The organism is Streptomyces sp. NPDC001156 (assembly GCF_053598275.1).
Window position 1 is genome coordinate 1 of sequence record NZ_JBSFJX010000060.1, and the last position, 49,215, is coordinate 49,215.

At 71.9% G+C, this 49,215-nt stretch carries 39 protein-coding genes; 17 read left to right on the plus strand and 22 right to left on the minus strand.

Annotation, left to right across the window (positions count from 1 at the left end):
- Positions 1-223 precede the first annotated feature (223 nt).
- Positions 224-997 carry a GNAT family N-acetyltransferase gene (locus tag ACWDA7_RS25745; protein ID WP_450606614.1) on the minus strand — a complete coding sequence of 258 codons (774 nt, stop codon included), beginning with the start codon at positions 995-997 and terminating at the stop codon, positions 224-226.
- A 250-nt stretch (positions 998-1,247) separates the two neighbouring features.
- Here ACWDA7_RS25745 and ACWDA7_RS25750 point away from each other — a divergent pair, with 250 nt between their 5' ends.
- The 3 genes from ACWDA7_RS25750 (at position 1,248) to ACWDA7_RS25760 (ending at position 5,656) form a co-directional block, all read left to right on the plus strand.
- Positions 1,248-2,795, plus strand: a complete 1,548-nt coding sequence (locus tag ACWDA7_RS25750) for a hypothetical protein (protein ID WP_450606616.1) — start codon at positions 1,248-1,250, stop codon at positions 2,793-2,795.
- Between the two features lie 210 nt (positions 2,796-3,005).
- Positions 3,006-4,310, plus strand: coding sequence for an AAA family ATPase (locus ACWDA7_RS25755; RefSeq protein WP_450606618.1), 1,305 nt, complete (start codon positions 3,006-3,008; stop codon positions 4,308-4,310).
- Between the two features lie 140 nt (positions 4,311-4,450).
- Positions 4,451-5,656 carry a vWA domain-containing protein gene (locus ACWDA7_RS25760; RefSeq protein ID WP_450606682.1) on the plus strand — a complete coding sequence of 402 codons (1,206 nt, stop codon included), beginning with the start codon at positions 4,451-4,453 and terminating at the stop codon, positions 5,654-5,656.
- Between the two features lie 118 nt (positions 5,657-5,774).
- Here the strand turns inward: ACWDA7_RS25760 and ACWDA7_RS25765 are convergent, their stop codons facing one another.
- Both ACWDA7_RS25765 and ACWDA7_RS25770 read right to left on the minus strand, forming a co-directional pair.
- Positions 5,775-6,629, minus strand: coding sequence for a GNAT family N-acetyltransferase (locus ACWDA7_RS25765; protein ID WP_450606620.1), 855 nt, complete (start codon positions 6,627-6,629; stop codon positions 5,775-5,777).
- A 265-nt stretch (positions 6,630-6,894) separates the two neighbouring features.
- Complete coding sequence (locus ACWDA7_RS25770; protein ID WP_450606622.1) at positions 6,895-7,527, minus strand: chaplin; 633 nt, start codon at positions 7,525-7,527, stop codon at positions 6,895-6,897.
- Positions 7,528-7,797: 270 nt separating this feature from the next.
- Here ACWDA7_RS25770 and ACWDA7_RS25775 point away from each other — a divergent pair, with 270 nt between their 5' ends.
- Positions 7,798-9,363, plus strand: a complete 1,566-nt coding sequence (locus ACWDA7_RS25775; RefSeq protein WP_450606624.1) for an alpha/beta hydrolase — start codon at positions 7,798-7,800, stop codon at positions 9,361-9,363.
- Between the two features lie 33 nt (positions 9,364-9,396).
- On the opposite strand, the gene asnB is transcribed toward ACWDA7_RS25775, so the two are convergent.
- Complete coding sequence (gene asnB / locus ACWDA7_RS25780) at positions 9,397-11,241, minus strand: asparagine synthase (glutamine-hydrolyzing) (protein ID WP_450606626.1); 1,845 nt, start codon at positions 11,239-11,241, stop codon at positions 9,397-9,399.
- Positions 11,242-11,731: 490 nt separating this feature from the next.
- Here asnB and ACWDA7_RS25785 point away from each other — a divergent pair, with 490 nt between their 5' ends.
- The gene (locus tag ACWDA7_RS25785; protein ID WP_450606628.1) at positions 11,732-12,751 is read left to right on the plus strand and encodes a Gfo/Idh/MocA family protein; all 1,020 of its coding nucleotides are present in this window, start codon (positions 11,732-11,734) and stop codon (positions 12,749-12,751) included.
- A gap of 271 nt (positions 12,752-13,022) precedes the next feature.
- Complete coding sequence (locus tag ACWDA7_RS25790; RefSeq protein ID WP_450606630.1) at positions 13,023-14,444, plus strand: PP2C family protein-serine/threonine phosphatase; 1,422 nt, start codon at positions 13,023-13,025, stop codon at positions 14,442-14,444.
- 87 nt (positions 14,445-14,531) lie between these two features.
- Here the strand turns inward: ACWDA7_RS25790 and ACWDA7_RS25795 are convergent, their stop codons facing one another.
- The gene (locus ACWDA7_RS25795; RefSeq protein WP_450606632.1) at positions 14,532-16,031 is read right to left on the minus strand and encodes a DNA-binding protein NsdB; all 1,500 of its coding nucleotides are present in this window, start codon (positions 16,029-16,031) and stop codon (positions 14,532-14,534) included.
- Between the two features lie 233 nt (positions 16,032-16,264).
- On the opposite strand from ACWDA7_RS25795, the gene ACWDA7_RS25800 reads away from it, so the two are divergent.
- Both ACWDA7_RS25800 and ACWDA7_RS25805 read left to right on the plus strand, forming a co-directional pair.
- Positions 16,265-17,404: an aminoglycoside phosphotransferase family protein gene (locus ACWDA7_RS25800; protein ID WP_450606633.1), complete on the plus strand. Its 1,140-nt coding sequence runs from the start codon at positions 16,265-16,267 to the stop codon at positions 17,402-17,404.
- A 292-nt stretch (positions 17,405-17,696) separates the two neighbouring features.
- Positions 17,697-19,670 carry an N-acetylmuramoyl-L-alanine amidase gene (locus ACWDA7_RS25805; RefSeq protein ID WP_450606635.1) on the plus strand — a complete coding sequence of 658 codons (1,974 nt, stop codon included), beginning with the start codon at positions 17,697-17,699 and terminating at the stop codon, positions 19,668-19,670.
- Between the two features lie 54 nt (positions 19,671-19,724).
- On the opposite strand, the gene ACWDA7_RS25810 is transcribed toward ACWDA7_RS25805, so the two are convergent.
- The 7 genes from ACWDA7_RS25810 to ACWDA7_RS25840 all read right to left on the minus strand — a co-directional run bounded on the left by ACWDA7_RS25810 (position 19,725) and on the right by ACWDA7_RS25840 (position 25,741).
- Positions 19,725-20,222, minus strand: a complete 498-nt coding sequence (locus ACWDA7_RS25810; RefSeq protein ID WP_450606637.1) for a hypothetical protein — start codon at positions 20,220-20,222, stop codon at positions 19,725-19,727.
- 149 nt (positions 20,223-20,371) lie between these two features.
- Positions 20,372-21,280 (minus strand): universal stress protein, encoded by a 909-nt coding sequence (locus ACWDA7_RS25815; RefSeq protein WP_450606639.1) that lies wholly within the window; start codon positions 21,278-21,280, stop codon positions 20,372-20,374.
- Between the two features lie 134 nt (positions 21,281-21,414).
- Positions 21,415-21,657 (minus strand): DUF397 domain-containing protein, encoded by a 243-nt coding sequence (locus ACWDA7_RS25820; protein ID WP_359403182.1) that lies wholly within the window; start codon positions 21,655-21,657, stop codon positions 21,415-21,417.
- A gap of 82 nt (positions 21,658-21,739) precedes the next feature.
- A complete protein-coding gene (locus ACWDA7_RS25825) occupies positions 21,740-22,906 on the minus strand; it encodes a thiolase domain-containing protein (RefSeq protein ID WP_450606641.1) in 1,167 nt (388 codons plus the stop codon).
- Positions 22,903-23,952 carry a thiolase domain-containing protein gene (locus ACWDA7_RS25830; protein ID WP_450606643.1) on the minus strand — a complete coding sequence of 350 codons (1,050 nt, stop codon included), beginning with the start codon at positions 23,950-23,952 and terminating at the stop codon, positions 22,903-22,905. The genes ACWDA7_RS25825 and ACWDA7_RS25830 overlap by 4 nt, the downstream gene beginning before the upstream one ends.
- Positions 23,949-24,890 carry a Zn-ribbon domain-containing OB-fold protein gene (locus tag ACWDA7_RS25835; protein ID WP_450606645.1) on the minus strand — a complete coding sequence of 314 codons (942 nt, stop codon included), beginning with the start codon at positions 24,888-24,890 and terminating at the stop codon, positions 23,949-23,951. The genes ACWDA7_RS25830 and ACWDA7_RS25835 overlap by 4 nt, the downstream gene beginning before the upstream one ends.
- Before the next feature lie 50 nt (positions 24,891-24,940).
- Positions 24,941-25,741 (minus strand): crotonase/enoyl-CoA hydratase family protein, encoded by an 801-nt coding sequence (locus tag ACWDA7_RS25840; protein WP_450606647.1) that lies wholly within the window; start codon positions 25,739-25,741, stop codon positions 24,941-24,943.
- Positions 25,742-25,925: 184 nt separating this feature from the next.
- Here ACWDA7_RS25840 and ACWDA7_RS25845 point away from each other — a divergent pair, with 184 nt between their 5' ends.
- Positions 25,926-27,545, plus strand: coding sequence for an acyl-CoA synthetase (locus tag ACWDA7_RS25845; RefSeq protein ID WP_450606649.1), 1,620 nt, complete (start codon positions 25,926-25,928; stop codon positions 27,543-27,545).
- Positions 27,546-28,127: 582 nt separating this feature from the next.
- On the plus strand, positions 28,128-29,426 hold the full coding sequence (gene paaK / locus ACWDA7_RS25850) for a phenylacetate--CoA ligase PaaK (protein WP_450606651.1): 1,299 nt from the start codon (positions 28,128-28,130) through the stop codon (positions 29,424-29,426).
- A gap of 90 nt (positions 29,427-29,516) precedes the next feature.
- On the opposite strand, the gene ACWDA7_RS25855 is transcribed toward paaK, so the two are convergent.
- From ACWDA7_RS25855 to ACWDA7_RS25885, 7 genes are all read right to left on the minus strand, one after another.
- A complete protein-coding gene (locus tag ACWDA7_RS25855) occupies positions 29,517-31,019 on the minus strand; it encodes a metallophosphoesterase (RefSeq protein ID WP_450606653.1) in 1,503 nt (500 codons plus the stop codon).
- 148 nt (positions 31,020-31,167) lie between these two features.
- Entirely contained in the window at positions 31,168-32,670 is a 1,503-nt protein-coding gene (locus ACWDA7_RS25860; protein WP_450606655.1) for an acyl-CoA synthetase, read from the minus strand.
- Between the two features lie 96 nt (positions 32,671-32,766).
- Positions 32,767-34,317 (minus strand): acyl-CoA synthetase, encoded by a 1,551-nt coding sequence (locus ACWDA7_RS25865; protein ID WP_450606657.1) that lies wholly within the window; start codon positions 34,315-34,317, stop codon positions 32,767-32,769.
- Positions 34,314-35,423 carry an NAD(P)H-dependent flavin oxidoreductase gene (locus tag ACWDA7_RS25870; protein WP_450606659.1) on the minus strand — a complete coding sequence of 370 codons (1,110 nt, stop codon included), beginning with the start codon at positions 35,421-35,423 and terminating at the stop codon, positions 34,314-34,316. The genes ACWDA7_RS25865 and ACWDA7_RS25870 overlap by 4 nt, the downstream gene beginning before the upstream one ends.
- Before the next feature lie 54 nt (positions 35,424-35,477).
- Entirely contained in the window at positions 35,478-37,034 is a 1,557-nt protein-coding gene (locus tag ACWDA7_RS25875) for a phytoene desaturase family protein (RefSeq protein WP_450606661.1), read from the minus strand.
- A 170-nt stretch (positions 37,035-37,204) separates the two neighbouring features.
- Complete coding sequence (locus ACWDA7_RS25880; protein WP_450606663.1) at positions 37,205-38,080, minus strand: oxygenase MpaB family protein; 876 nt, start codon at positions 38,078-38,080, stop codon at positions 37,205-37,207.
- Positions 38,080-39,117, minus strand: a complete 1,038-nt coding sequence (locus ACWDA7_RS25885; RefSeq protein ID WP_450606665.1) for a LacI family DNA-binding transcriptional regulator — start codon at positions 39,115-39,117, stop codon at positions 38,080-38,082. The genes ACWDA7_RS25880 and ACWDA7_RS25885 overlap by 1 nt, the downstream gene beginning before the upstream one ends.
- 138 nt (positions 39,118-39,255) lie before the next feature.
- On the opposite strand from ACWDA7_RS25885, the gene ACWDA7_RS25890 reads away from it, so the two are divergent.
- The 4 genes from ACWDA7_RS25890 to ACWDA7_RS25905 are packed head-to-tail and all read left to right on the plus strand — an operon-like array spanning position 39,256 to position 43,282.
- Positions 39,256-40,419, plus strand: coding sequence for a phytanoyl-CoA dioxygenase family protein (locus tag ACWDA7_RS25890; RefSeq protein ID WP_450606666.1), 1,164 nt, complete (start codon positions 39,256-39,258; stop codon positions 40,417-40,419).
- A gap of 16 nt (positions 40,420-40,435) precedes the next feature.
- Complete coding sequence (locus ACWDA7_RS25895; RefSeq protein WP_450606668.1) at positions 40,436-41,197, plus strand: SDR family oxidoreductase; 762 nt, start codon at positions 40,436-40,438, stop codon at positions 41,195-41,197.
- A 55-nt stretch (positions 41,198-41,252) separates the two neighbouring features.
- Positions 41,253-42,278 (plus strand): Gfo/Idh/MocA family protein, encoded by a 1,026-nt coding sequence (locus ACWDA7_RS25900; protein WP_450606670.1) that lies wholly within the window; start codon positions 41,253-41,255, stop codon positions 42,276-42,278.
- Positions 42,275-43,282 (plus strand): Gfo/Idh/MocA family protein, encoded by a 1,008-nt coding sequence (locus ACWDA7_RS25905; RefSeq protein ID WP_450606672.1) that lies wholly within the window; start codon positions 42,275-42,277, stop codon positions 43,280-43,282. Before ACWDA7_RS25900 ends, ACWDA7_RS25905 begins: the two co-directional genes overlap by 4 nt.
- Positions 43,283-43,416: 134 nt before the next feature.
- On the opposite strand, the gene ACWDA7_RS25910 is transcribed toward ACWDA7_RS25905, so the two are convergent.
- The 3 genes from ACWDA7_RS25910 to ACWDA7_RS25920 all read right to left on the minus strand — a co-directional run bounded on the left by ACWDA7_RS25910 (position 43,417) and on the right by ACWDA7_RS25920 (position 46,546).
- A complete protein-coding gene (locus ACWDA7_RS25910) occupies positions 43,417-44,595 on the minus strand; it encodes an acyl-CoA dehydrogenase family protein (protein ID WP_450606674.1) in 1,179 nt (392 codons plus the stop codon).
- A 112-nt stretch (positions 44,596-44,707) separates the two neighbouring features.
- Complete coding sequence (locus ACWDA7_RS25915; protein ID WP_359403112.1) at positions 44,708-45,082, minus strand: ferredoxin; 375 nt, start codon at positions 45,080-45,082, stop codon at positions 44,708-44,710.
- A gap of 108 nt (positions 45,083-45,190) precedes the next feature.
- Complete coding sequence (locus tag ACWDA7_RS25920; RefSeq protein ID WP_450606676.1) at positions 45,191-46,546, minus strand: NAD(P)/FAD-dependent oxidoreductase; 1,356 nt, start codon at positions 46,544-46,546, stop codon at positions 45,191-45,193.
- Between the two features lie 626 nt (positions 46,547-47,172).
- On the opposite strand from ACWDA7_RS25920, the gene dhaK reads away from it, so the two are divergent.
- The 3 genes from dhaK to ACWDA7_RS25935 are packed head-to-tail and all read left to right on the plus strand — an operon-like array spanning position 47,173 to position 49,203.
- Entirely contained in the window at positions 47,173-48,165 is a 993-nt protein-coding gene (dhaK, locus tag ACWDA7_RS25925) for a dihydroxyacetone kinase subunit DhaK (RefSeq protein WP_432935647.1), read from the plus strand.
- A gap of 35 nt (positions 48,166-48,200) precedes the next feature.
- Entirely contained in the window at positions 48,201-48,800 is a 600-nt protein-coding gene (gene dhaL / locus ACWDA7_RS25930) for a dihydroxyacetone kinase subunit DhaL (RefSeq protein WP_450606678.1), read from the plus strand.
- A complete protein-coding gene (locus ACWDA7_RS25935; RefSeq protein ID WP_450606680.1) occupies positions 48,793-49,203 on the plus strand; it encodes a PTS-dependent dihydroxyacetone kinase phosphotransferase subunit DhaM in 411 nt (136 codons plus the stop codon). The genes dhaL and ACWDA7_RS25935 overlap by 8 nt, the downstream gene beginning before the upstream one ends.
- The last annotated feature ends 12 nt before the right edge of the window (positions 49,204-49,215 follow it).

Here is a 49,215-nt window from a genome sequence, read left to right on the forward strand (position 1 = left end):
CAAGACGGCACGCGCACCTCCAAGCTTTGCCGTACAAAACCGGGCTGGTTTCAACCCGGCTGGTGTTGATCGTGTAAGAGCTGCTGGTCGCTGACTCGCAGCCAACGTGAGCCAGGAATCCCCTTGCTTCAGCTGGGGGAGGATTCAAGCATGCGCTCGGCCCGAGGGCCCGCACACCGGGCGGCGGAGTACCGGCTTGCCCTGTGACTCGCTCGTCATCCGGTCACGGAGAGACGTACGGCGTCGTCGTGGTCAGGGGCTCGAAGCCGAGGCGGGCCAGGATGGGGCGGCTCTGCGTGCCGGCGTCGACCTGGGCGTAGCGGTAGCCGCGCGAGGCGGCGACCCTGGCGCGACAGGCGACCAGCGCCCGGTAGATCCCCCGGCCCCGCCAGTCGGCAACGGTTCCGCCGCCCCACAGGCCCGCGAAACGGGCTCCCGGGACGAGTTCCATACGTGCCGCGCTGACCGGTTCGTCGCCCGCGAGGGCCAGCACGGCGACGAGGCCGTCCGGGTCCCCGGCCAGTTGAGCGAGCAACTGGTGGCGCAGCTTCGAGCTGTCCGTGCCGAACGCCTTCTCGTGGACCTCTGCCACCAGACCGACGCCCGTCGCGTCGGTGACCGGCACGATGCGGATTCCCTCGGGCGGTTCGGTATCGAGGGACAGCTCGGCGACCTCGGCGACCATCACCGTCTCTTCGGGCTCGGGCGTGAATCCGGCCGCCCGCAGCCGCGTGCCGAGGTCGACCGGCAGGTCGTGCCCGTAGAGCTTCCACTCGAACTCAAGGCCGAGTCCGGAGAAGTGGCGGACCTGCTCGGCGATCGCCTCGTCCGCGGTCGTCTCGTCCAGATCGGACCAGAGGATCCCGTTCCAGTCGTACTCCGAGCCGACCTGGCGCACCACCCGTGCATCACGCTCGATGCGAGCGTCGGGCCCGTCTGGCCGGGCACCCTGGCGCATGTCCCGGTCGTACAGCGCGAGTACGGCAGCGTGGTCCATGAGCTCACTCCAGCGTGCGGGGCGTATGTCCGCACGTTAATACCCCTTTCCCGGCGGCCTTCACCCGGGTCCCCGGCCACGGCGCCCCCTCCGGTGCGTCCCACCCCGCGGGGGTGTGCCGTGCGTCGAGGCGGGGCCGATGGGCGGCCAAAAGGGACTGACACATCAACGTCGGGGTGGTTACGATGCCGCCGATGAAGAACTCCTCCTCGTACGGAACGGGGGAATCGTTCGCGCAAGGTGAGTGCTGATGGCACATCACATCGCGAACGGATCTCCGGCCCACCTGTTGATGTGGCAGCGCGTGCGCGAGTACGCCGTGCCACCGTCCATGATCGAGACTGCGACCGCACGGCGTGCGGTCGGCGACTGGGCGGGGGCTTGCGCCGCCGCCCGGGTCGACGTCGATCTCGATCTGCGCACCGTGCGCGACCGCCACGGCACCGATCTCGTCACCAGCGTCCGTGCGGACCTGCGCCGACTGGCGCCGGATCTGCTCCGCTGGCACATGCCCCGGATCGCCCCCGACGGGCGGCTCCGGCCCGGCCTCACCGTTTCCCTGGCCCGCTACCGGAGTTCCGGCGCAACTCCACTGCAGCTGGTGGTGCGGACACCGCCGGCCTGGGCGGACGCCGGACAGCGGATGTCCCTGGCCCTGTGGGACGGCTCCGGGGACGGCACCCCCGGGCACCATCCGCACCCGCATCCCGACCGGCGTTTCAGGCTCGACCTGCACCGGCACCTCTGGGACGCCGGGCGGAGCGGCGAACTGGCGCGGCGGTGCGGCGCGGGCGGGACACCGTCCACGGCACCGCCCGACCCGCCTCACACGCCCGGCGGGTCAGTCCTGCCAGATCGGCCCGATCGGTTCACCGTCCACGATTCCTCGTGGGCGGCCGGAACTTGGGCCGACGAGGCGGAGTTGCTGCTGCAGGCCGAGGGGCGCCCTCGCGGGGCCTTCACCGTGCGGCTCGGTGCGCAAAGTCGCGTCGTGCTCGAGCTCGTCGCCCCCGACGACACCCATGCCCCGACGTTCCGGGAGCTGCGGGAGGCGCTGCCGCCGCAGGTGGTCGCCGCGCTTCCGGTGCTGCCGGAGGCGGCGGCCCGGGTCCTTCCGGATCTGGAGCTGCTGCGGGCCGGGCTGGTAGCGGCCGATCGGTTGCATCCACTGGTCGCCGCCGCACTGGCGGAGTCCGGCTCGGTGGCGGCGTCCGGGTCGACGGCAGAGTCCGGATCGATGGCTACGTCCGACTCGGCAGTGGCGTCCGGTCCCTTCCCCGAGACCGGTGATCCGCACCGGGTGGACTGCCGGGGCGAGCTGCACCGGATCGCCCTGCGGGACGGGGTGCTGACGGCGATCGATCACGATCCGGCCCAACTGCGCCGGGAAGAGCTGCTGGTGGCGCTCGGTGGGCCGGCGCTGCCCTGCCTGCGGGCGATCGACGCGGTGCACCGCAACCCGGAGGCGCTGCCCGCGGTCCGGGAGCGGCTCGGCCATGGTGACGTCTCCGGGGCGCTGGCCGTGGTCGAGGGGCTGCTCGGTCCCGGCGCGATCCTGCGCGACGGGCCGCTCCGGGAGGCACTGGAGTCGGCCGCGGCCCGTCGAGTCGACCACGGGCTCTTCCGCTCGGGACTGGTCGCCGTGCACCCCGGTACCGGTGCGGCAGGGGGCGGGAACCCCTCGGGTGCGGGACACGCGGAGGCCAACCACCGCCCCCGGCTCGATCGCCGTACGCCTTTCGCACTGCGCCGCAAGCTCAGCAGCCGGGCCCGGCCGCGCACCGGCCTGGCCTGCTGACCGGGCGACCATCTGACCGCGCGCCCCCCAGACCGTTCGACCGGTTGACCGCCTGACCGGTTGGCCGCTCGACCGGGTTGTCCGCCAGACCGGCCGCACCCGCCGAAGTCCCTTTCCCTCCCGGCGCATTCCGCGCCGCACGCCCCCATGCCATCCGGGACGGGCCGTCCTGTTCCGTCCCGATCCCCTATCCCACCCCAGGTGATACCCATGATCTCCAGCACGCTCCTGCCCGCCGCGGTCCCGGTCGCCGACGCGCCCGTATCCGCACCCGCCGACGCATCCGCAACCAGCACCCAACTCGGCCTCGCCGACGGCCTCCTGACTCTCCTGCGGACGACCACCACCGAGCCACGCCCCGACGAGCAGCTCGAAGCGCTCACCCTGGCCGTCGCGGCCGACCTGCCCGTGCTGCTCTGGGGCGAGCCGGGCATCGGCAAGACCGCGGCCCTGACGCAGCTGGCCACGTCCCTGGCCCTGCCGCTGACTACCGTGATCGCCAGCGTCCACGAGCCGTCGGACTTCTCCGGGCTGCCGATCGTGGGCGACGACCCGGCGGTGCAGGGAGTACCGATGGCGCCGCCGCAGTGGGCCGTGGAGCTCGTCCGGGCCGGGCGGGGCCTGCTTTTCCTTGACGAACTCTCCACCGCCACCCCGGCCGTTCAGGCCGCGCTGCTCCGGGTCGTCCTGGAGCGGAGGGTGGGCGCGCTGCAACTGCCGCCGGGGGTAAGGATCGTGGCTGCGGCCAATCCGCGCGCGTCGGCGGCGGACGGGTGGGAGCTGAGCCCGCCGCTGGCCAACCGGTTCGTGCATCTCCACTGGGTGCACGACCGGGAGGTGGTGGTGCGTGGGCTGGGCGGGGTCTGGCCCCGGGCGGAGCTGCCCCGGCTGGTGCCCGAGCGGGTGCCGGAGGCGGTGGCTTTCTCCCGGCGCGCGGTCTGCGGCTTCCTCAAGGCCCGGCCGACGCTGATCCACCGGCTGCCGAGCAGCGAGACACGGCGCGGCGGTGCCTGGCCCTCGCCTCGGAGCTGGGAGGCAGCGTTGACCCTGCTGGCGTTCGGCACGGCCGCCTCCGTCTCCCGGGAGGTGCTCGCGCTGCTGGTGCGGGGCGCGGTGGGAGACGGGCCGGGGCTCGAACTCCTCGCGCATCTGGACCGGATGGACCTGCCGGACCCGGAGTCGCTGCTGGCCGATCCGGCCTCGGCCGAGCTGCCGGTGCGGGGCGATCTGCGTCAGGCGGCGCTGGAGGCGGTGGTGGCGGCCGTCGGGGCGCGGCCGCAGCGGGACCGGTGGGAGGCGGGCTGGGCGGTGCTGGTCCGGGCGCTGGAGACCGGTGCCCCGGACCTGGTGGTCGCCCCGGCCACGGCGCTGGCCGCGCTGCGGCGCGACGACTGGGAGGTGCCGGACGCGGTGGAGCGGCTGGCCGGGGTGGTCGGTCTCGTCCGGCGGGCGGACCGGTCGGTGGGGCGGGCCGCGGCGGCCGAGGCCGGGCGGGCGACGGGTGGGCGACGATGACGGGGGCCGCGAAGCGCCCGGGGCCGCGCCCGGTGCCGCACCCGATGTCCCCGCTCTCGCCGCCTCGCCCGGTGCGGGCCACCGTGCCGGGGCCGGTCGTCTCCGGCGGGCCGGACGACGGGCCCGGGCTCCCGCTGGACATGGAGAAGTTGCTGTCCGCCCGGCTGCACGCGGTGAAGGTCCGCCCCTACCTGGCCGACGCGCTCTTCGCGCTGCATGTGGTGGAGGACCGGTCGGTGCCGACGATGGCGGTGGACGCGCACTGGCGCTGCTACGTCTCCCCCGGCTTCGTGGCGCGCACCCCGGTGGAGGAGTTGGCGGGCGTCTGGGTGCACGAGGTCTCCCATCTGCTCCGGGACCACCACGGGCGGGGCGAGCGGTATGCGCGGGAGCAGGAGGAGGACGGGCCGGGCGAGCGGCTGCGGCGCAACATCGCCGCCGACTTCGAGATCAACGACGACATCTACGGTGACGGTCTGCCCCAGCCCTTCGGGGCGGTGCGGCCGTCGCTGCTGCGGCTGCCCGACGGGCTGCTGATGGAGGAGTACCTGCGGACGGCGTCGATGGCCGGACTCGCCGCGGACCTGGCCTGGCTGGACTGCGGCAGCGGTGCCGACGGGCACGGCCGGCCCTGGGAGCTGGGGCCGGCCGGGGCACACGGGCTGAGCAGACAGCAGCGGGACGCGGTCCGCTTCCGGGTCGCCGAGGGGATCAAGGGACGGCCGGGCGACGCACCGGAAGGGTGGCGCCGGTGGGCGGACGAGGCGTTCCATCCACCGCAGCCGTGGAGGCAGTTGCTGGGGGCGGCGGTCCGGTCGGCGGCGGGTGCGCCCGGAGTGGGCGAGGACCACAGCTACCGGCGGCCGTCTCGACGCTCGGCCGGAGTCCCCCGGGTGCTGCTGCCGAGCCTGCGGCGTACCCCGCCCCGGGTCTGCATCGTGATCGACACCTCCGGGTCGGTGAGCGATGCCGAGCTGGGCAGCGCGCTGCTGGAGGTGGCGGCGATCTCGCGGGCGGTGGGCGGGCGGCGCGACCTGGTCTCGGTGATCTCCTGCGACGCGGCGGCCGGGGTCGTCGTTCCGCTCTGCCGTGCCGAGAACCTGGAACTGGTCGGCGGCGGGGGAACGGATCTGCGCTCCGGTTTCGCCCGGGCGCTCCGCTCCCAGCCCCGCCCCGATGTGATCGTCGCCCTGACGGACGGCCAGACACCTTGGCCCTCCGCACAGCCGCCCTGCCGCACCGTTGTCGGTCTCTTCCCCCGTCCTGCCTGCGCCGCGGACGAGGAGGACCCCGACTATGTGCCGGACACTCCGCCGCCCTGGGCGCGTGTCGTCACCATCGGCTGAGGAGGCACAGTGACGCGGCGTCGCCACCGGCCACGAAACGACCGCGACCGTCCAGCCGACCGGACTTCGCAGATCCGCCATCTCCGTCTGGTCCGCCTGCTGATCCGCACGGAACCGCCTATCCGAGCTCCAGGGTGGTCACCCCGTACACGCGCTCCCCGGCGAAGGGCCTGACCGGGCCCGTGTACATGCGGGCCGTCTCGAAGGAGGGGCTGAGCCCGGCGCGTTCGGCCAGGGCGACGGCCGCCGCGTGCGACTCGGGGACGTCGATGGCGATCTCCCGGCCGGCCGCCTCGACGGACAGCGCGGCGAACAGCGCGTCGGCGTCCTCCGGGGTGTCGGCGAACAACGGGCCGATGCGCAGACCGTCGCGGGCGGGGCGGATCACCGCGTACCCGGTGAGGCGGCCGTCCTCGACCCGGACGAAGACTCGGTGGCCCGCGGTGGTCAGCCAGTGCTCCAGGAAACGGGGGCGGTCGGCCGGGTAGCAGGCGCTGTCGTACTCCGCGACGGCGTCAAGGTCGTCCTTGTCCGCAGGGCGCACCCCGGGGGCCGCCTCCGCGGTGGGGGCGGCACCGCCGAAGCGCACGGTGCGGTGGGCGAACACGAAGCCGGAGCGGCGATAGTTGGCCTGCTGGTCGACGACTCCGTCGAGGCCGACCGTGCGACCGCCGGCGTGGGCGAGGGCCGTCTTCCAGGTGGTGAGCCCCAGGCCACTGCCACGCAGGTCGGGTCGCACCAGGTAGAAGCCGAGAAAAGCGTAGTCGGCGCCGTAGTTGACGACGGAGATCGCCGAGACGGGCTCGTCGCCGCGCCGGCCGATGAAGAAGCCCTCGGGGTCCTGGGCGAAGAAGGCCTGGCCGTCGGAGAGCCCCGGGTTCCAGCCCTCGTCCGCCGCCCAGCCGGTGACCACCGGCCAGTCGTCGAGGGTGGCCCGGGTGACGACGAGGTCTTCGGGACCCGCAGAGGTCATCGTTGCGCTCCATTCCGTGGGGGGCCGCGGGCCATGATCGGCCACGCCGACAGATCCTTCCCGATCTCCCCGTCGCGCACCATCCGGTGTCCGGCCGTTCCGAACTCGCCGCGCCGAGCACGCCGTTGAGAAACACGGTCCTACGGAAATGGGATTCGCGGGGCGATGCCACGGCGGCTTCGCCCCGTACCGCGTTCGGTCGACCCGAGGGTCCCGCCGGCCGATCGCCGGCGGGACCCTCCTCGACGCGCGGGCCGAGGTCGGCTCAGCGGACCGATCCCGGCCGGAACCGGCGGTACAGCACAGTCCCGCCCAGTAGCAGCGCCGCACCCCCCGCGAGCGCGGGCACGGTCGCGTCCGCGCCCGTGTGCGCAAGGGCCACAACCGTGCGCGGCATGGGGCGCGGCTGCGTGTGTGCCCTCGGCACGACGGGCCGCGGGGCGGGGCGGTGGGTGCTCGACGTGTTCGTGGACCTGTTGCCGGTGGCCGCGTTGCCGACGGCGGCCACACCGATCGTGTTGCCCGTGACGTTCACCGGAACGTGCACCGGCAACTGCACGCTGTTTCCGGCGAGCAGGCCCGGGGATCCCTTGCCACCGCCGATCGCGGTGGCGCCGCCCCGGGAAAGGGTCCCCGGCCGTGGGCCGGTCGTGCGCGCGCCCTGGTTCACACACCTGTTGCCCGCGGCCGGGTTCAGGAGCCCGACCACCGACACGGTGTTGCCGCACACATTGACCGGAACGTCAACCGGGAGCTGAACGGTGCTGCCGGAGATCAGTCCGGGCGAACCCACCGCGGTGCCGTCCGCCGCGGAGTCCGCATGCGCCGGCATCGCCACAGCCAGCGCCCCCGAGGCGGCGGCCGCAGCGATCAAACCATTCCGGGTAACCCGTTTCATAGGTTTCCCTGCCTTCCAGACTTGGTCGCGAGCAGTCGCTCGCACCCCGTAAAACGCAGACGAACCATCCGAGTTATGGCTTATCTGCCTTTCACTCCATCGAGTGGCAGGACGGCCTGGACCGACAGCGGGGCCGTACCGCCCGCGTAGCCGCAGGCCACGGCACGTCCGCCGGTCCCGGCCGCCCGGGAGGCGTGCCCGCGGGGGCCCGCCTATCGTGATCGGAGGGCCGTCGCCGGATCCGCAGCCGGGGCGTCCCCGGAGGCGCCGATGCTGTCCACGCCCACACGCCCCGCCATAGCCGCGGCGGCGGCCACGACCGCGGTACTGGCTCTACTGGGAGCCGCTCTGCCCTCGGTCGCGGCCGACCGCCAGCCCGATCTGTCCCGTTTCTACCACCAGAGGATCACGTGGTCGGCGTGCAAGGGCGAAGGGATGCCACCGGACCTCGAATGCGGCACGGTGACAGTCCCCCTCGACTACGCGAGGCCCGACACCGGAACGCTCGACCTGGCAATGGCCCGCTACCGTGCCACGGCCCACTCGCGCGGTTCCGTGCTGCTGAACTTCGGCGGTCCGGGCGGCGCCGGCGTCCCGGTGCTGGCGGTGGCGGGCAAGGACTTCATGCCCCTGACGAACGGCTACGACGTGGTGACGTTCGACCCTCGCGGGGTCGGCCGGTCCTCACCCGTCAGCTGCGGCCAGGGCACGGACGAGGACACGGACACGGCAACCGCTCCCGCCGGTGAGAGCGACCCGCGGGCCGCGCTCGAACAGATGCGCAAGACGGCCGAGCAGTGCGCCAAGCACTCCGGGCCGGTGCTGCCGTACATGGGGACCATCAACGCGTCGCGTGACCTGGACGTGATGCGCCAGGCCCTCGGCGACAAGAAGCTGAACTACCTCGGCTTCTCCTACGGCACACGCCTCGGCGCGGTGTACGCGGCCCAGTTCCCCGACAAGGTGGGCCGTATGGCCCTCGACGGGGTGGACACGCTCACCGAACCCCTGACCGAGCAGGGGCTGGCCGGCGCGCAGGGGCAGCAGATCGCGCTCGAGGACTTCCTCGGCTGGTGCGCCAAGGACCTGGGGTGCCCGTTCGGCCCGGACACCCGTTCGGCCGGAAATCAGGTCCTGCAGCTCGTCAGGACGCTGGACCAGGAGCCGGTGCCGACCCCTCTCGGACTGCCGTTCTCCGGGCAGGACCTGGTCGGCGCGATCGGGCAGGGTCTCGTCAGCAAGCAGCTGTGGCCCCTGCTGGAGCAGGCCTTGTCCCAGCTGGTGGAGCTGGGCGATCCCACCGGGATGATGCGCTTCCTGGGCCCCGGCGTGGCGTATCCCTCTGCCACGCGTGCGGGTGGCGCCCTCGTCGACCCGGAGGACGTGCCGCTCGACAACCTGGTGGCCGCGCTGATGGCCGTCAACTGCGCCGACGACCCGGACCGGCCGAGCGCCGACAAGATCACCGGGGACCTGGCCCGGCTGCGCGGCGAGTACGAGGAGGCCTCCCCGGTATTCGGGCGGTACCGGCTCACCGAGGTGCTGATGTGCTACGGACGCCCCAAGGGCACCGACTTCATCCGCGAGAAGGTGAAGAACGTGCGCACCCCGAAGATGCTGCTCGTCGGCACGCGCGGGGATCCGGCGACGCCGTACCGCTGGACCATGGAAACCGCCCGGCGCCTCGGCTCCTCGGCGGTGGTCCTCGACAACAGGGACGACGGCCACACCGGGTACGCGGACTCCCGGTGCGTCCGCGAGAAGGTCGACTCCTTCCTCCTGGACGGCTCCCTGCCGGCCAACGGCAGCTCGTGCGGACCGGACCGGTCGGATTGAGCCGCTGACGCCGGGCCCGGACGGCGCCCGGCGTCAAGTGGTGAAGGACAGCTGCGGGGCGTAGAGGTCCATCCAGAGAGCGAGGTCCAGGGTGCGTTCGAGGCCGCGCCGCGAGGCCTGCGTGATCTGCGGCGCCGCGTGATGGGCGGCCCGGTGCACCCGTTCCCGGTCGACCAGATCGAACACGCGGTGGGAGGGCTGGGCCAGAAGGTCCCTGACGTGTTCCTGGAGGGCGACCGCGTACTGCGGGTCCTGGGTGGAGGGGTAGGGGCTCTTGACCCTGTCGTACACGGATTTCGGGAGCAGATCGGCGGTCGCCTCTCTGAGCAGGCTCTTCTCCCTGCCGTCGAAGGACTTCAGCGACCAGGGGGTGTTGTAGACGTACTCGACGAGCCGGTGGTCGCAGTACGGCACCCGCACCTCAAGGCCCACCGCCATGCTCGTGCGGTCCTTGCGGTCGAGCAGGACGCGCACGAACCGGGTCAGGTGGAGGTGGCAGATCTGCCGCATCCGGTACTCGAAGTCGCTCTCGCCTTCCAGGCGCACGATCTCGGAGACCGCCGTACGGTAGCTGTCGGCCACGTAGGACTTCAGGTCCAGTGCGTCGGTCAGGTCGGTGCGCAGGACCTCGGTCTCGTCCCCGAAGTACTGCTGGAAGTGGACCAGCCAGGGAAAGGTGTCGGCGCGCCGGGCGTCCTCGTCGAAGAACTGCTGGTAGCCGCCGAAGACCTCGTCGGCGGACTCTCCGGACAGCGCGACCGTGGAGTGCTCGCGGATCGCCCGGAAGAGCAGGTAGAGCGAGGTGTCCAGGTCGCCGAGGCCCACGGGCAGGTCGCGCGCCCGGATGACCTTCGCCCGAACTTCGAGGTCGGCGAGGGACAGCGCGTCCAGGATGATGTCCTGGTGCTCGGTGTCCCAGGCGCGGGCGACGTCGTGCACGAACGGGCTGTCGGGGGTGGCGCGCAGTTCGTCGGCGACGAAGTGATCGGTCTGCCCCACGAAGTCCACCGCGAAGCTGCGCACCTTCTCCCCCTGCCTGGCCAGCTGCTGGGCGGCGAGGGCGGTCATCGCGGACGAGTCCAGGCCGCCGGACAGAAGCGTGCAGCGGGGCACGTCGGCGACCAGCTGGCGGCGCACGACGTCCTCGAGCAGCGAGCGGACGGTGGCGACGGAGGCCTCGCGGTCGTCGGTGTGCGGCCGGGTCTCCAGCTTCCAGTAGACGCGTCGGTGCAGGCCCTCGCGGTCGACGGTGACGACGGTGCCCGGCTCGAGCTCGTGCATGCCGTCCCACACGGCGTGTCCGGGCGTCTTGACCATGACGAACAGTTCCCGCAGTCCGTCGATGCCGACCCGGGCGGGGGCCAGCGGGTTGGCGAGGATCGCCTTGGGTTCGGAGCCGAAGAGGACGCCGTCGGAGGTCGGGAAGTAGTAGAAGGGCTTGATGCCCATACGGTCGCGGATCATCACGAGCTTTTCGTGGCGGCCGTCCCACACCGCGAAGGCGTACATGCCGTTCAGCCGTTCCGCGACCATCTCGCCCCAGGCGAGGTAGCCGCGCAGCACGACCTCGGTGTCGGAGTCGGTCGTGAAGCGGTGGCCGAGGCGGGTCAGCTCGCGGCGCAGTTCGGTGAAGTTGTACGCCTCCCCCGAGTACACGAGCACGACGGTGCCGTCGGGGGTCTTCGCGGTCATCGGCTGGCGCCCGCCGGGCAGGTCGATGATCGCGAGTCTGCGGTGGCCGAGGGCCGCGGGTCCTTCGGCCCAGGTGCCCCGGGCGTCGGGGCCCCGGCAGGCCATGGTCGCGGTCATCGTGTCCAGGGTCGCGCCCTCGGTCCGCAGATCACGGTCGTAGGAGATCCATCCCGTGATGCCGCACATGTGTCACCTCCGCGCAGGTATTCCAGGGACAATGCCTTTCACCTGCGGTTTCTCGGAATCTCGACCGCTCCCGGCAATCCGTTGTATCGAGCAGCCATATGACGAGGGTGTGCCATGTACGGCCCGCGGGCAACGCGTCCGTAGTCCGACCGGCCCATGCCTCATCACTCCGGCGGCACTGCGGCATTCGGGCACGTCCTTGCGGCCTGCGTCGGGCCGCACTCCAGGTGCGGGGCGGCCCGGTCCGTCGAGAGGCCGCACCGGGCCGTCCCACGCGGGACGACGCGAGGCCGGGCCGCCCGGCACAGCGCGCGGTGCTCCAGGCGAACCGGCCCCGGCATGCTCATGAGGGGAAGCACCGCGTGACGGCCCGCAGCGATGACGGCCACCACCTCGACGTCTGGGCAGCGCCAGCGCACGCCGCCTCTGAGGGGCGGACGTCCGGCGGTCTACCCTGCGCAGGGACGATCAGCGCAGAGGGAGGCGGCTCATGGGCGACCTGTTGGGCGTGGCGGTACTGGGTGCGGGGCACATGGGCGCCGACCATATACGCCGACTGGACCGTGTGGTGAGCGGTGCGAGAGTCGTGGCCGTGGCGGAGCCCGAGACGGATCGCGCCAAGGAGGCCACGGCGGGCATCGACGGTGTCGTCGTGCACTCCGAGCCGGCTGCCGCGCTCGACGCCCCGGGCGTCGAGGCCGTGCTCATCGCCTCGCCCGGGCCGGCGCACGAGGAGGCGCTGCTCGAGGCCTTCGCACGAGGGCTGCCGGTGCTGTGCGAGAAGCCGCTGGCGCCCGACGCGGCCGGGGCACTGCGGGTGGTGGAGGCGGAGGCGCGGCTCGGGCGGCGGCTCGCGCAGGTCGGGTTCATGCGCCGCTACGACGCCGAGTACATGCGCCTGAAGTCGCTGCTCGACAGCGGCCGGCTGGGCTGGCCGCTGATGCTGCACTGCACGCACCGCAATGTGTCGTCACCGTCGCACTTCACCACGGCCATGCTGATCAACAGCTCCGTCTCGCATGAGATCGACGCGGCCCGCTGGCTGCTGGACCAGGAGCTCACCGCGGTGACCGTGCTGCGTCCGCGGGCGTCCTCGAACGCCCCGGAAGGCCTGCTGGATCCCCAGTTCGTCGTGTTCGAGACCTCGGGCGGGACCGTCGTCGACGTGGAGATCTTCGTCAACTCGGGCTTCGGCTACCAGGTCCGCTGCGAGGCCGTCTGCGAGTGCGGCAGCGCCAGGATCGGGGACGGCCACACCATGGTCGTCACGGCCGGGGGCGGTGCGTGCGAGGAGGTCCCACAGGACTACCTCGTACGGTTCGCGGCCGCCTACGACCGCGAGGTGCAGGCCTGGGTCGACGCCACCAGGAAGGGCCTGGTGACCGGCCCCTCGGTATGGGACGGCTACGCGGCCGCGGCGGTCGCCGAGGCCGGTGTCCGGGCCCAGCGGAGCGGCGCCCGGGAGACCGTCGGCCTGGCCGCACGGCCGGAGCTGTACGAGCGGGCGTAGCGGTCGAACGCACGGCCGGTGAACGCGCACCTGAGCGGCTTCCCGCCCATCCCCCGGGCCCCTCAAGTCACGTACATCTCCTACGACTTGGCGGGCCTGGGCACGTCCTCCGAGCGGGGTCCGGACGCACTCCACCGGGCCTGTGGCATATGCCATAAGCACCACCGGATCGTGTGTTGCCAAATCCCTTACACGGCGTCGCGGGCTGTGCAAGAGTCGTAACGGTCCCTCCGTCAGCCTTGGTCGAACCGTCCCCGCATCGGAGCGCGTCATGCCACCCCATCTCTCCGCGGACCGCCCCGCCGCCCAGCCACCCCGGCCCGGCACCGTCGATGCGCTCATCTCTCAGACACGGCGACTGCGCGGCGAGGTGGACGCCGTACGGCGGGAGGCGCCCGAGGACGGCTCGGACCCGGAGGGACGCTGGCAGCGCGCGCTGTGCGATCTGGCGTTGCACCAACTGAGCGATCTGGACGAGCACTTGGCGCAGCTACGGGACGGTCCGCCGCCCGTGGCCGCCGAACCGGCCGACGCTCCGGACCTGTCCGAGTCGCCCCCCGGCGACTCACTGCTCAGCCGGGTCGGCAGCGCCGAATGGAACCTGCTGAGGGACGAGGCGAGTTGGTCGGGCGAGCTGTACCAGATCCTCGGCCGGGACCCCTCGGCCCCGGCGCTGAGCCTCGACGAACTTCCCTCATTGGTGCACGACGAGGACCGTGCGTTGCTGACGGGGATAGTGACGGACTGCCTGATCGACGGCAAGCCCATCGACGGCGAGTTCCGGATCCGGCGCCCCGACGGCGAGGTGCGGACCGTGCACATGATGGGCGAGCCCGTGCTCGACGCGGACGGGAGCACCGCCCAGATGTGGGCCGTACTGCGGGACGTCAGCGAACTGCGCCGGCACCGGCGGGCCGTACACGAGACCCGTGACTCGCTGCGACGCCACCGGGACCACACGCAGACCGAGCATCGGCTCGCGGTCGAGTTGCAGGAGGCCGTGCTGCCGCCGTGGCGCGGATCCCTGCGGCTCCCGCGGCAGGGCCCCGGAACCCTGGATCTGGCCGCCCGCTATCTGCCGTTGTCCTCGACCGCGCCCATCGGCGGGGACTGGTACGACGCACTCGAACTGCCCGGCGGCGACACGCTGCTCAGCGTCGGTGATCTCACCGGCCGCGGGGTGAGCGTGGCTTCCGGCATGGCGACGCTGCTCGGCGCCCTGCGGGGCATGGCGATGGCGGGCACCGAACCCGGCCGGCTGCTGGGCTGGCTGAACCAGCTGCTCGACGCCTCGGTCCAGCCGGCCCTGGGCAGCGCCGTGTGCTGCCGCTACCGGCCCGCGACACGCACCCTGAGCTGGGCGCAGGCAGGACACCCCGCCCCGCTGCTGTTCCGCGACGGGACGGGGCGCATGCCGGCGGCGCCGGACGGCGTGCTGCTCGGGGCGACCTCGGGAGCCTCCTACGGACAGGCCGAAGAAACCCTCAGGGAAGGCGACCTGCTGCTCCTGCACACCGACGGGCTGGTCCCACGACACAGTGGCACGGATGCCGTCCAGAGGCTGCTCGACCTGGCTCCGCGCTTCCACGAAGCCCGCACGGCCCAGGAGTGCGTACGGACCGTCGTGGAGGAGTTCGGCGAGTGCGAGCGCGAGGACGACGCCTGCGTCCTCATCGCCAGGGTCGTGTCCTGACGAACAGAGTCAGCGCCCCGGGGAGCCACTCCCGATGGACACCGGCACCGGTCCCCCGCACGCCTGTGCGGAGTCGCCGCCTTTGGATCACGCCTGCGCGGAGTCGCTGCCCTTCGACTTCAACAGGCCCTTGGGCAGGGCGACTTTGATCTCCTCACGCAGATCCTGGATCTTCGGGTAGCTGGAGTAATGCGCGGTGAGCCGGTACATCTCCCGGAGCCTGTCCCAGGTGCGGTGGGAGGAGTTGGCTCCCATCGACGTCAGGGCGAGGCGTGCGTACCGGTCGGCCTGTTCCGGGTCGTCCGCGATGAAGCACGCGGACGCGAGGGAGATGTGGTCGAAGATGTTCGACCGCTCCCGACCGGAACCACGCAGCTGCAGCGCCTCCTTGGCGTGGCGCTGCGCGATGGCGGCGGCACCCGGCTCGTGTTCGGCGAGGGTGCGGTAGGCCAGGGCCTGCATCCCGTGCAGGTCCGCCTCGTCGAACATCTGCATCCAGCTCGGCGGGGGCACGTCCCCCCGGTCCGAGACGAACAGGTCTTCCGCCTCGCCGAGGGTGCGCCGCATGGCCTGCCCCTTGCCCATCGACGCCTGTGCCCAGGCCTCGATGGTGCAGAGCATGGCCTGGGTGCGCGGCAGCACCTGGTCGCCGGAGCCGGACTTGGCGAGCTGCATCAGGTCGAGCGCGTCGTCGGGCCGGCCGAGGTGCACCATCTGACGGGCGGCGCGGGAGAGAGCCTCCCCGGCACGGGGCCGGTCGCCGCCCTCATGGGCCGCATGGGCGGCGATGACGAAGTACTTCTGTGCTGTGGGCTCCAGGCCGACGTCGTGCGACATCCACCCGGCCAGGACGGCGAGGTTGGCGGCGACGCCCCACAGGCGGCGCTGCAGATGATCGGGGTGGTGGTAGGAGAGCATGCCTCCCACCTCGTTGAGCTGTCCCACGACAGCCTTGCGCTGCAGCCCACCACCGCGGGCCGCGTCCCAGGCCCGGAACACCTCGACCGAGCGCTCCAGCTCCTCGATCTCCTGCGATCCGATGGGGGCGGCCTCATAGCGGTCGTACCCAGCGGGGTCGGCGTGCAGGGGATCGTCGAAGCGGGGAGCGTCGGCCGCGAGAGCCGGATCGGTGCGCAGCCAGTCGTGCATGGCGCTGCTGAGTGCGGATCCTGCGGCGAGCGCGGCACCCGCGCCCACCAAGCCGCGTCGGTTGAGCATGAGGTCCATTCCCGTGAATTCGGTGAGGACCGCAGCAGTCCGCTCGGGCGCCCACGGCACTCCGTCGGGGTTCTTCGCATCCCCGTCGTCACGCCGCTTCCCCGCGCGCCCGTGCCGGACCAGACCGAGGTCCTCGATGGTCACGACACGGCCGAGTCGCTCGGTGAACAGCGCCGCCAGCACCCGCGGCACCGGATCGCGCGGGATCTCTCCCATGTCGATCCAACGCCGCACCCGCGAGGTGTCGGTCGACAGCTGGGGGTGACCCATGGCCGCCGCCTGCCGGTTGACCATCCTCGCGAGCTCGCCTTTGGACCATCCGGCCAGGCCGAACAGGTCCGCGAGCCGGGTGTTGGGTTGTCTGCTCACGTCAAGCCCCCAGGTTCTCGGCTGAGTTGACAGTAGCCCGCTGTCAGTTGCTCCGGGACTATTCGCCACGGTTCGCCAGGGTGCGCCAGATGGTGTGCCAGGGGCCCACGGGTGTCAGGTAGGAACGCGCCACCCCGACCCGGTCGCCGCAGAAACACTCCCCAGGGTGCAACGAGGACGGCCGGGGCGGGTGGCGCAGAATTCGAAGGCACACGAAGGGATCTGTATCGACCATGTACGCAGCATCGTCCTCCGTGTCCGCCCCGCCCCGGCCGCTGCGCCCCCGCCCGGGCACCGGCGGCCCCTACCTCGACCCCGCGCGAACCGCGGCCCCGGTGCTCGGCGCTGGCAGGGCGCGGCGCGTACCGGGGGTCGGCACTCAACCGCTCAGCGGGAGAATCGACTTGTCGGGCCCCCAGGGCGCGCAGCTGCGCGCGGCGATCGCTTCGGTGCATCGCATCTGTCCGGAGTTCACTCCGGTACAGGTGCTGCGCCGAAGCGGGCGCTCCGTGCTCGTCGTCGGCACGACGGGGCGCACCACGGCCGTAGCCAAATGCTTACTCGACCACTCCCCGATCTGGGCCGAGCGCAGCCGGCACGAAATAGCGGCATACCGCTCGTTCGTCCGGCACCGGCCGCCGGTGCGGGTGCCCCGGCTGATCGCGGCGGACCCGGACAACTGCACACTGGTGATCGAGCGGATGCCGGGCCGGGTGGCCGCGTTGCAGCGGCATCCGGCGGAAGCGCCACCGCGTGCGGACATCCGCGCGGCGCTGGGCGCGATCTGCCGGCTGAACGCCTGGCGACCCCCGGCGGGGACGTTCGACGCCCCGCTGGACTACGCGGAGCGGATCTCGCGCTTCCATGACCTGGGGCTCCTCACCGACCGGGACATGGGTGATCTGCAGAAGCTGCTGCACGGCATCGCCCACGCGGCGGGCCGGCAGGGCATGGGCCAGTTCTGTCACGGCGACGCCCTCCTGTCGAACATCCTGCTGTCACCGACGGGTCCCGTGCTGGTGGACTGGGAGCACGCGGGCTGGTACCTGCCCGGGTACGACCTGGCCACGCTGTGGGCGGTCCTCGGGGACGCTCCGGGGGCGCGGCGCCAGATCAGCCAGATCGCGCAGTCCGCGGGACCGGCCTCACGCGATGCCTTCCTGGTGAACCTGATGCTCGTGCTCACCCGGGAGATCCGTACCTACGAGACGGCCGTGCAGCGCTCGATGCACGACACGACCCCCGCGGCACCGGGAGTGGCCCAGCCTGGTGCTGCGCCGTCCGGCGAGGAACAGCGGCTGCTGCTGCGGCGGTTGCACGACGACTGCCAGCTGGCCCGACGGGCCATACGAGCGGCGGTCGGCACTCGCTGAAGGGGATGGCGGTCCGCGGTGTACTCGCGACAGCGGGGCACCGCGGGCCTTCGTCGTGTCCGGGCCTGCCCGCCCAGATGTCGTCCGGGACTGGCCCGTTCGGGTCATTGGTCCACTCCACTGACGCCCCGCAGGCCGCGTCATCGCCGTCACGAAAGTCCACTCCACCGCCGTTGACAAAGCAAATCGCCTGTCCCTGGGCGTGATTGACGGATCGTCCAAGAGCCGGTACCACTGACGCACGTTCGGCCCCCGCACGCCCCACAGCGCCCGACCGTCTCAGGAGGCTGCCTTGCGCGGATCCGCCACCGACCCCCACACCCCCGCCCGGCACAGACGCACCCGCAGGATCGGGGTCGCCGTCGCCTCGGCGGCTCTGCTGCTGCCGCTGACGGGTGCCGCCCCGGCCCCCGAGCGCAGTGCTCCGTCCGGCCTGCAGAACGCCTTCGCCGCGGCGTCCGCCGAGTACCACGTGCCGCAGAACGTGCTGCTCGGCGTGTCCTACCTCCAGTCCCGCTGGGACACGCACGGCGGTGCGCCCAGCGTCTCGGGTGGATACGGCCCGATGCACCTCACCGATGCCCGCACCGCGATCACCGCGGCGGAGCACCACAGCGAGGGCACGGAGGACGCCCGCGGCGACCAGGCCCGCGGCGCCCTGCGGCCCACCACGACGGTCCCGGCGCAGACCGAGCTGCCGGCCCGGCTGAAGACCCTGACCAAGGCCGCCGCGCTCACCGGTATCCCGGCCGCGCGGCTGCGCACCGACCCGGCGGCGAACATCGCGGGCGGCGCCGCGCTGCTCGCCGCCGCCCAGCAACACCTCGGCGAGCCGCTCGGCGGCGACCCGGCCGACTGGTACGGGGCGGTGGCGGAGTTCTCTGGAGCGGACGACAGGGCGACGGCCGCCGCGTACGCCGATGACGTCTTCCAGGTGATGCGCGAGGGCGAGCGGCGCACCACGGACCTGGGACAGAGCGTGGCGCTGGCCGGACAGCCCGGGCTGGCGCCTGACACCGCGCAGTTGGGGCGCACCGGGCTGCGCGCCGGCGACGCGGACGGGACGGAGTGCCCGAGGAGCGTCTCGTGCGAGTGGGTCCCGGCCCCGTACGAGGAGTTCGGCGACCACGACTACGGCAACCACGACCTCGGCGACCGGCCGGACACGCAGAGCATCAAGTACATCGTCATCCACGACACGGAAGGCCAGTGGGACGGCGTCCTGAAGCTCATCCAGGACCCGACCTATGTGTCGTGGAACTACACCGTGCGCTCCACGGACGGTCTGATCGCCCAGCATGTGAAGGCCAAGGACGTGGCCTGGCACGCGGGCAACTGGTACGTCAACGCCAAGTCGATCGGCATCGAGCACGAGGGCTTCCTCGCCGCTCCGGACGCCTGGTACACGGAGGCGATGTACCGCTCGTCGGCACGGCTGGTGAGATACCTCGCCGGCAAGTACCGCATCCCGCTGGACCGGCAGCACATTCTCGGGCACGACAACGTGCCTGGTCCGACGACCTCGACGATCCCCGGGATGCACACGGACCCGGGCCCGTACTGGGACTGGCAGCACTACTTCGAGCTGCTCGGCAGGCCGTTCCACACCACGGCCGGGCCCTGGGGCGGCCTGGTGACGATCCTGCCGGACTACTCCGCGAACCAGCCGGAGTACACGGGCTGCACCACCTCGGGCCAGCCGTGCGCAGCGCACGGTTCGAGCGAGGTCCGGCTGTACAGCGCACCCGACGAAAGCTCGCCGCTGATCAAGGACATCGGTCTGTACCCGAAGGGCGACGCCTCGACGATCGATGTGAACGACGTGGCCTCACGCGTCTCCACCGGTCAGCGGTACGCCGTGGCGGAGCGTGCCGGGGACTGGACGGCGATCTGGTATCTGGGCCAGAAGGCCTGGTTCCGCAACCCGCGGGGCCAGCGGACGGCGGTGAACGCGTCCGGTCTGGTGGTGACGCCCAAGGACGGGCTCACGGACATCCCTGTGTATGGCAGGGCGTACCCCGAGAAGGAGGCGTATCCCGAGGGCGTGCCCGTTCAGTCGGTCTCACCGCTGCCGTACAGGCTGCCCGCCGGCCAGCGGTATGTGATCGGCGACGAAGTGCCGGGTGAGTACTACTACGCGGTCACCTTCACGACGGACTCGCACCGGGTCGTGATCGGCAAGGACCTCTACTACGAGATCCAGTTCGGCCACCGGGTGGAGTTCGTCCGGGCGGCGGATGTGCAGGTGATGCCGTCGGCGTCGTAATGCGCGCCGAAGGGCCGGGCTCCGTGGAGCCCGGCCCTTCGGGTGTGTCCATCGTCAGCCCTGCTGGAACAGCTCCGCCGGCAGCGGTTTCAGCAGTGCGTACAGATCGTCGGTGATGGGGCGGTCCCAGGCGGCGATGGTCACCAGGACATGGTCACTGCGGTCGAACTGCACGCAGGAGATCCGGCTCTCGGAGAGCTTGAGGCGGCGCACGATGAGCAGGTTGTCGCCCTGCATCACCGGGATGTCCTCGCTCCCGACGACCGTGACCTCCTCGTCGTTCTCCAGCGCGAGGAGGAGCTGGGCCACCTCGAAGGGGATCTCGCCCTCGGCCACCTCGCGGGCCGGGGAGCCCTCCGGAAGGTTGCCGATGATCATCGCCGGGCCGCGGCCTCCGAACAGGTCGTAGCGCAGGAAGACGCCCTGGCAGCTGCCGTCGGGGGCGGGCAGCAGACCGGCACCGAGGTTGCCCGGCCAGTCCCCCGGATCCATGGCCAGGACATCGAAGTCGGGCCCGGCGGGAGTGGCGCTGCGGCGGCGGAGGAAGGACATGCCGCAATGGTACGTGCCCGAGCGCCGAGGCCGGGCCCCGGCCCGCGCGGTCATGACAACCGCTTCCCGGGCGCCCGCCGATTGGTCGGCGGTGATGTCTCGGCCAGGCGCCGGGCGGCCGGACGTCGTCTGCGTCGCTGATCGTCCCGTCACCCGTCGGTGCGCTCGGGCTCCGCCGCCGACGGGATCACCGCGATGGGGCTCGCCGCGTGGAGCAGCACGGCCTGGGTCACCGAACCGATCATGCGGGCGGGGGCGAGGAGCCGCCGGCGGTGACGGCCGACGACGACCAGTTCGGCGCCCCCGGAGGCCGCGACCAGGTGGCCCGCCGCCCGGCCCGGCGGGGTCGACAGCTCGACCCGCACGCCCGGGTGCCGTTCCCGATGGACCGCGAGCAGTCCGGCGGCCAGGGTCCGGACCTCCTCTTCCACGGCGTCCTCGTCGACGGCCGCGGGTACCGCTTCGCCGGGCGCCGGCCAGACCTCGAGCGGGGTCCAGGGATAGGCGGAGATCACATGCAGCAGGGCGCCGCGACGATCGGCCTCGGCGAAGGCGAAGGCGAGCGTCGCCTCGGCGGGGCTGTCGACGTGCAGGCCGACGACCACCCGCGGACCCGGCGGTACGGACGGCCCTTCGTGTACCTCGCGCCCCAGGCGCGGCACGACGACCACCGGGCAGGCGGCGTCGCGTGCGGCCGCCAGGCTGTTGGAGCCGAGGAGCAGACTGGCGAAGCCGCCACGGCCCCGGGAGCCGAGCACCATCAACTGGGCGGTGATGCCCAGTTCGGGCAGGACGACGGCGGGCGCGCCCTGCAGGGACACGTACTCCACCAGCGGAAGACCGTCCCGGCCCGCCAGCCGCCCCCGGACCTCGTCCAGCACCGGGTCGGCGGCCGGCTCCGGGGCGTCCGCGACCGGGAGGCCGGGCTGCGCCCGCTGCCGTACATGGGCCACGCGCAGCGTCGCCGCGCGCTGTCGTGCGGCGGTCAGCGCCCACTCCAAGGCGGACAGGCTGTCGTCGGATCCGTCGACGGCCGCGACGACCGGCAGAGTGGTCATGGATTCCTCGCATCGGGCACACGCTGTGATCGCTCCGGGGCCAGCCTGACGCAGACAGGACCCCGGCGCGGGTTCAGCGGCGGCGTGTCCGGAAAATCCGGAAGTGGCGAGGACTCACCTCGGCGGGCGGGAGCTCACGTGAGGTCGAACTCTCCCTCCCGCGCCCCCGACACGAACGCGCCCCACTCGGCGGGGGTGAAGATCAGGGAAGGGCTCTCGGGGCGCTCGCTGTTGCGCATCGCGATGAAGCCTTCGACAAAGGCGATCTGGACATCTCCGAGCCCTCGGCTGCTGGAGTGCCAGTCGGCGGTGCTGAGGTCCAGCTCGGGCTTGTCCCAGCCCGCGTACGGCTGCTGCTGGATGGTGCTCTCGGCCACGTCCGTGCTCCTCCCGATTCGTCGTCCGCGGCCAGCCTAGCGATCGCATCCCACTGCCGACAGGTCACGCGAGCGGGATCCCTCAGGAGGTCGGCGGACGGTCGCCCACCAGCCACATGGAGAAGAACTGGGACCCACCGCCGTAGGCGTGCCCGAGCACCCGGCGGGCCCCGTCCACCTGGTGTTCTCCGGCCTGCCCGCGCACCTGGAGCGCCGCCTCCGCGAAGCGGATCAGGCCGGATGCGCCGATGGGGTTGGTGGAGAGCACCCCGCCGGACATGTTGACGGGCAGGTCCCCGTCGAGCTCGGTGACGCCGGACTCGGTGAGCTTCCAGCCCTCCCCCTCCTCGGCGAAACCGAGGTTCTCCAGCCACATGGGCTCGTACCAGGAGAACGGCACGTACATCTCGACCGCGTCTATGTCCCGGCGCGGGTCGGCGATCCCCGCCTGACGGTAGACGTCGGCGGCGCAGTCCCGGCCGGCCCGCGGCGAGACGAAGTCCTTGCCCGCGAAGAGGGTGGGCTCGCTGCGCATCGCACCGCCGAGCATCCACGCGGGCCGCCGGGGCGAACGGGCCGCTCCCGCACGGTCGGTGAGCACCATGGCGCAGGCGCCGTCGGAGGACGGGCAGGTCTCCGAGTAGCGGATCGGGTCCCACAGCATGGGCGAGGCCTGGACCTTCTCCAGGGTGATGTCGTGTTCGTGCAGGTGCGCGTACGGGTTCTTCAGGGCGTTGCGCCGGTCCTTGTACGCGACCAGGGAGCCGACGGTGTCCGGGGCGCCGCTGCGCCGCATGTACGCGCGTACGTGCGGTGCGAAGAAGCCGCCCGCCCCGGCGAGCAGCGGCTGCTGGAACGGGATGGGCAGGGACAGGCCCCACATGGCGTTGGACTCGGACTGCTTCTCGAAGGCCAGGGTGAGCACGGTGCCGTGGACACGTGCCGCGACCAGACCGGCCGCGACCAGCGCGGTGGAGCCGCCCACCGAGCCGGCCGTGTGCACCCTGAGCATGGGTTTGCCGACCGCGCCGAGGGCGTCGGCGAGGTAGAGCTCGGGCATCATGACGCCCTCGAAGAAGTCGGGGGCCTTGCCGATGACCACGGCGTCGATGTCGGCCCAGGTCAACTCCGCGTCCTCGAGGGCACGCCGGCCGGCCTCCCGGACGAGCCCCGCGATGGACACGTCGCGGCGGGCCGCGACGTGCTTGGTCTGGCCGATGCCGATGACGGCCACGGGCTCCCTGCTCATCGCGGGTCTCCTTCCAGTACGGCGACCAGGTTCTGCTGCAGACAGGGGCCGGACGTGGCGTGGGCGAGCGCGCGGTCGGAGGCGCCGCGGTGGATACGGGCGGCAGCCTCACCGATGCGGATCAGCCCGGCGGCCATGACCGGGTTGGCGGCGAGGGCCCCTCCGGAGGGGTTGACGGTGACGCCGTCGCCGAGGCGCAGCGCCTTGCGCAGGATCACCTCCTGCGCGGTGAACGGCGCATGCAACTCGGCCGTGTCCACCGGGCGTTCGAAGGCCCCGGCCCGCTCGGCGGCGAGCCGCGCGGACGGCGAGTCGCTCAGATCGCGCACGCCGAGCGCGTGGGCCTCGATGCGGTGGTCGATCCCTCGGATCCACGCGGGCCGTGCACACAGGTCCCTGGCCCGCTCCCCCGCCGCCAGGACCACGGCGGCGGCACCGTCGCCGATCGGCGGGCAGTCTCCGGTGCGCAGCGGCCGTACCAGGTACTCCCCGTGCGGCACCGGACCCCTCAACTGCGCGTGCGGGTTGGCGGTCGCGTCCGCCCGGCTGCGCGCGGCGATCCCGGCCAGTGCGCGCTCGTCGGTCTCGCCCCCGTCGATGAGCGCCTGGGCCTGAAGCGCGGCCAGCGCCACCGAGTCGGGCCACAGCGGGGCCAGGTAGTAGGGATCGAGCTGTCGGGTGAGGACGTCACGTACGGATCCGGGAGACGACTTGCCGTAGGAGTAGACGAGCGCGGTGTCGGCGTCGCCCGTGAGCAGCTTCGTCCAGGCCTCGTACAGCGCCCAGGCGCCGTCCATCTCGACGTGCGACTCGGAGATCGGCGGCCAGGCGCCCACCCCGTCGAGTGCGAGGGTGAAGGAGAAGGCCCGGCCCGCCAGATAGTCGCTGGAACCGGAGCAGGTGAAGTCGATGTCGGCGGTCCTGAGACCGGTCTGTTCGAGTACGGCGTGCAGCACCGGCATGAGCATCTCCACCTCGGAGAGCTCGTCAGTGGTGCGCCGGTGGTCGGTCTGCGCGAAGGCGACGACGGCGATCTGGCGCGTCACAGCAGCTCCTTGTACGTCTCGTAGTCCGCGTCGGGTTCGCCGGTCGGCCGGTAGTGGGCGGGGTGGCGGCCCCCTTCGGTCCACACCGGCTCGACCCGCAGGCCCATCCGCACCTGGTCGTAGGGGATGCCGCCGATGCGCGCGTGCAGCGCCAGGCCGGCGCCGTCGAGGGCGATGTGCGCGTAGACGTAGGGCACTTCGATGTCGAGGTTCTTCGCCTTGATGTTGACGATGCAGAAGGTGGTGACCGTGCCCCGGGGTCCGACGTCGACCTGCTCGGTCGTGCCGACACCGCAGGTGGGGCAGGCGCCTCGGGGCGGGACGTACACCTTCCGGCACGACGGGCAGCGCTCACCGGTGATCCGCTGTTCGGCCAGGGCGTTGATGTGGGCGGACTGGGCGCGCCCGGGCGTGTAGGTGTAGTCGAGCCGGGCGGGTGCGACGATGCCGCTCACCCGGTCCTCGAACGCGCCGGTGTGACCTGCTGGTTGCTGGGGTTCGCCGTCGTACGGCTCGAAGCAGGCGATGTCGGTGATGGCGCCGGAGCGCTCGGCGGCCCAGCGGACACGGACGCGCATACCGGTGCGGACGGCGTCGGGTCCGGGGGCGTCGAGGGTGTGCAGCAGGGCGGTGTCGGCTCCGTCGAGCCGGACCAGGACCCAGGCGAAGGGCGTGCCGAGGGGCTGGCCGCGGCGCGGGGCGTGGTTCCAGGCCCAGGTGGTGACCGTGCCGGTCGGAGCCACTTCGACGAGGTCGCGGAGTTCGTCGGCGGTGACGGGGTCGTACTCGACGGGCGGGACGAGCGTGCGTCCGTCCGTGGTCTTCACCCCGAGGACCACGCGTTCGCGCAGTCCGGTGAGGAAGGCGCTCTGCATGGGGCCGAGGGAGCGGGTGAAGGGGAACTCGACGACGAGGGGGGCTTTGAGGACTTCGGGCATCCCGGCTGTTCTCCTTCGGAGGTCGGGCGCGCGTGTGTCGCGGGCGGGGGTCAGACGCGCTTGTAGACGGGCGGGCGTTTCTCCGTGAAGGCGCGGGCGCCTTCCTTGGCGTCGGCGGTAGCGAAGATCGGCTGGCCGCGTTCGAGCTCGGCGGCGAGTCCGTCGGTCTCCGTCATCTCGGCGGTCTCGTACACGGACGCCTTGACGGCCTCGACGGCGAGCGGTCCGCAGGCGTTGATCTGCTCGGCGATCCGCAGTGCCGCGGCGAGCGCGGTGCCGTCGGGTACGACATGGCCGATGAGCCCGATGCCGGCCGCCTCCCGCGCCGTGTAGGGGCGTCCGGTGAGCAGCATCTCCAGGGCGTGGGTCCGGGGGATCTGCCGCGGGAGGCGGACCGTCGAGCCACCGACCGGGAAGAGCCCGCGCCTGACCTCGAACAGGCCGAAGGTCGCGGACTCCCCCGCCACCCGGATGTCGGTCCCCTGCAGGATCTCGGTACCGCCCGCCACACACGGACCCTCGACGGCGGCGATCACCGGTTTGCGAGGGCGGTGGTGGCGCAGCATCGCCTTCCAGTGCAGGTCCGGGTCGGCGGCGAGCCGGTCGCGGTACTGCTCGCCTGCCATCCCCTGGCCCGCGAGGGCCTTGAGGTCCATCCCGGCGCAGAACGATCCGCCGGCGCCGGTGAGCACGACCGAGCGGATCGCGTCGTCCGCGTCGGCCTCCATCCAGCCGTCGTAGAGGCCCACCAGCAAGTGCAGCGAAAGCGCGTTCCTGGCCTCCGGCCTGTTGAGCGTGAGCACCAGTGTGGCGCCTTCGCGCTGCACGGTGAGGTGTTCCGTCCCACCCATTGCTTCCTCCCGTCTCCGGAACGAGAACAGGTTGCAGTAGGCGCGGTGCCAGTACAAGAGATTTCTGACAGCTAGTCAGATTTCTTGGTGGGGGCCCTTCACAGTTGCGCGCGCCTTTGCTCTGATGACCGGCGAACCGACGGACGCGCCTTTCTCCGCAATGTCGCCCGGGTCAGGAGGAGTGGTGGAGTACAACCTTGCCGACCTGTTCGAGTCGGTCGTCGATGTGGTTCCGCACCGCGAGGCACTCGTGTACGCCGACCACCCAGGCACGGGCGAGGAGCGCCGTCTCACCTATGCGGCGCTGGACGCGGCCGCCAACCGCATCGGACACCATCTGCTCGACGCCGGGATACGGCCCGGGGAGCATCTGGGACTGCACCTGTACAACGGGATCGAGTACCTGCAGACGGTGCTGGGCTGCCTCAAAGCCCAGATCGTCCCGGTGAACGTGAACTACCGCTACGTCGAGGATGAGTTGGTGTACCTCTACCGGGACGCCGACCTGGCGGCGCTCGTCTTCGACGCGGAATTCGCCGACCGGGTGGCGGCGGCGCTGCCTCGCACGGACAGGCTGCGGCACCTGGTGCGGGTGGGGACCCCCGCGCCGGGAGCCGCCGCCCTGCCCGCCGTGGGCTTCGCCGACGCCGAGGCCGCGGGCGGCCCAGGACGCGGTTTCGCTCCCCGCTCGGGGGACGACCAGTTCATCATCTACACCGGCGGCACGACCGGCATGCCGAAGGGTGTGATGTGGCGCCAGGAGGATCTCTTCTTCTCCGGGCTCGGCGGTGGCGCACCCACCGGCGAGCCGGTGAAGAAGCCGGAGGAGCTGGCCGAGCGGGTCGCGGCGGGCGGCGAGGGCATCACCTTCTTCCCGACCCCGCCGCTGATGCACGGCACCTCGACGCTGACGGCGTTCATCGGCTTCAACTTCGGCCAGCGGATCATGCTCCATCGCAAATTCGTGCCCGAGGAAGTGCTGCGGACCGTCGAGAAGGAGAAGGTCACCAGCATCTCGCTGGTGGGCGACGCGATGCTGCGGCCCCTGATCGACGCGCTCGACGGCCCGCTGCGGGGCACGGACTGCTCGTCCCTGTTCAGCGTGTCCTCGTCGGGGGCCGTCATGTCGGAGACCGTGCGCGCGCAGTTCCAGGCGCTCGTCCCGAACGTCATGCTGCTCAACAACTTCGGGTCGTCGGAGTCCGGCTTCAACGGCACGGCGACCCCGGACTCGGGCCCGGCGAGAGGCTTCCGCATCCGCGTCAACTCCCGTACGTGCGTGGTGGACCCGGTCAGCCGCGAACCGGTCGCGGTCGGCGAGCCGGGCCGCATCGCCCAGCGGGGGCACGTGCCCCTCGGCTACTACAACGACCCGCGGAAAACCGCCGAGACCTTCTTCCAGAAGGACGGCGAGCGCTGGGTGCTGCTCGGCGACATGGCGACGGTCGACGAGGAAGGGGTCATCACGGTCCTCGGCCGCGGCTCGCAGTGCATCAACACCGGTGGGGAGAAGGTGTATCCGGAAGAGGTCGAGCAGGCGCTCAAATCGCATCCGGACGTGTACGACGCCCTGGTCGCCGGGGTGCCGGACGCGACATGGGGCAACCATGTGGCGGCGGTGGTGCAGTTGCGCGAGGGGGCGGCACACCCGTCGCTGGAGGACATCCAGAGGCACTGCCGGGCGCACCTCGCGGGCTACAAGCTTCCGCGCCAGCTGGTGATCACGGACACCATCCGGCGCTCACCCAGCGGCAAGGCGGACTACCGCTGGGCCAGGCAGGTCGCGGCCGCGGCGGATCGCTGAGCCCCAAGGGCGGGGCTCCGGCCCGGCAGCACGGGCGCCTGGATCCGCGGTGATCAGGGCCGGCTTGGACACACGTCCCGGATGGCGGGTGGCGTACAGCAGGGCGAGGCTGCCGCCCGTGGGCGAGCACATCCATCCGCTCGAGCCCGAGATGTGCGCGGAGCGCCTCCGCATCGTCGACGAGCCGGTCGCGACGGTAGGCGGCTGGGCCCGCCGGATGCGCCGAGTCCCGGTTCCGCGCAGGTCGAGCAGCGCCGGCCGCCGCCCGGCGTCGAGCCGGCCAGGCCTCCGAAGCAGGCGCAGGCACGCACGGGGCCGCCGGGCAGCAAGACGAGCGGCTCGCCATCGCCTCGCAGGTGTCCCGTCGGGTGCGTCGAAGCTCGGTATGTGGTGATCCTCCCGACGGGCGGGCCGCGTCGGATCGCCTCGGGGTTCCGCGCCCGCACCGAGCCCGGCGGCACCACCCAAAAAGTGAGGGCCGACCCCTTGCCTACAGGCCGATGAGCTGGATTACTGATCTCCGAGAGATCCGACCGAATGATCGGTCGTCCGGATTGTGCGATGGGCGAGGGAGACGCCTCCATGGCGGATGCGCAGGACCTGCTGGACGCGGGGGAACGACTCGACGCGGAGGCGCTGCGGGCCGTGCAGCTGGAGCGGCTGCAGGCCTCGCTGCGGCGTGTGTACGCGCACGTGCCCTTCTACCGGGAGTCCTTCGACAAAGCGGGGGTCCACCCGGACGACTGCCGCTCGCTCGCCGACCTGGCCCGCTTCCCCTTCACCGTGAAGTCGGACCTGCGGGAGAACTACCCGTACGGGATGTTCGCGGTGCCCCGGGAGCAGATCCGGCGCATCCACGCCTCCAGCGGCACCACCGGGCGCCCCACCGTCGTCGGGTACACCGACAACGATCTGTCCATGTGGTCCGACATGGTGGCCCGGTCGATCCGCGCGGCGGGCGGACGGCCCGGCGACACGGTGCACGTCGCCTATGGATACGGCCTGTTCACCGGCGGCCTCGGCGCCCACTACGGCGCCGAACGCCTCGGCTGCACCGTGATCCCCGCCTCCGGCGGCATGACGGCGCGGCAGGTGCAGCTGATCCAGGACCTGAAGCCCGGCGTCATCATGGTGACCCCCTCGTACATGCTCACCCTGCTCGACGAGTTCGAACGCCAGGGCGTCGACCCGCGCAGCACGTCCCTGCGCGTCGGGATCTTCGGCGCCGAGCCGTGGACGCAGGAGATGCGGCGCGAGATCGAGGAGCGGTTCGCGATCGACGCGGTCGACATCTACGGCCTCTCCGAGGTCGTCGGTCCCGGCGTGGCCCAGGAGTGCGTCGAGACCAAGGACGGCCTCCATGTGTGGGAGGACCACTTCTACCCCGAGGTCGTCGACCCGATCACCGGCGAGGTGCTGCCCGACGGCGAGGAGGGCGAGCTGGTCTTCACCTCCCTCACCAAGGAGGCCATGCCCGTGGTCCGCTACCGGACCCGGGACCTGACCCGGCTGCTGCCCGGCACGGCCCGCGTCTTCCGGCGGATCGAGAAGATCACGGGCCGCAGCGACGACATGGTCATACTCCGGGGCGTCAACCTCTTCCCCACCCAGGTCGAGGAGATCGTGCTGCGCACCCCGGGCGTGGCACCGCACTTCCAGCTCCGGCTCACCCGCGAGGGCCGGCTCGACGCGCTCACCGTACGGGCCGAGGCCCGCACCGGGGCCACGCGCGAGCAGCGCGACGCGGCGGCTGTCACCATCGCCGCGGCCGTGAAGGACGGCATCGGCGTGTCCGTCGCGGTGGAGATCGTCGAACCGGAGTCCCTGGAGCGCTCCGTGGGGAAGATCCGGCGCATCGTGGACCTCCGCCCGCGCCCGTGACCGGCCGGCACCCCGCGGCTCGACCGAGGGGGTGCCGCCAGGGCTTCGTCGCGGTCGGGGCGCGGCACGCGGTGTGCCGAGGACCGCGGATCACCGCGAGACGCGGCGGATCCCGGACAGGTCACGGACCGTCACGCCGTTGCGGTCGGCGACCGAGCGGCCCAGCGCATGGTGCGGCCACAGTCCCCCCGCCACCCATCGGCTGCGCTCGCCCCACGCTCGGGCCGCGGGATGGGTGGCCTTGTAGAAGTTGACGGCGAAACCGCCGGAGTGGATCCGCAGCAGAGTGAAGCCACCGGGGTACTCCTTGACGGCGCTGACCTCCTGCAGCACCACGTGCGGGGCCTGCTGCAGGACGGTCCGCTTGTTGCGGTGGGTGTGGCCCGCGTGATGGAGGAAGACGCCGGGTGCGGCGGCGTAGGCCTCGAGGATCGAGCGCGCTTGGGCGCGGTTCAGGCGCTGCCCGGGTGTCACGGGGAAGACGGAGCCCCGGACGGTCAGCGGATGATGGCCGAAGACCACCGTGGGCTGGTCCTTGTGCTCCTTCAGCCGGCGCCGGAACCAGGAGAGCTGCTCGGCTCCGAGCCCGCCCGCGTCGCCCCCGTTGCCGTGCTTCTCGTAGGTGTCGAGGCCGACGATCCGCAGTCCGCCGACGTCACGTGTGAAGTAGCCGGGTCCGCCGTCGCCGGGGAATCCCTCGCGGAAGCTGTCCTCGCCGTCGGCCGGGCAGGAGCGGCAGTCGTTCCGGCAGGCGCCGGGGCCGGGCCGGTCGTGGTTGCCCCGCACGACGAAGTAGTCCCGGTCGTGGGTGCCGAAGCCGTCGAGGATGCGCCTGGCCTCGGTCAGGTCCCGCGGTGCCCCGCCGGCCGAGATGTCCCCGGCGGCCAGCAGCAGGTCCGCGCCGCGCAGGCGTGCCTCCGCGACCATCGCCCGGCTCATGATCTCCGGATAGGGCGCGAGCCCCGGCTCCTGCGAGACTCCGCGCATCAGGGGTATGCCGCCCACCAGTCCGGCCGTGGTCTCGCCGAGGTGCAGGTCGTTGCAGAGCGCGATGGTCAGCAGATGCCGTCCGGGCGGGGGCTGGGGCGTGGTGAAGGAGTAGGGGCCTCCGCGGGAGCCGCGACCGTGCGGGCCGGTGCCCACCGCGTTGCCGCGCACGAGGTGCAGCGGTGTGGGACGGGCGGCCACACCCCGGGAACAGGCCTGGTAGTAGTACGTCTGACCCGGTTCCAGGTCGGTGAGTTCCACTTGGTGGTGCGCGGTGGGCCGGTCCTCCCCCGCAACGCGGTTCAGCCGGCCCGGACAGGTGCCGTAGACGACCTCTCCCTCGGTGGCCGCCGGGAGCATCCGGCCCAGTCCGTCATCGGTGCCCGGCACTCCGGTGTACCAGGTGATGACGGCGCGGTCCTCGGTCAGGGTCACAAGTTCCAGATGGACGGCCGCCACCGCGTCGGCGTGGCGGGGGACGCCGGATGACGGTCGGGAGGCCGCCCGCAGCAGGGCGGGGGCGAGCAGGGCGCCGGAGCGCAGCACCTCGTGCGGAGCGGGCAGGGCCGCCAGGGCCGAGAGAGCGGGGGAGAAGCAGCAGCGCATGCCGGCTGCTTCCCCGGGCGCAGTGAACGGCGTCGGTGGAGTCGACGGCGACGTCCGGTCGGGAACGCGACATCTCGGCGCGGCGGCCGCAGCGCGATGGCCGGACCACCGGCCCGGATCCCACGGAGGCGCGCCGGCGTCCTCCGCTTCACCCCGTGTCGCCGAACCGGGTCCGCAGGTCCCGCTTGAGGATCTTCCCACTCGCGTTGCGGGGCAGCTCGTCCACGAACACCACCCGCTTCGGCGCCTTGAACGGGGCGAGCGTCTCGCGGGCGTGGGCGATCAGCTCCTCCTCGGTGACCCGGCCGCGAGGGACCACGACGGCCGTGACGGCCTCGATCCACCGCTCGTCCGGCAGGCCGACGACCGCCGCCTCGGCGACCTGGGGATGGGTGTACAGCGCGTCCTCGACCTGCCGTGAAGCGACCAGCACACCACCGGAGTTGATGACGTCCTTGAGCCGGTCGACGATGGTGAAGTAGCCCTCGGAGTCCCGTACGCCGAGGTCCCCGGAGTGGAACCAGCCGTCCCGGAAGGCCTCCTCGGTCTCCTCGGGCTTGTCCCAGTACCCCTCGCACAACTGCGGTGACCGGTAGACGATTTCGCCCCGTTCACCGTCCGGCACGTCCTTGCCGGAGCCGTCGACCAGCTTCGCCTCCACGAACAGCACCGGGCGCCCGCAGGAGTCCATGCGCCCCTTGTGCTCGTGGGGTCCGAGCACCATGGACAGCGGGCCGATCTCGCTCTGGCCGAAGCAGTTGTAGAAGGCGAGCCTCGGCAGTCGCTCCTTGAGGCGTTCCAGGACGGGCACCGGCATGATCGAGGCGCCGTAGTAGGCCTTCCGCAGCCCGCTCAGGTCGCGTGTGCCGAAATCGGGGCGGCCCGCGAGACCGATCCATACGGTGGGCGGCGCGAACAGGCTGTCGGCCCGGCCCTCTTCGATCAGGTCGAAGAGCCGGTCGCCGTCGGGCGCGTCCAGGATCACGTTCTGCGCCCCCACGGCCAGGTAGGGCAGCAGGAAGACGTGCATCTGCGCCGAGTGGTAGAGCGGCAGCGCGTGCACGGGCAGGTCCCCCGCGCTCAGGTCGAGTGCGGTGATCGCGCTCAGATACTCGTGCACCAGCGCCCGGTGCGTCATCATCGCGCCCTTGGGGAGCGCGGTCGTACCGGACGTGTAGAGCAGTTGCACCAGGTCCTCGCCGCGCGGCTCCTCGCCGTCGTACGGCTCGGCCGTGGCGAGCCTCGCGAGCAGCGACTCGTCCGCGTCGCGCAGCGGCAGCACCCGTACGCCCTCCGGGAGGTGTCCGGCGAGAGCCGGGTCCGCGAGCACCAGCCCGCAGCCGGACTGGCCGACGATGTACGCCAGGTCGTCGCCGGTCAGGTTCTGGTTCACCGGCACGTGCACCAGCCCGGCGCGCGCGCAGGCCAGGAAGGCGATCAGATACGCGTCGGAGTTGTGGCCCAGTGCGCCCACGCGGTCCCCGCGCTCGAGTCCCGCCTCCACGAGGACGCGGGCGGCGCGGGAGACGGCGTCGTCCAGTTCTGCGTAGGTCCACGACCGGTCCCCGTAGCGGATCGCCACGCGTTCCGGGGTGCGCCCGGCGCTTCGCCGCACTGTGCCGTCGACTGTGACGCTTCGTCCTGCCGTCATGAACCGCCCCTTCGTCCGCCTCCGCCTGCCGCGATCCTCGTCGCGTCCCGCGAGGGCGGTCAAGGTCCGGACGTCTTCTGCGGCGGGGGGCCGGTCTCACACCTGGCGGGTGCGGCCCTCCCAGTACGGTTCACGCAGCCGGCGCTTGTACAGCTTGCCGTTCGGGTCGCGGGGCATCGCCGCGATGAAGTCCACACTCCTGGGCCGTTTGTAGCCGGCGAGCAGCCGGGCGCAGTGGTCGAGGATGTCGGCGCCGAGCGCCGGTCCCGGCTCGTGGCCGGGGGCCGGTTCGACGACCGCCTTCACCTCCTCGCCCCAGTCGTCGTGCGGGATCCCGAAGGCGGCGGCGTCGGCCACGGCGGGGTGGGTGAGCAGGGCGGCCTCGATCTCCGCGGGATAGATGTTGACCCCGCCCGAGATGATCAGGTCGATCTTGCGGTCGCGCAGGAAGAGATAGCCGTCCTCGTCGAGGTAGCCGAGGTCGCCCACCGTGAAGAAGTCGCCGATACGGCTCTTGCGGGTCTTGGCCTCGTCCTTGTGGTACGTGAATCCACCGGTGGTCATCTTCATGTAGACGGTGCCGAGTTCGCCGGGCGCCAGCCTGTTGGCGTCGTCGTCGAAGACCGCGAGTTCGCTGATGGGCCAGGCCTTGCCGACCGTGCCGGGCTTCTTCAGCCAGTCCTCGGCGGTCGCGAACGCGCCGCCGCCCTCACTGGCCGCGTAGTACTCCTCCACGCTGTCGCCCCACCACTCGATCATGGCCCGCTTCACATGGTCGGGGCAGGGTGCGGCGCCGTGGACGGCGTGCCGCATGGAGGAGACGTCGTAGCGCGCCCGCACCTCCTCGGGGAGCGCGAGCAGACGGTGGAACTGGGTCGGGACCATGTGGGTGTGTGTGCACCGGTGGATGTCGATCACGCGGAGCATCTCCTCAGGCGTCCACTTGTCCATCACGACCAGCCGGTGCCCGATGTGCAGGGACGCGCCCGCGAACTGGAGCACCGCCGTGTGGTATAGCGGCGAACAGACCAGGTGGACGTTGTCGTCGTACGGCTTGATGCCGAAGATGCCGAGGAAGCCGCCGAGATACACCTCCTCCGGCGGTTTACCGGGCAGCGGCCGGCGAATGCCGCGCGGGCGGCCCGTGGTGCCCGAGGTGTAGTTCATGACCCAGCCGAGGGTGCGCCCGCCCGGCGCCGACTCCGGCTGTCCGTCGAGGAGTTCGGCGTACGGCCGGAACCCCTCGACCGTTCCGACGGCGTACCGCCCGGCGGCCGGCAGCTTCGCCTCGTCCGCGGCGCCCTTGGCCGCGTCCGCGAACCGCTCGTGCGCGATGAGCACCTTGGCGCCGGAGTCGGCGACGATCCAGGCGATCTCGGGACCCACGAGGTGGTGGTTGACGGGGACGAGGTAGAGGCCGGCCTGGGTGGCGGCGAGGTAGGCGGTCAGGAACTCGGCGCCGTTGGGCAGCACGACGGCGAAGGAGTCCCCGCGTTCGAGCCCCGCTGCCCGCAGTCCGTGGACCAGCCGGTTGGCCGCCCCCAGCAGCCGTCCGGCGGTCCATTCCTCCCCGTCGGGTGCGACGAGCACGGTGCGCTCGGGGTCTGCCGCTGCCTGGCCCCAGAAACCGTTGGCGTCCTGGTTCACTGCTGGCTCCTTCCGGCGATCCGGTTGATGCGGTCGACGGCGCGCTCGAAGCCGCGGGTGAGGTCTTCGACGACGGCCTGGACACTGCGTTCGCTGTTCATACGGCCGACGATCTGGCCGACGGGCGTGCCGAGCAGCGGCTCCACCTCGTACTTCTGGATGCGAGTGACGGCGTCGGCGACGAGCAGACCCTGAAGGGGCATCGGAAGCGCGCCGGGTCCACTGGGGTCGTCCCACGCGTCGGTCCATTCGGTCCGCAACTGCCGGGCCGGTTTGCCGGTCAGCGCGCGGGAGCGGACGGTGTCGCCCGAGCCGGCGGCGAGCAGCTTGCGCACGAGCGCGGGCGAGGGGAGTTCGGCCTCCGTGGTGGTCAGCCAGATCGAGCCGAGCCAGACTCCCTGGGCCCCGAGCGCGAGGGCCGCTGCCATCTGCTGCCCGCTGCCGATGCCTCCGGCGGCCAGCACGGGCAACGGGTCAACGGCGTCGACGACTTCGGGGGTGAGCACCATGGAGGCGATCTCTCCGGTGTGACCGCCGGCCTCGTACCCCTGGGCGACGACGATGTCGATGCCCGCCTCCTTGTGCTTGCGCGCGTGCCGGGCGCTGCCGGCCAGCGCGGCGACGAGCACACCCTGGTCGTGGGCGCGTGCTACGACGTCGGCGGGCGGGGAGCCGAGCGCGTTGGCGAGCAGTTTGATCGGATAGTCGAAGGCGACGTCTAGCTGGGAGCGGGCGACCTGCTCCATCCAGCCGGTGATCCGCCACCCGGACGCCTCGCCGTCGGCGAGTTCGGGCACCCCGTACTTGGCGAGGGTGTCCCTGACGAACTGCCGGTGCCCTTCCGGGATCATCGCCTCGACATCGGCCTCGGTGACACCCTCCACTTTCCTCGCGGGCATGACGACGTCCAGCCCGTAGGGCCTGCCGTCGATGTGTGCCTCGAGCCAGTCGAGGTCGCGCTTGAGGTCATCGGGGGCGGTGTAGCGGACCGCGCCGAGCACGCCGAAGCCGCCGGCCCGGCTGATGGCCGCGGCGACGGCGGGAAACGGTGTGAAGCCGAAGAGGGCGTGCTCGACTCCCAGTCGCTTGCTCAGCTCCGTCTGCATGGGCGCAGGATGCCGCAGCGACCGGGAGGAGGGAAGACTTTTTCTGATGCTTCGTCAGATAGCGGCCTCGAGCACCGCCATCGCCGCGTTGTGCCCCGGCACCCCGCTCACCCCGCCGCCGCGCACCGCGCCCGCTCCGCACAGCAGAACGTTCGCGTGCGGCGTCTCCACCCCCCAGCGGCCGGTGCCCTCCTGCGCGTACGGCCAGGCCAGCTCGCGGTGGAAGATGTTGCCGCCCGGCAGCCGCAGGTCGCGCTCCAGGTCCAGCGGGGTCTTCGCCTCGATGCAGGGGCGGCCGTCCGCGTCCTTGGCCAGACACCCCTCGATGGGCTCGGCGAGGTGGGCGTCCAGCTGCGCCAGCGTCGACTTCAGCAACTCGTCCCGTACACCGTCGTTGTCGCTCTCGAAGAGCCGGGCGGGCGTGTGAAGGCCGAAGAGGGTCAGGGTCTGGTAGCCGCGCTCGACGAGTTCCGGGCCGAGGATGGTCGGGTCGGTCAGCGAGTGGCAGTAGATCTCCGACGGCGGCGCGCTCGGCAGCCGGCCCGCGACCGCCTGGGCGTGGGCGGTGGCCAGCTGCTCGTACCCCTCGGCGATGTGGAAGGTCCCGGCGAAGGCCTCACGGGGGTCGACGGCGGCGTCCCGCAGCGCGGGCAGCCGGGTCAGCAGCATGTTCACCTTGAGCTGGGTGCCCTCGGCCGGGGCGGCCGGGGTGTCGCCGGTGAGCCTGGCCAGCTCCTGCGGCGACGCGTTCACCAGGACGTGCCGGGCGGCGACGGTGCCCTCCCCGTCCTCGGTCCGGTACGTGACCTCGGCGGAGCGTCCGTCGGTCTCGATCCCCACCACCTCGCGCCCTGTGGCGATCACCGCGCCGGCGGCGCGCGCGGCCTGGGCCAGCGCGTCGGTGAACGCTCCCATGCCGCCCACCGGGACGTCCCAGGCGCCCGTGCCGCCGCCGATGACGTGGTAGAGGAAGCAGCGGTTCTGCCGCAGGGAGGCGTCGTGGGCGTCGGCGAAGGTCCCGATCAGGGCGTCGGTGAGGACGACGCCCCGGACCAGGTCGTCCTGGAAGCGGGCCTCGACGGCGGCACCGATGGGCTCCTCGAACAGCGCGCGCCATGCCTCCTCGTCGTCGACGCGGCGGCGCAGTTCGTCCCGCGTGGGCAGGGGGTCGGTGAGCGTGGGGAACACCCGCTCAGCGACGCGTCCGGTCATCCCGTAGAAGCTCTGCCATGCCTCGTACTCGCGATCGGAGCCGGTGAGCCGGGCGAACGCCTCCCGGGTCCGCCGTTCGCCGCCGCCGACGAGCAGCCCGGTGGGCCGCCCTTCGCGCTCGACGGGCGTGTACGAGGACACCGTGCGTCCCCTGACCCTGAAGTCGAGCTCCAGGTCCCGCACGATCTTCCGGGGCAGCAGGCTGACCAGGTACGAGTACCGCGACAGCCGCGCGTCCACCCCGGTGAACGGGCGCGTGGACACGGCGGCGCCCCCGGTGTGGTCCAGTCGCTCCAGGACCAGCACGGACCGCCCGGCCCGGGCCAGGTAGGCGGCGGCCACCAGTCCGTTGTGTCCGCCGCCGACGACGACGGCGTCATATCCCTCATGTGCAGGCATGCTTCTTCGTAGCACGCCATGATCCCGATCGGCCAGTGACGGGCCGCACCGCGTACCGGCCCTGGCCCGGCCAGGCGTCCCCCGTCGCCTGCGATCGCTTCCGTCCGCGCCCCGCCCTCCCCCGGCCGCTCCGCTCCAGCGAGATGTCAGCCGCGTTGTGCGGTGCGGTGTCAGCCCAGTCTGTCCGGTGCGGGACGGGCCTCCGGGCCGAGTCTGGCCATCGCGCGCAGGATGTGTTTGGGCGGCAGTTGCCAGCGAAGACGTGCGGGAACGCAGCGGAGCAGGGTGCCGGTGACCCGCAGGCGCCGGGTCACCGTCCTGGGCGCGGGGGCCCGTCTCCCGTACAGCTCGTGGGCGTACGGGGGCAGCGCGCCGTACGCCAGGTCGGCCACGCGCCGCCACACCAGGGTGCGCGCCGGGAGGAGCAGCGGATGGACGGGCGGGCGGCGCAGGAAGTCGTCCACCTCCCGGGCTTCGGGACCGGCGGCGAGCTCGGGCAGCACCTTCTCGAAATAGGCGGCCAGCTGGGCCTGATCGGAAGGCACTTGCTCCTGGTCGAGTCCCACGAGGCCCGCCGCCACCCGGTTTTCGCGGATGTACCGGTCGGCCTGGGATTCGGTGAGCCGAAAGCCCGAGCGGCGCAGGACGTGGAGATAGGAGTCGATCTCGGCGCAGTGCACCCACAGCAGCAGCTCCGGCCGGTCCACGCCGTACCGCTCGCCGGTGTGCGGATCGGTGGCGCCCAGCAGGCCGTGGATCCGGCGCACCCGTGCGGCCGCCCGCTCCGCGGCCTCGGTGGTGCCGTACGTCGTCGTGCCGACGAAGTTGGCGGTCCGCATCAGCCGGCCCCAGGCGTCGCGCCGGAAGTCGGAATTCTGCACGACGCCGCGCACGGTCGGCGGATGCAGGGCCTGAAGATAGAGCGCACGGATGCCGGCGACCCACATCATGGGGTCACCGTGCATCTGCCAGGTCACCGAGGAGGGCCCGAAGAACCCCGGATCCGCGTCCACCCCGTCAGTGTGGCCTTGCCCGGTACGCCCCATCAACCGTCCGCAGGCACCCCGGGCGGCAGGTTGAACGGGGTGACCACCTGGATCGGCGACGGCAGATGGGGACCTTCCTCGGGGAGCGCCCCGTGCGCCCGCATGACCGTCTGGCAGGCACGGCGCATGTCCTGGCGCAGGTCGTGGTGGAGCACGGCGGAGATACGGCGTTCGCCCAGCAGCCGGGTGTTGTCGCGGTCGAGATCGTGTGCGATGAAGACGGCCAGGTCGCGGCCGAGCGCCGCGAAGGCGTCCACGGTCGCGGCGTTGCCGCCGCCGACGGAGTAGACGGCGTTGATCTCCGGGTCCCGCTCCAGGGCGGCCAGGACGAGATCCCGCTGGGTGGCGTCCAGACCGTCACTGTCGGTGACCTCGACGACCGTGCGCTCGGGGCAGGTCATCCGGAGCGCGCCGCGAAAGCCCATCTCGCGTTCCTCCTCGCCGCGGAAGAAGCCGCGGCTGATGGTGACGAGCACATGGCCGGGGCGGTCGCCGAGCCACTGGTCGAAGAGGTAGGCGGCCGTGGCCCCGGCGGCACGGTTGTCGATGCCGATGTACGCGTGGCGGGCACTGCCGGGCAGATCGGTCACCAGGGTGACCACAGGGATCCCGGCCCCGACCAGCCGGGCGACGGCGGCGGTGATCTCGGGCAGGTCCGGGGCCTTGAGGATCACCCCCTGGGAACCGCGCCGTGCGATGCGGTCCAGGATGCGGATCAGCTCCTCGGGCGGACAGGTCTCCCGGAAGTGGAAGCGGGAGCGCACCAGGGCGGGGTGCAGGGAGGGGAGTTCCGCCTCCAGGGCGTCACGGACCGCGGCGGAGAACCGGGCCGGTGTCTGCATCACGATGTCGATCATGAAGGCGCGTCCGCCGATCCGGACCTGGGTGCGCTGCCGGTCCAGATCCTTGATCGCCTGGTGCACCTCGCGCACCGTGCTCTCCCGGACCCCGCCGCGGTGGTTGAGGACGCGGTCGACGGTCGCCTGGCTCAGGCCGGCCTGACGGGCTATCTCACGGATCGTGTACGGGTGTCCCATGACTCGTTCCCGGACGTCGGCGGCGCGGGGCCGCGACGGCTTGTCGATGATGGCTTTTTGATGGGCCTCTGATCATTGAATGAGTGACCCGGGTTCACAAGACTGGCGGAGGCGACAGCACTGCGAAAGGAGTGTGCGATGGCTCTCACCGCCACCGGACCCGCGACCTGGCTGAGCGAGGGGGACTGCGACCTCGACGCCTTCCGCACCCTGGTCGAAGGGCGCACCGACCCGGCGGACTATCCGCACGCCGCGGACGTACGGCAGAACGTCCCGGTGTACGACTGCGACCGGCTGCGGGAAGCCGACCCGAGGCAGGTGCAGACCGAGTGGGTGCGTGCCCTGCTGGACGGGCCCGGCATCGTGGTGCTCGAGCGCGCCTTCCGCGACCTCGAGGCGGTCGACCGCGCGAGCGCCGCCTTCACCGCGCTGATCGAGCAGGAGCGGGAGACGGGTGCCGCCCGCGGGGACCATTTCGCCAAGCCCGGCGCCAACGACCGGGTGTGGAACGCGCTCGACAAGCTGGCCGCACACGCCCCGGAGACGTTCGCCGACTACTACGGCAACGACATGCTGGCGCTGGTCGCCGAGGCCTGGCTGGGCCCGGGCTACCAGATCACCTCACAGGTGAACCAGGTCAACCCGGGCGGCGCGGCGCAGAGCGTGCACCGCGACTACCACCTCGGATTCCTCGGCCAGGAACAGGCGGCCCGCTACCCGGCGCACGTGCACCGGCTCTCCCCCGTACTGACGCTGCAGGGCGCGGTGGCGCACTGCGACATGCCGGTGGAGTCCGGCCCGACGCTGTACCTGCCGCACTCGCAGAAGTACGATCCGGGTTATCTGGCCTGGCGGCGCCCGGAGTTCATCGCCTACTTCGACACGCACCACGTCCAGCTGCCCCTGGCCAAGGGTGACGCGGTCTTCTTCAACCCGGCGCTCTTCCATGCCGCCGGGCACAACCGTTCCGCCGGCATCAGGCGCATGGCCAATCTGCTCCAGATCTCCTCCGCCTTCGGCCGCGCCATGGAGACGGTCGACCGCGAGGCGGTGTCGAACGCGCTCTATCCGGTCCTGCTGCGGCGCCGGAGCGAGGGCGCCGACCAGGACTGGCTGCGCCGGGTGGTCGCGGCCTGTGCCGAGGGCTACCCCTTCCCGACCAACCTGGATCTCGATCCGCCGGCCGACGGGCTGGCCCCGCCGTCCCAGGCGGACACCGTGTGGCAGGCCGTGTCCGAGGGCTGGAGCCCCGACCGGCTGCGCCGGGAACTCCGGGCCGGCGCCGAGCGCCGCACGATCTGAAAGGACATCCGCACTCATGGGTCTTCTGACGGACAAGGTCGTCCTGGTCAACGGCGGAAGCCAGGGCGTGGGAGCCGGAATCGTCCGGGCCGCCGTACGCGAAGGCGGGCGGGTCGTCTTCACCGGTCGCCGGGCGGACGTGGGCGAGCGGTGCGCGGCCGAGACCGGTGCCGGCTTCGTGCGGGCGGACCTCGCCGACCCCACGCGGGCGCGTCACAGCGTGGAGCAGGTCGTGGAGCGCCACGGCCGCATCGACTGCCTGGTGAACGCGGCGGGGCTGACCTCACGGGGAACGCTGCTGGACACCACGCCCGAGCTGTTCGACGCCCATGTCGCGATCAATCTGCGGGCACCGTTCTTCGCGATGCAGGCGGCCGTACAGAACATGGTGGACCGCGAGGCGGCCGGCACCATCGTCAACATCATCACGTCCTCGTCGCACGCCGGACAGCCCTTCCTCGCCCCGTACGTCGCCGCCAAGGCAGGACTTTCGGGACTCACCCGCAACGCCGCCCACGCACACCGCTGGGACCGGATCCGGATCAACGGGCTGAACATCGGCTGGACGGACACCGAGGGTGAGGACGCCGTCCAGCGCGCCTTCCACGGCGCCGGGGACGACTGGCGCGTCGAGGCAGCGAAGGGGCAGCCGATGGGCAGGCTGGGCCAGGTCGACGAGATCGCCGACTTCGTCGCCTTCCTGCTGTCCGACCGCAGCGGTGTGGTGACCGGTTCGGTGATCGACTGGGACCAGATCGTCCTCGGCGGCCTGGACTGACGTCCTCTCCTCGGCGCCCCCGCACGCCTTCCACGAAAGATCGGAGCGACTCTTCATGCGTATCGGCATTCTGGGCCTCGGCCGGATCGGCGCCTTCCACGCCGCCACACTCGCCGGACTGGACGCGGTGGACTCCCTGGTGGTCACCGACCCCGTGAAGGCGGCAACCGCCTCGGCGGCGGAAAGCTACGGGGCCACGGCGGTCGACTCCCCCGAGGAGCTGCTGGCCGCCGGTGTCGACGGCGTCGTGATCGCCGCGGCCACGGACGCGCATCCGGCACTGATCCTCGCGGCCGTCGAGGCGGGCGTCCCCGTCTTCTGCGAGAAGCCGGTGGCGAAGGCCGTCGAGGAGAGCCTGACCGTGCTGCGCGCGGTGCGGGACAGCGGTGTCGAGGTGCACATCGGGTACAACCGTCGCTTCGACGCGGGCTGTGTGGCGGCGCGCAAGGCGGTCCTGGCCGACGAACTCGGCAAGCTGCACACCGTGCGCTCCACCACCCTGGACCCGGCGCCGCCGCCGGAGGCGTACATCGCCGTGTCCGGCGGCATCTTCCGCGACTGCTCCGTGCACGACTTCGACATCGTGCGCTGGGTGACCGGCCGGGAGGTCGCCGAGGTGTACGCGGCGGGCGGCAACCGCGGTGCCGAGTACATCGCGGCCGCGGGCGACGTCGACACGGCCTCGGCGATCCTCACCCTGGACGACGGGACGCTGGCAGTGGTGTCCAACTCACGGCACAACGCGCGCGGTTACGACGTGCGCCTCGAGCTGCACGGCATGAAGGACAGCATCGCCGTGGGACTGGAGGACAAACTGCCGCTGCGGTCCGTCGAGCCGGGCGCCGCGTTCCCGGCAGGCACCCCGCACCACTTCTTCATGGACCGCTTCGCCGACGCCTACCGGGCCGAACTCACCGCGTTCACCGAGGTCGTGGCGGGCCGTACCCCCTCGCCCTGTACGGTTGCGGACGCCATCGAGGCGAGCTGGATCGCCGAGGCCTGCACGCTGTCGCTGGCGGAGCACCGACCGGTGCGGATGGAAGAGGTACGGCACGGAATGGACGAGGTGAGCGCGCGGTGAGCGCACCCCTGCGGATCGGGATCCTGGGCGCGGCCCGGATCAGTGAACGGGCACTCGTCACCCCGGCCCGCGCGGGCGGCCACCGGCTGGTGGCGGTCGCCGCCCGCGACCGGGACCGGGCGCAAACCTTCGCCGACGCCCACGGCGTGGAGCGGGTCGCGGGCTCCTACGCCGAGCTGATCGCCGACCCCGAGGTCGAGGTCGTCTACAACCCGCTGGCCAACGGCCTGCACGGCCCGTGGAACCTCGAGGCCCTGCGGGCGGGCAAGCATGTGCTGAGCGAGAAGCCGTCGGCGAGCAACGCGCAGGAGGCGGCCGAGGTGCGCGACGCGGCCGCCAAGTCGGGCACCGTCTTCATGGAGGGCTTCCACTACCTCTTCCATCCGGTCACCCGGCGGCTGCACGAATTGCTCGCCTCGGGTGAACTCGGCGAGCTGCGGCACGTGGAGACCGTGGTGGCCATGCCCGCCCCGTCTGAGGACGATGTGCGCTGGTCGCTCCCGCTGGCGGGCGGCGCCGTGATGGACCTGGGCTGCTACGGCCTGCATGCCCAGCGGGCGCTGGCCCCCTGGGCGGGCGGTGCTCCCGTGGTCGTCTCGGCCCGGGGCGGGGAGCGGGCGCAGGGACCGGGCGTCGACGAATGGCTGGACGCGGAACTCGCCTTCCCCGGCGGCGCCACCGGCGTCGCGCGCTGTTCCATGGCGCACGACACCTGGCAGGCCACCTGCCGGTTGATCGGCACCCTGGGCGAGGCCACGGCGGTCGACTTCATCCTGCCGCACCAGGACGACCGGGTCGTGGTCCGCACCGGGGTGGGTGAGCGGACGGAGGAACTGGGCCGCAGGTCCTCGTACGCCTACCAGCTCGACGCGTTCACGGCCCATGTGCGCGAAGGCCGACCGCAGCCCATCGACGCGGAGGACGCGCTCACGACCATGCGGCTCATCGACGAGTGCTACGAGAAGGCCGGTTTCACGCCGCGGCCGCGCAGTCGAGCCGTCTGAGCCGTCACCACAGCCACGGGTCGTCACCAGAGGCCGGGCTTCTTCCGGACACCGGAAAGGGCGCCTGACACGGCACATGCCGGGCAGGCGCCCTTCCGCGTCCGGCGGCGGAGGCAGCGCCCGAAGCCGGAGCGTCACCTGCGGACGCGGGGCATCCCGAGGCCGATCCAGGAGATGATCTCGCGCTGGATCTCGTTGTTGCCGCCGCCGAAGGTGAAGATGACGGCCGAGCGGTAGCCCCGCTCCAGTTCGCCGTGGAGCACGGCGCCCGCCGAGCCCTCCTTCAGCGGGCCCGCGGCGGCGACGATCTCCATGAGCCAGGCGTACGCGTCCCGGCGGGCCTCGGAGCCGTAGACCTTCACGGCGGAGGCGTCCTGCGGGGTGAGCGTGCCGTCCTGGACGGCGTGCACCATCCGCCAGTTGAGCAGCTTCAGCGCGTCCAGCTTCGTGTGTGTCCTGGCCAGGCGCTGCCGCACCCAGGGCAGGTCGATCACCCGGCGGCCGTCGGCGAGCTTGGTCCCCATGGCCCAGCGCTGCACGTCGTGCAGAGCGCGGATCGCCATGGTGCCGTGCGCCGCGAGGGTGACGCGCTCGTGGTTGAGCTGGTTGGTGATCAGCCGCCAGCCCTTGTTCTCCTCACCGACGCGGCGGGAGACGGGGACGCGGACGTTCTCGTAGTAGCTGGCCGTGGTGTCGTGCGAGGCGAGGGTATGGATGAGCGTGCAGGAGTAGCCGGGGTCGGAGGTCGGCACGAGGAGCATGGTGATGCCCTTGTGCGGCGGGGCGTCCGGGTCGGTGCGCACGGCGAGCCACACCCAGTCGGCGGTGTCGCCGTTGGTGGTCCAGATCTTCTGCCCGTTGACGACGTATGTGTCGCCGTCCCGCACCGCGCGTGTCTTCAGGGACGCAAGGTCCGTGCCCGCGTCAGGCTCGCTGTAGCCGATCGCGAAGTCGATCTCGCCGGCGAGGATCTTCGGCAGGAAGTACGCCTTCTGCTCGTCCGAGCCGAACCGCATGAGCGTCGGACCGACCGTGTTGAGCGCCATCAGCGGAAGGGGCACGCCCGCCTGCGCGGCCTCGTCGAAGAAGATGAACTGCTCCATGGCGGTCAGCCCCCGCCCGCCGTACTCCTTCGGCCAGCCGACGCCGAGCCAGCCGTCCCGGCCGAGACGGCGGATGGTGTCGCGGTAGAAGCGCTTCTGCGCCGCCGGTTGGGCGTGGCGGGCATAGGCGTTGTCCGGCACGAGCCGGGCGAAGTAGCCACGCAGTTCGGTGCGCAACCGCTGCTGCTCGGGCGTGTGGTCGAGATGCACGGCGCCTCCAGGCTCCAAGGCCGGTCCTGACGGCGCACACCGTAGAACGTGTTTCAGAAATTGGGAATGGCGATGCGGGCCGAGCCGGTGTCAGGTCGGCCGGCCGAAGCCGTCAGCCCAGCGTCGCGAGGAAGTCGGTGCAGGCCCGCGCGCAGGCGCGGCAGGCCCGCGCGGCCGCCTCACCGCCGGGATCGGCGTCGAAGACGTGCGCGCAGTCCAGGCAGACGGACCGGCACCACTCCACCTGGCTCCGGATGCCGTCCTCCTCCTCGTGGCCGCCGTGCTGGGACAGCACACGGCAGGTCGCGTCGCACACCTCCGCGCACATGACGCCCTTGCGCCGCAGAAGTTCCTGGTCGTGGGTCCCGTCCGGTTCCGCAAGGCTCGCACGCAGGGCGCTCGCCCGCGCACATTCGGTGCAGGTCTGCGCGCAGGCGAAGCGGTCCTCGAGGAAGCGGTAGACCTCCTGCTGGGATGTCGTGGTCACTCGGTGCGGGTAGCCGGTGCCGACCGCGTCAAACCCGCCGCTCCGCCTGGGCGCGCCGGCGCAGCACCTCCTTAGGACGCGTCTGCCGCCCTGTACCGCGGGCGCCCCTCACCGCGTCGTGCTCTTCGATGTGTGCGAGGCGATCAGGTCGGGCGTCAGATAGACGTCGGACCGTTCGAAGTCCTTGAGCGTGGTCGGGCGGCCGGCCAGGAAACCGGTGCGTACGAAGTCGTAACCCGCCAGCGCGTTGAGCGTCCAGTTCGTCATGGTGCGCAGCCGGGCCGGAAACGTGCGCTGCGCCGCGAGGTGGTATCCGCGGGCGACGACCTGCGCGGGGAGGCCCGTGAGTTCCACGCCGACCGGCTTGGACACTGCGTCGAGGCCGCCAAGGTCCACGACCAGCCCCAGGTCACGGTGCCGGTACTGCCTGAGCGGCATGCCGTGCAACACGGCCGCGAGGTTCTTCGCGGCGGCCCAGCCCTGGCGCATGGCGTGCTGGGCGGTCGGCGGGCAGATCGCATGGTCGCTCTTGGCGAGGTCGGGGACCGCGGCGGCGTCCCCGAGGGCGAAGACGCCGTCCAGGCCCGGCACCCTCAGGTCCGGCCGGACCACGAGCCGCCCACGGTCGGTCTCCGCGTCGAGCGTGGCGATCAGCGGGCTCGGCGCCACCCCGGCGGTCCAGATCAAGGTGTGGCAGGGCAGCCGGCGGCCGTCCGTGAGGACGACGGTGTTGTGCGTGGCCTCGGCGACCGAGACACCGAGGGAGATGTCCAGTCCGCGCCGCCGGAGGATGGCGAGGGCCTTCGCGCCCAATCGGTCGCCCAGCTCCGGCATCAGCCTGGGCGCGATGTCCACGAGATGCCATTTGATGAGGGTGGGGTCCAGGCCCGGGTAGCGCCGGAAGGCGGCGGCGGTGAGGTGGTGCAGACCGGCGGCGGTCTCGGTGCCGGCGTAGCCGCCGCCGACCACCACGAACTGCAGCCGGGTCTCACGCTCCACCGGGTCGGAACTCGCCGCCGCCAGGTCGAGCTGGGCGATCACGTGATCGCGGACCCAGGCGGCCTCGGCCAGCGTCTTCATGCCCACTGCGTGCTCGTTCACCCCGGGGATGTCGAACTGCCGCGTCACACTGCCCGGTGTCAGCACGAGGTAGTCGTAGTGCTCGACGATCGTCTCGCCGTTGATCTTCCGTACCACCACGGCCTTGGCACCGGGATCGACGCCCACCGCTCCACCGGGCACGATGACGGTGCGCCGGAGCAGACGGCGCAGCGACACGGCGACGGACTGCGGGGTGAGGATCCCGGCGGCGACGTGCGGAAGCAGGGGCAGGTACAGCTGGTGGTCGAAGGGGGTGACGAGCCTGAGCGAAGCCTCGGCGGGCCGGAGGATCCGTTCCAGCTTGCGCGCGGTCTCCAATCCGGCGAATCCACCACCGACGATCAGGATCCGGGGCACGGCCATGGCAGGTCCCTCCAGAGGGAGACGTCGACGCCTGCCACGCTAGGGAACACGGCCCGAGCCCGCATCCGCAACGGTGGGCACCGGCGCGGCCTCGTGCAGTGCCCGCAGCGTGGGGCCTCCTCGGTCCACTGGTCAACGCCCCGCTGGGGTCGGCCGTGACGCCCCCGGTGGACACCTTCGTCCGCGGACGTCGTCGGTATCGCAGCAGGCTGTCCCGCGCCTGGGACCGCAGCGGTCGGGGATGCTCCCGAACACCACGCACAGCGGCCCGAGTTGGATCGGCGCGAACCCGAGGACCCGCTCGATCGCCGCGGAAACCGTCGCCCTGTCGGAGCGGTGCCGGATCATGCGCCGGCGGGCGACCGGACCATCTCGGCGCCTTCCATGGCAGGAGGGCCTCCCCACAGTGCGGCGGACGCCGCTGACGGCCATGGGTTTGCCGGTCGGCGCACACGAACAGTGCTTCCCGCCAGGTGCGATCGGCCGTGCAGCTCCTCTGCGCCCCTACACGCCCGGGAACGTCCGCGCACGTGACCATCGACCCGTGAGCACGGATACTGCCGGGAGTGGGTCACCGCAAACGGACCAGTGAGACCGAAGACCGCCAGGCTCGTCAGGAGGCTCTTGTGAAGATGCTGATCAATGTCCCGGAATCGGTGGTCGCGGACGCGCTGCGGGGCATGGCGGCCGCCTACCCGCAGCTGACCGTCGACGTGGAGAACCGGGTGATCGTACGGCGTGACGCCCCGGTCGCCGGTCAGGTGGGCCTCGTGTCCGGCGGTGGCTCCGGGCACGAGCCGCTGCACGGCGGGTTCGTCGGCCCGGGCATGCTGTCGGCGGCCTGTCCCGGCGAGGTGTTCACCTCCCCGGTGCCCGACCAGATGGTGCGCGCGGCGGCGGCCGTGGACAGCGGCGCGGGCGTGCTGTTCATCGTGAAGAACTACACCGGTGACGTGCTGAACTTCGACATGGCGGCCGAACTCGCCGAGGACGAGGGCATCCAGGTCGCGAAGGTCCTGGTCAACGACGACGTGGCCGTCACCGACAGCCTGTACACGGCGGGGCGGCGCGGCACCGGCGCCACCCTGTTCGTGGAGAAGATCGCGGGGGCGGCCGCGGAGGAGGGGCAGCCGCTGGAGCGAGTGGAGTCCGTCGCGCGGCAGGTCAATGAGAACTCCCGCAGCTTCGGTGTGGCCCTCAGCGCCTGCACCACGCCGGCCAAGGGCTCGCCCACCTTCGATCTGCCGCCGGGCGAGCTGGAGTTGGGCGTCGGCATCCATGGCGAGCCGGGGCGCGAACGGCGCCGGATGATGACCGCGCGCGAGATCGCCGACTTCTCGGTGAACGCCATCCTCGACGACTTCGAGCCGCGCAGTCCGGTACTGGTACTGGTCAACGGGATGGGCGCCACTCCGCTCCTCGAGCTGTACGGCTACAACGCCGAGGTGCAGCGGGTGCTGACCGAGCGGGGCGTCCCCGTCGCCCGGACCCTGGTCGGCAACTACGTCACCTCCCTCGACATGGCCGGCGCCTCCGTCACCCTGTGCCAGGTCGACGAGGAACTGCTGCGGCTGTGGGACGCGCCGGTCAGTACGCCGGCGCTGCGCTGGGGCAGGTGAGTGAGGTCAACATCCGTACCAGGCAAGGAGATCCAGTGCTCGACGCCGACTTCTTCCGCCGCTGGATGACGGCGGTGGCCGCGTCCGTCGATCGCGAGGCGGAGCGGCTCACCGCGCTCGACTCGCCCATCGGCGACGCCGACCACGGCAGCAATCTGCAACGCGGGTTCCGCGCGGTGGCCGCCACCTTGGAGAAGGAGGCGCCGGACACGCCCGGCGCGATCCTCCAGCTCGCGGGCCGGCAGCTGATCTCGACCGTCGGCGGAGCGTCGGGACCGCTGTACGGCACACTGCTGCGCCGTACCGGCAAGGCCCTCGGGGACGCCGCCGAGGTCAGCCGGGAGCAGCTGGCGGAGGCGCTGCGAGCGGGCGTCGACGCCGTCATGACACTGGGCGGAGCCGCGCCCGGCGACAAGACCATGATCGACGCCCTGGTGCCCGCGGTGGACGCACTCGGCACCTCCTTCGAGGCGGCGAGCACCGCCGCCGAGGAGGGCGCCGTCGCGACGACTCCGTTGCAGGCCCGCAAGGGACGGGCGAGCTATCTGGGCGAGCGCAGCATCGGGCACCAGGATCCCGGTGCCACCTCGTCGGCCCTGCTGATCGCCGCGCTCATGGAGGCCGCCGGTGAGTGAGACCCCGGACAAGCTGGTCGGCATCGTGCTCGTCTCGCACAGTGCGGCCGTGGCCGAGTCGGTCGCCGAACTGGCCAAGGGGCTGGCAGGCGGCGGCACCACGGCACCCGTCGCCCCGGCGGGCGGCACGCCCGACGGCGGGCTCGGCACCAGTCCCGAGCTGGTCGCCTCCGCGGCCGCCGCAGTGGACCGCGGCGCGGGGGTCGCCGTGCTCATGGACCTGGGCAGTGCCGTGCTCACCGTGAAGGCGCTGCTCTTGGAGGGCGACGAACTCCCCGAGAACACCCGGCTGGTCGACGCCCCCTTCGTCGAGGGCGCGGCCCCGGCATCGTCATCCACTGGGCGCACACATCGGAGATGGCCGACCCCTACCCGTATCTGCTCGGCGGCGAGCTGCTGCTGACGGCGGGCGTGC

What these genes read in the sequence shown, in the direction of transcription:
- ACWDA7_RS25745 (WP_450606614.1), bottom strand. Translation starts at nt 997, where the DNA reads ATGGACCACGCTGCCGTACTCGCGCTGTACGACCGGGACATGCGCCAG.
- ACWDA7_RS25750 (WP_450606616.1), top strand. Translation starts at nt 1,248, where the DNA reads ATGGCACATCACATCGCGAACGGATCTCCGGCCCACCTGTTGATGTGG.
- ACWDA7_RS25755 (WP_450606618.1), top strand. Translation starts at nt 3,006, where the DNA reads ATGATCTCCAGCACGCTCCTGCCCGCCGCGGTCCCGGTCGCCGACGCG.
- ACWDA7_RS25760 (WP_450606682.1), top strand. Translation starts at nt 4,451, where the DNA reads ATGGAGAAGTTGCTGTCCGCCCGGCTGCACGCGGTGAAGGTCCGCCCC.
- ACWDA7_RS25765 (WP_450606620.1), bottom strand. Translation starts at nt 6,629, where the DNA reads ATGACCTCTGCGGGTCCCGAAGACCTCGTCGTCACCCGGGCCACCCTC.
- ACWDA7_RS25770 (WP_450606622.1), bottom strand. Translation starts at nt 7,527, where the DNA reads ATGAAACGGGTTACCCGGAATGGTTTGATCGCTGCGGCCGCCGCCTCG.
- ACWDA7_RS25775 (WP_450606624.1), top strand. Translation starts at nt 7,798, where the DNA reads ATGCTGTCCACGCCCACACGCCCCGCCATAGCCGCGGCGGCGGCCACG.
- asnB (WP_450606626.1), bottom strand. Translation starts at nt 11,241, where the DNA reads ATGTGCGGCATCACGGGATGGATCTCCTACGACCGTGATCTGCGGACC.
- ACWDA7_RS25785 (WP_450606628.1), top strand. Translation starts at nt 11,732, where the DNA reads ATGGGCGACCTGTTGGGCGTGGCGGTACTGGGTGCGGGGCACATGGGC.
- ACWDA7_RS25790 (WP_450606630.1), top strand. Translation starts at nt 13,023, where the DNA reads ATGCCACCCCATCTCTCCGCGGACCGCCCCGCCGCCCAGCCACCCCGG.
- ACWDA7_RS25800 (WP_450606633.1), top strand. Translation starts at nt 16,265, where the DNA reads ATGTACGCAGCATCGTCCTCCGTGTCCGCCCCGCCCCGGCCGCTGCGC.
- ACWDA7_RS25810 (WP_450606637.1), bottom strand. Translation starts at nt 20,222, where the DNA reads ATGTCCTTCCTCCGCCGCCGCAGCGCCACTCCCGCCGGGCCCGACTTC.
- ACWDA7_RS25815 (WP_450606639.1), bottom strand. Translation starts at nt 21,280, where the DNA reads ATGACCACTCTGCCGGTCGTCGCGGCCGTCGACGGATCCGACGACAGC.
- ACWDA7_RS25825 (WP_450606641.1), bottom strand. Translation starts at nt 22,906, where the DNA reads ATGAGCAGGGAGCCCGTGGCCGTCATCGGCATCGGCCAGACCAAGCAC.
- ACWDA7_RS25835 (WP_450606645.1), bottom strand. Translation starts at nt 24,890, where the DNA reads ATGCCCGAAGTCCTCAAAGCCCCCCTCGTCGTCGAGTTCCCCTTCACC.
- ACWDA7_RS25840 (WP_450606647.1), bottom strand. Translation starts at nt 25,741, where the DNA reads ATGGGTGGGACGGAACACCTCACCGTGCAGCGCGAAGGCGCCACACTG.
- paaK (WP_450606651.1), top strand. Translation starts at nt 28,128, where the DNA reads ATGGCGGATGCGCAGGACCTGCTGGACGCGGGGGAACGACTCGACGCG.
- ACWDA7_RS25855 (WP_450606653.1), bottom strand. Translation starts at nt 31,019, where the DNA reads ATGCGCTGCTGCTTCTCCCCCGCTCTCTCGGCCCTGGCGGCCCTGCCC.
- ACWDA7_RS25860 (WP_450606655.1), bottom strand. Translation starts at nt 32,670, where the DNA reads ATGACGGCAGGACGAAGCGTCACAGTCGACGGCACAGTGCGGCGAAGC.
- ACWDA7_RS25870 (WP_450606659.1), bottom strand. Translation starts at nt 35,423, where the DNA reads ATGCAGACGGAGCTGAGCAAGCGACTGGGAGTCGAGCACGCCCTCTTC.
- ACWDA7_RS25875 (WP_450606661.1), bottom strand. Translation starts at nt 37,034, where the DNA reads ATGCCTGCACATGAGGGATATGACGCCGTCGTCGTCGGCGGCGGACAC.
- ACWDA7_RS25880 (WP_450606663.1), bottom strand. Translation starts at nt 38,080, where the DNA reads ATGGGGCGTACCGGGCAAGGCCACACTGACGGGGTGGACGCGGATCCG.
- ACWDA7_RS25885 (WP_450606665.1), bottom strand. Translation starts at nt 39,117, where the DNA reads ATGGGACACCCGTACACGATCCGTGAGATAGCCCGTCAGGCCGGCCTG.
- ACWDA7_RS25890 (WP_450606666.1), top strand. Translation starts at nt 39,256, where the DNA reads ATGGCTCTCACCGCCACCGGACCCGCGACCTGGCTGAGCGAGGGGGAC.
- ACWDA7_RS25895 (WP_450606668.1), top strand. Translation starts at nt 40,436, where the DNA reads ATGGGTCTTCTGACGGACAAGGTCGTCCTGGTCAACGGCGGAAGCCAG.
- ACWDA7_RS25900 (WP_450606670.1), top strand. Translation starts at nt 41,253, where the DNA reads ATGCGTATCGGCATTCTGGGCCTCGGCCGGATCGGCGCCTTCCACGCC.
- ACWDA7_RS25920 (WP_450606676.1), bottom strand. Translation starts at nt 46,546, where the DNA reads ATGGCCGTGCCCCGGATCCTGATCGTCGGTGGTGGATTCGCCGGATTG.